Raw genomic sequence first — 57671 nt, forward strand, 5'->3', positions numbered from 1 at the left:
TACCTCGGCGGCGCCGTCGAGCAGCGCCCTGGCGAGCCGGGGATGCAAGCCGAGCCCGGCCATCCGGCGGCCGCGATCGGTCACGGTCCCGTCCGCGGTGGTCGCGCCCAGCGTGACCAGCAGCGCCCGCCCGGCCGCGAAGGCGCCTTCACCCGGCGGATCCCACCAAGCGAGCCCGGAGCCGTCGGGAGTGGACCAGCAGGCCAGCTCCAGCGCGAACCTGGCCAGTTCGGCCGTGCGAATCTCGGGCTCGGGATAGGGCGGGAGCGAGCCCTGTTCGTGCTCTGACCAGCAGCGATACGCCCGTCCCGGTGCTTCGCGCCCGGCCCGTCCGGCGCGTTGCACGGAGACCGCCGCCGACACCCGCACGGTCGCCAGGCCCGGCAGGCCGCGCCGGTGGTCCACTCGCGGCACCCGCGACAGCCCGGAGTCGACCACCGACCGCACCCCCGGCACGGTGAGACTCGATTCGGCGACCGCCGTGGCCAGCACGACCCGGCGACGTTCGCGCGGCCGCAACGCGTCGTCCTGTTTCGCCGCCGGGAGCCGTCCGTGCAGCGGCAGGACGTCGACGTCGCGAAGTCCGCCCAGCAAGCCCGAAACCCGCGCGATCTCACCCGCGCCCGGCAGGAACGCGAGCACGTCACCGTCCCCTTCGGACAGTGCGGTGTGGACGGTCCTGGCGACGGTGGCTTCGGGACGTTCACCGCGAGCGGGCGGGTGGTACGACATCGTCACGGGATACGTCCTGGCGTGCGCGGTGATCACCGGCGCGTCACCCAGGAGCGCCGCCAGCCGCCCGGCGGCCACGGTCGCGGAGGTCGCGAGCAGCCTTAGGTCGTCGCGCAGCCCGGCACGGACGTCCAGCAGCAGCGCGAGCAGCAGGTCGGCGTCGAGATGACGTTCGTGGCACTCGTCCAGCAGGACGGTCGACACCCCGGGCAGCTCGGGGTCGCCCTGCAGCCGCCGGACCAGCAGCCCGGAGGTCACGACCTCGATCTTGGTCCGCGAAGACACCTTCCGGTCACCCCGGACCGAGTACCCGACGGTCTCGCCGACCGGCTCGCCCAGCAGCTTCGCCATCCGCCCGGCCGCGGCCCTGGCCGCCAGCCGCCGCGGCTCCGCGACGACCACGCGGCCGCCGTCCGGGGTGGCCAGCGCGAGCGGCACCAGCGTGGTCTTCCCGGTGCCGGGCGGGGCGACGAGCACCGCCGTGCCGTGGGCGTCGAGCGCCGCGGTCAGCTCGGCCAGCACCGCGCGGACCGGCAGGTCCGGCAGCTCGACCTCACGGATCACTGTTCGGTGACCCGGGGCGGCGCGGGGATCGGGTAGCCGGACGGGCCGATGTTGCGGTTCAGCGAGTCCTTCCAGGCGCCGCCGGAGATCATCTTCTGGATCGCCTTGGCGATCGCCGCCTGCCCCTGGGTGTCCCCCTTGCGCAGCCCGACGCCGTAGCGCTCGGTGGAGAACGGCTTGCCGACCACCTTGAGCAGCTCGGGGTTCTGCGCCACGTACCCCGCCAGGATGACCGCGTCGGTGGTGACCGCGTCGATCTGGCCAGCGAGCAACGCCGTCACACAATCGGGGTAACGCGGGTACTCGACCAGCTGGACGGCCTGGGCGAACCGGTCGCGGACCTGCTGGGCGGGGGTGGAGCCGGTGACCGAGCAGAGGCGGCGCGTGTTGAGCGTCTCCGGGCCGGTGATGTCGGGTGAGGTGAGGCGCACCAGCAGATCCTGCCCGGTCTCGAAGTAGGGCCCGGCGAAGGACACCACCTGCTTGCGCTTGTCGGTGATGGAGTAGGTCGCGACGATCAGGTCCACGGCGCCCGAGGTGAGGTCTGTCTCCCGGGTGGCGGAGGTGGTTTCGTGCCAGGTGATGTGCGCCGGATCGACGCCGAGTTCGCCCGCGACGAATTTCGCGACGTCCACGTCGAACCCGACAAAACGCCCGTCCACCGTGCGCAACGCGAGGCCCGGCTGGTCGAACCGGATCCCGATGGTGAGCTGGTTCCCGTCCTGCGCGCGGACCACCACCGAGTCCCCCGGCGAGACTTTCCCGCCCGAGCACGCGGCCGTGACCAGCAGCAACGCCGCGACGAGGAGGGCACGCGCCCGCATGGCGGCCTCCGTCCGGGGTCGTGGTCGGCTCACATTCTTCTCAGGTCCGCCGGATAGCCTAAGCGCGTGACGCGACCGTCCCAACTCGTGCTTGATGCCGTCGGCACTCTCGCCAGGCTCGGCCTTGCCGCCATTTGGCTGATTTCCGGAGCGCTGAAGATCAGCGATTCGGGCCAGACCTACATCGCGGTGAAGGCCTACGACGTGCTCCCCTCCGGGCTCGTCAGCCCGGTGGCCACGGCCCTGCCACTGATCGAACTCGCGCTGGGCCTGCTCCTGCTGTTCGGACTGGGCATCAGGATCGTCTCGGTGCTCTCGATCCTGATGTTCGCCGTGCTCATCGCCGCGATCGCCCAGTCATGGGTGCGCGGGCTGAGCATCGACTGCGGCTGTTTCGGCGGCGGCGGGCAGGTGGCGAACGGCCAGACGCAGTATCCGCAGGAGATCGCGCGGGACACCGGTTTCGCGCTGCTCGCGGTGTGGCTGGTGGCGCGTCCGTGGACGTGGCTGGCGCTGGACGGCTGGCTAGGACGAGGTCGCGGGAACTCCGGCGAGACCGGGGACGACTACCGGGTTATCGCGGAAGGGAATCAATAACGTGGGTGGCGCGCAGCGCAACGAACGGAACAAACGTCAGCAGGCCATGGCCTCGCGCTCGGTGGCGCAGGCCAGGGGGACCGCGGGCGGTGACCGGAAGAAGACCATCGGCATCGTGGTGGCCGTGGTCCTCGTCGCCGCGGCGGTGATCGGCGGCGTGCTCTGGAGCAACGCCTCCAAGAACGCCACCGCGGGCCAGACCATCGACCCCGGCATCTCGAAGCAGCTCGCCGCCGGTGTGGTCGAGAAGCGTGACGGGGTGGTGGTCACGGTCGGCAAGCCGGGCGCGAAGGCGTCGATCGACATCTACGCCGACTTCCTCTGCCCGATCTGCGGCACGTTCCAGAAGACCTACGGGACCCAGATCGAGGACCAGGTCAACTCGGGCGCGCTGCAGGTCAAGTACCACATGGTGCCGCTGCTCAACGAAAGCTCCAACCCGCCCGGCTACTCGCTGGACTCCGCCAACGCCTCGCTCGCGGCGGCCGACGCCGGCAAGTTCACCGCGTTCCACGACGCGTTGTTCGCCAACCAGCCCGAGGAGGGCAAGCGCGGCTTCGACAAGGGGCAGCTGATCGCGCTCGGCCAGGGCCTGGGCATCACCGACCCCAAGTTCACCGCCTCGATCACCTCGGGCACCTACGACCAGCAGCTCGACGCCGAGTTCGCCAAGACCTTGAAGGACGACAACCTGGCGCAGACCTTCCCGGACGGCCGGCGCAGCTTCGGCACGCCCACGGTGGCTGTGAACGGCAAGAGCATCCAGGTCCAGGACCCGAGCTGGTTGCAGAAGCTCGTCGCCGGTCAGAGCTGACCCGTTCTGCCGGTTTCGCCCACTCCGGACACGCTTGGTGGTTTAGTCTGGACTCGCAGTGTTCAGGGGGAACCAGGGTGGGCCGGGCTCGTCGCACTCCTGGTGTCGAGGGAGGGCTTTGTGGACGGGACGAACAAGGGTTACCACGTCGACGAAGGCGCGTATGAGAACTACGCGCGTCAGGTCGATCCACTAGGCGACGACGTCCGGAGCGCGGGGGATCAGCACGTGGGCCCGCACGTCGAGCTCGGTGGTGACGGGTTTTCGGCCATGGGCGGCGAATCCGGGTTCGCCGGAGCGTACTCCGGCCGGATGCGCGCACTGCACGATCGGGTGAACAAGATCGGCGGTAACTGGCACCAGGTCGGCGAAGCCTCCCGTCGCACCGGCGCGACCTACGCCGCCGTCGAAGGCGAGCAGCACGAGGTCATGCGCGGCCTGGGCAAGGGCCTCGCGTGACCGCACACGACGTCAAGCTCGTCGCGGATCAGGGCCTGCACGGGGTCAACCAGTTCGGCCAGAAGCTCAAGCACAACCCCGCCGCGATCAGTGGCGCGCGGGATGGGCAGGTCGCGCTCCAGACGTCGATGGCCAAGGCCAAGGACCACGCGGGGACGCAGCGGTCCAACCTGGCGAACACCGCGTCCGGCAACAGCGCCGATCGCGCCACGGCGACTTCGCAGGGCCTGGAAAAGGAAGTACAGGACCTGCTCGACGAGAGCGCCGAGATCGAGAAGGCGGTCGCCGAGGCCGCCGAGACGCTGCACGTCGGCGAGATCAAGAACGACCAGGTCCGCGATCAGGTCATCAAGGAGATCGCCGCTTCGATGAAGGCGCTGGCGGCGGTCAACAACATCCAGCCGCCGGAGAGCCGGGGCGCCGCCTCCCGCGACATCCTGATGAAGCTGCAGACCAAGATCGCCGAGCTCACCGGCCAGGCCGCGACGTTCAGCGAGCAGACCCTGACCCAGCTGGGCACGATCGGCACCAGGCTCGGCGGCGACCAGTCGACGAGCGCGAGCAGCGCGCACGACACCAAGGTCGCGCAGCAGTTCAACAGCCACGGCAGCTCCGGCGGCGGGGGTGGTGGCCACAGCGGAGGCGGTGGTGGTGGCGGAGGCGGGGGATCCGTGTCGAAGCCCCGGCTGCCGGTCGCGATCCCACTCCAGCCGGGCACCGGCGTCGATGTCAACCTGCCGAACGGCCACACGGTCAAGGCGCCCAACGAGACGGCGGCCAAGGCGGTGCGGTCCGCGCTTTCGCAGCTCGGCGTGCCGTACGTGTGGGGTGGCACCGCGCGGGACAAGGGCCTCGACTGCAGCGGCCTGACCATGACTTCCTACGGCGACGCCGGGCTCACCCTGCCGCGCACGGCCCACGCGCAGACGGTCGGCGCCGAGGTGCCGTCGATGGACCAGTTGCTGCCGGGCGACCTCGTGGTCTGGTCCGGGCACGTGGCGATGGTCATCGGCGACGGGCAGATGGTCGAGGCGGGTGACCCCGTGCAGGTCAGCAAGATCAGGACCACCAACGCGGGCCAGTCCTTCGTCGGTTTCTACCGGCCGACCGGATAGGGGTTCCCGTGGCTGAGATCGATCTGGACCTCGAGATGTCGAGGCTCACCGAGCAGGTGGAACGCACCGCCCGTGAGGCGGACGAACGCTTCGCGCGCATCGGCAAGGTGGTCGGCAGGGCGGAGTCCGGCGACGGCGCGATCAAGGTCGAGGTCGCGCCCGGCGGGCTGCTCACCGGCGTCACGCTGAGCCGGGCCGCGTTGCGGTCCGGGCCCGACGCGATCGCCGCGCAGATCATGGAGCTCGCGAACCGGGCCACCCGGCGCGCGGGCGAGCGGATGTACCACGCGCTGGCGCCGGTCCTCGGCGAGAACGACCCGAACCTGAAGTCGCTCGGCTACGAGCCGATCCCCGAGGACGACGTCGACGCCGAGCCGATCGTCGGCTACCAGGAAGGGTGAACGGTTTCATGATCGAGCAGGAACCCGTCACGTTCACCACCCGTCAGCTGATCGACCAGGCCCACGCCCGAGAGGAGGCGATGGCGAAGGTCGAAGGGCTGATGGCGCAGGCCCGCGGCACCGCGCACGACGTCGACAACACCGTCGAGGTGACCGTCGACGCCAAGGGCAAGCTGGTCAAGCTGTGGCTCGGGCCCGCCGCGGTGAACCGGGGCCACGAGCGGCTCGGTGCGCTCGTGGTCGAGATCGCGCAGATCGCCCTGCGGGAGGCGACGCAGGACAGCTACAACAAGGTCGCGCTGCTGCTCGGCGAGGACATGACGTTCATGATCGAGCAGATGTCCGGCCTGCCCGCCCCCGCCAGGGCCCAGGACGACGACCCGGGGATGACCGTCGAGGAGTTCCAGCGCCAGCGCGCGCTGCGGCTCGGCCTCGATGGCGAGCCGCAGGCTCCGGTCGCGGCCACGACGTCGCGGGCCGAAGAGGACGACTACTGGGAGACCTTCGATCCCGCTTCACTGCGCTCGGACCGCTAGCTTCCGGCGTTAACCCGGCCAGCCGGACTCCGGGCCCGTCCGGCTGGAAGTCCCTGAAGGTGGCCTTCAGCGCATTGCTCCTTCTCGGCTCCTGCTCGCAGAAACGGGAGCAAAGGACCTTTGCTCCCGTTTCTGGGGGTCAGCCGAAGGCACCGTTGGCTGAGTCGACGCCGAGCTGGGCTGTCGAGTTCGCGCCGTCGAGGGCCTCGCGGATCATGTCGGCGTGGCCGGAGTGCTGGGCCGTCTCGCGGATGATGTGCAGCAGGATCCGGCGAGCCGACCAGTACTGCCGTTCGGGCGGTGACCACGGCATGATCGGCAGCGGCACCGTCCGGTCCAGGTCCGGCAGCCCGGCCAGTGTCTCGTCGGTGAAGGCGGCTGCGGCCGCGTACTCGTCGAGCAGACCGGCCAGGGTCTCGCCGGCGGTCATCGTGTACTGGTTCATGTCCATCATCTCCTCGGGGACCTCGCCGTCGCCGTCGAGCAGCAGCCGCAGCCACGCGCGCTCGCACCGGGTGATGTGCTTGATCAGGCCGCCGAGCGTCAGCTCGCTCACGGTTGTGCGCTTGCTGGCCTCCTCGTCGCCGATCCCGCGGACGGTGATGCGCAGCATGTGCCGCTGCTCCACCAGGGTCTGGAGGACGTCGCCGCGTTCGCCGGGGAGGGGCTGGTTCGTGGTCATCGTGGGTCCTTTCAGTTCGTTGAGACCCACGTTAGGGCGCTATTAGGCGAACTTGGTTCCTAATGCCGCACGGGATCATGGCGGTCACCGGGACGCGCGTTCACGTACTCGAAACAAGCTCAGAGGTCTGGACCACAGGAGGTTCTTTGCGTTAATTTAAGACTTGAACTTTCACCTCGAACTTTACCTCAACGAGGAGGAACCGGATGCGATCCGGACGCAGACTCACTCTCGGCCTGGTCGTGGCCGCCATGTTGCTCGGTTCGCAGGGGCAGGCGCTCGCCGGTAACAAACCCGCTTACCGGTACCCCTGGCTGCCGGTGAAGGCCCGGGTCGCCGACCTGCTCTCCCGGATGTCGCTCGACGACAAGCTCGGCCAGATGATGCAGGCCGAGCGGCTCGGCATCAAGGCGCCGGGTGACGTGGCCAAGGCCAAGCTCGGCTCGCTGCTCTCCGGCGGCAGCTCGCAGCCGACGCCCAACACCACGCAGGCCTGGGCGGACATGTACGACAACTTCCAGCGCGAGGCACTGTCGACCCCGCTGGGCATCCCGCTGATCTACGGCGTCGACGCGGTGCACGGCCACAACGGCCTCTACGGCGCGACTGTCTACCCGCACAACATCGGCCTCGGCGCGACGCGGAATCCCGCGCTGGCCAAGAAGATCGGCCGCGCGACCGCCGAGGAGGTCTCGGCCACCGGGATCGACTGGGACTTCGCGCCCTGTCTCTGCGTCTCGCGCAACGACCGCTGGGGGCGGACGTACGAGTCGTTCGGCGAGGTGCCCGAACTGGCGACGTCGATGAGCACGATCATCGACGGGCTGCAGGGCCGCTCGCTTTCGCAGCCCGCTTCGGTGATGGCCACGGCCAAGCACTACATCGGCGACGGCGGCACCACCGGCGGTGTCAACGAGGGCAACACGCAGATCAGTGAGCAGGAGCTGCGCAAGATCCATCTGCCGCCGTTCCGGGCGGCCGTCGAGCGCGGTGTCGGCTCGGTGATGGTCTCCTACAGCAGCTGGAACGACGTCAAGCTGCACGCCAACTCTTACCTGATCAACAACGTGCTCAAGGGCGAGCTCGGCTTCAAGGGCATCGTCATCTCGGACTACAACGGCGTCGACAAGATCGACGGGAAGACCGGGTTCACCCCCGAAGAGGTCTCCGCTTCGGTCAACGCGGGCATCGACATGATCATGGTTCCCTTCGAGTACCAGAAGTTCATCGACACGCTGCGCGGCGAGGTCCAGAACGGGCACGTCTCGCAGGCGCGGATCGACGACGCGAACCGGCGCATCCTGACCAAGAAGTTCGAGCTGGGGCTGTTCGAGCACCCGCTGACCGACCGCAAGTACATGTCCACCGTCGGCAGTAAGGAACACCGCGACCTCGCGCGGGAGGCCGTGCGCGAGTCGCAGGTGCTGCTGAAGAACGACAACAACGTGCTGCCGCTGGACAAGTCGCGCAACAAGATCTTCGTGGCCGGCAAGACCGCCGACGACCTGGGCAACCAGACCGGCGGCTGGACGGTCGGCTGGCAGGGCGCGAGCGGCCCGGTGACCACGGGCACGACGATCCTGCAGGGCATCAAGCAGACCGCGAAGCCCTCCTCCACCGTCACCTACAGCAAGGACGGCACCGGGATCGACCACAGCTACGACGTCGCCGTCGCCGTGGTGGGGGAGACCCCCTACGCCGAGACCAAGGGCGACCGGCCCGCGTCGATGGGCCTGGACCAGACCGACCTGGCCACGCTCCAGAAGCTGCACGACAGCGGTGTCCCGACCGTGGTCGTCCTCGTTTCCGGGCGCCCGCTGGACATCGCGCAGCAGCTCCCGCAGTGGGACGGGCTGATCGAGTCCTGGCTGCCGGGCACCGAGGGGCAGGGTGTCGCCGATGTGCTGTTCGGCGCCTACAACCCCACCGGCAAGCTGCCGGTCACGTGGATGCGGAGCGCGGACCAGCAGCCGATCAACGTCGGTGACGGCAAGCCCGCTCTCTTCCCGTTCGGCTATGGCCTGAGCTACCGCCACGGCCACTGAATCCCCTGGTAGTCCCCGCCACCGGAAGGATCCCCCATGCTGCCCGGACTCAAGGTGCTCAAAAGATCCCCACGCCTTTTCGGCCAGGTGATCGCCTTCTTCGGCGCGTGCCTGCTGCTCGCTTCGGTACCGGCCGCCGCCGAGCCGCAGCAGGAGGCGGCAGCACCGTTCAAAGTGCTGGCGTTCTACAGCGGAACGTACGACGCCGCGCACATCGATTTCGAGAAGGAAGCCAACATCTGGTTTCCGCAACAGGCCGCTGCCAACGGTTACACGTACACGGCGACCACCAACTGGAACCAGCTGACCACCCTGGACCCGTCCCAGGCCCAGGTGGTCCTGTTCCTGGACGACCAGCCGCAGTCCACGGCCCAGTACCAGGGTTTCCAGCGCTACATGGAGGCAGGCGGCGCGTTCTTCGGCTTCCATGTCACCGCCTACAACGACGCGGGCACCACGGCCGCGGCGAACTGGTTCCACAACGACTTCCTCGGCACCGGCCGGTTCGCCACCAACACCTGGGGCCCGACCGCGGAGACGCTCAAGATCGAGAACCACACCAGCCCGGCGACGGCGAACCTGCCGTCGACCATCCAGTCTTCGGTGAGCGAGTGGTACTCGTGGGAGAAGGATCTCCGGCAGAATTCGAACATCCAGATCCTGGCCTCGCTCGACCCGTCGACCTTCCCGGTCGGCAGTGACCCGAACCAGCAGTGGCGCAGCGGCTACTACCCCATCATGTGGGCGAACAAGAACTTCAAGATGCTCTACGCGAACTTCGGGCACAACGCGATGAACTACCAGACGAACACGCGGCTGTCCTCGACGTTCGAAAGCGCCGATCAGAACAAGTTCGTCCTCGATGGGCTCAAGGGGCTGGGCGGGGGCGGCACCACCACCCCGCCCGACCCCGGCACGATCTCGCCGACGGCCTGGTACGCCGTGGTCAACAAGGCCGGCGGCAAGTGCGTCGACGCGCGCGGCGCGGCCTCGGCCAACGGCACTGTCATCCAGCAGTACACCTGCAATGGCAGCGCCGCCCAGCAGTTCCAGTTCCAGCCGACCTCGGGCGGGTTCACCCGGGTCAACAACAATCTCAACGCCGCCAAGGTCATCGATGTGACGGGAGTGTCCACCGCGGTCAACGCCCCGGTGCAGTTGTGGTCCTACGCCGGCGGGGCGAACCAGCAGTGGCAGCCGGTCTCCGAGGGCGGCGGCTACTACCACTTCGTGAACAAGAACAGCTCGAAATGCCTGGCCGTGCCCGGTGGGTCGACGGCGGACAGCGTGCAGCTGGTGCAGGCCGCGTGCACTGGCGGCACGGGGCAGTCCTTCCACGTCGCCTAGCTTTCTCCCAGGCCGGTCATTGTTCCTCGCGGGACGGTGACCGGCCTGTTCTCTGTGCTGTCTACATACATTCCTCGCTGTATGTTTGCTAGTGTTGTCCATGGTCACCCGCACGCAGGAGGAACGCAGCACCGCCATGCGACGGCGGCTGCTCGACGCGACCGTCGAGTGCCTGGTGGAGTACGGCTACGCGGGCACCACCACGCCCAGGGTGGCCGAGCGGGCGGGTGTCACCCGGGGCGCGCAGGTGCACCACTTCCCGACCAAGGCCGATCTGGTCACCGCCGCCGTCCGGCATCTGGCCACCGAACGGGTGGAGTTCGCCGCGGGGGAGACGGACCGGCTCAAGGCCTCGGCCGACGCGCTCGGCGCGGGACTCGATCTGCTGTGGGGGATCCATCGCGGACGGCTGTTCGTCGCCACCGTCGAATTGTGGATGGCGGCCCGCTCGGATCCGGAACTGCGCGACCAGCTCAAGGAGGTGGAGCCGCTCGTCACCGGTGCGCTCGCCGAGTTCGTCCGCGGGCAGTTTCCGGCGCAGGCCGCGCGGCCCGCTTTCCGGCATTGGCTCTATACGGCCATGGACGTCATCCGCGGCATCCTCGTGAGCGAGGTGGCGATGACCGACGACCGGCTCGACCAGCGGTGGCGGCGTGCCCGGGGGCATCTCCTGCTGCTGGCGGCCGGTCTGGGACTGGAGGGTGGCTCGGTGTCGGGTCATGATCAGAAGCTAACCGATACCACCGACAAAAACTGAAAACCATTGCGGTGTAAGGCTTTTATCGGCCCTGTGCCCGATTCGATCCGAGGCCGCCCGGCTTCGTGTAAGGTCGGTTTTTCCAGCGGGAACGCACTGAGGAGGCGGGAATCCGATGACTGTCAACGTAGGCGGGGCGCCCTCTTCCCCGGCGCTTTCCTACTCCGCCATCGTCAGCGCCCTTCGCGCCGCCGGTTGTGTGTTCGCCGAGGACGAAGCACAGCTGCTCGTCTCCACCGCGCGGACCGACGCCGAGTTGACGGCCATGGTCGAGCGCCGGGCCGCCGGTCAGCCGCTCGAAGTGGTCCTCGGCTGGGCCGAGTTCTGCGGCCTGCGGATCGCGGTGGACGCCGGGGTGTTCGTACCCCGGCAACGCACTGAATTCCTTGTCCGCCAAGCGGTCGGGCTGGCCAGGCCGGGCGCCGTGGTCGTCGATCTGTGCTGCGGCTCCGGTGCGCTCGGAGTCGCGGTGGCCGCCAGGTTGGGGCACGTCGAGCTGTACGCCGCCGACATCGAACCCGCGGCGGTGCGCTGCGCCCGCCGCAACGTCGAAGCCGCGGGCGGGCAGGTTTTCGAGGGCGACCTCTATGAACCGCTGCCCGCGTCAGTGCGCGGCCGGGTCGACGTGCTGGTCGTCAACGCGCCGTATGTGCCCACCGAGGCGATCGAGCTGATGCCGCCGGAGGCCAGGGACCACGAGCCGCTGGTGGCGCTCGACGGCGGCGCGGATGGCGTCGACGTCCAGCGCCGGGTCGCGGCCGAGGCGGCGCAGTGGCTCGCCCCGGGCGGTCATCTGCTGATCGAGACGAGTGGGCGTCAGGCGCCGCTCACGGAGAAAGCCATGTCCGGCAACGGTTTGGTCGCCCGAGTCGAGTACTCCGAGGAACTGGACTGCACCGTCGTCATCGGCACGCTGTCCAGCTCACAGTCCACTGTGGAGTAATTCTGTGGAGTAATTCTGTGGAGTAAATGCTATGGAGTCAGGCTGTGGAGTAAACGTCGGCGACAGCCGTCAGGCCGCGTCGTGCGCGGCCCGCGCGTGGTAGGCGTCGCGGGTGGCCTGGTCGACGTTGAGGTAGAGCCGCTCGGTGCCCAAGGTCCGGTGCAGCCTGCGCTGGACGGATTCCGGCAGTGCCAAGCCGAGCCGTAGCAATAGGCCCAGCCTGGCCGGGGTGTAGGTCTTCGCGCGATTGTGGTCGACCGCGCGCAGGACCGAGTTCGCGATGTCGGCGGGTTCGCACGAGCCGAATCGTTCGACCAGCGGGGAGACCTGCAGTCCGGCGGACAGTTCCGTGTGGACGATGCCGGGCAGGACGGCGGAAACGCGGATGCCGGTCGGGTGCAGCTCCTGGCGCAGCGCGTGGGTGAGTCCGACGACGCCGAATTTCGTGGCGCAGTAGGTGGCGATCCCGGGGAATCCGGCGACACCGGCCATCGACGCGATGTTGACGATGTGGCCGTTTCCCCGCGGGGCGAAGCGCTCCGCGGCGAGGCGCGCACCGATCAGCACGCCGCCGAGGTTGACCGCCAGCATCTTGTCGACGTTGCCCCGCGGTTCGGTGAGGAAATCGCCGGTGAGCATCATCCCGGCGTTGTTGACCAGCACGTCGAGCGGGCCGAGCGCGGCCTCGGCGTCGTCGAGGAACTTGGCGAACGAGGCCGCGTCGGACACGTCCAGCGGCAACGCCACGCAGCCGGTGGGAAGGTCTTTCGCGGCTTCTTCGGCGAGCTCGAGGTCGAGGTCGCCGAGGGCCACGCGTGCCCCCCTCGCGGCGAAGGCCTTGGCCACGGCGAGGCCGATGCCCCGCGCTCCTCCGGTGATGGCGACGACCTGGGCTGAGACTGGGCGAGCGGGCACGGCGGGTCCTTTCGACGGCGAGCGGACGTCCAAGAGCCTAACATCCGTGCAGTACTGTATGTAAATATAGGTCGCTGACCTGCATTGATGCGTCGTGACCGGCCTGATCGGCACGGGCAAGGGTTGATAAATACATGCAGGTCTGTATCTTCAAGACAGCAGGAACGCGTCAACGACAAGGAGTGCTGCGGTGGCGAACAAGGTGTACGTCGTCGGCGTCGGGATGACCAAGTTCGAGAAGCCCGGACGACGTGAGGACTGGGACTACCCCCAGATGGCCAAGGAGGCCGGGACCAAGGCACTGGCGGACGCCGGGATCGCCTACGACGAGGTTCAGCAGGCCTACGTGGGGTACGTCTACGGCGAGTCGACCTCGGGGCAGCGCGCCGTCTACGAACTCGGCATGACCGGCATCCCGGTCGTCAACGTCAACAACAACTGCTCGACCGGCTCGACGGCGTTGTACCTCGCCGCGCAGGCGGTCAAGAGCGGCCAGGCCGACTGCGCGCTCGCGCTCGGCTTCGAGAAGATGAAGCCCGGCTCGCTCGGCTCGACCTACGACGACCGCGAGCAGCCGATGGGCAACCACCTCCAGGCGCTCGCCGAGATTTCCGAGGTGCTGTTCCCCCCGGCGCCGTGGATGTTCGGCGCGGCCGGGCGTGAGCACATGAAGACCTACGGCACCACGGCCGAGCAGTTCGCCAAGATCGGCGAGAAGAACCACCGCCACTCGGTGAACAACCCGTACGCGCAGTTCCAGGACGTCTACACGCTCGACGACATCCTCGGCTCGCGGATGATTTACGACCCGCTGACCAAGCTCCAGTGCTCGCCGACCTCGGATGGTTCCGGTGCGGCGATCCTCGCCAGCGAGGCGTTCGTGGAGTCCCACGGGCTCGCCGGGCAGGCGGTGGAGATCGTCGGCCAGGCGATGACCACGGACTACAAGTCGACTTTCGACGGCAGCGCGAAGAACATCGTCGGCTACGACATGACCAAGCAGGCCGCGCTCAAGGTGTATGACCAGTCCGGCCTCGGGCCCGACGATTTCCAGGTCATCGAGCTGCACGACTGCTTCTCCGCCAACGAACTGCTCACCTACGAGGCGCTCGGGCTGTGCGCCGAGGGTGAGGGCGGGAAGCTCGTCGACAACAACGAGACGACGTATGGCGGCAAGTGGGTCGTCAACCCGTCCGGCGGCCTGATCTCGAAGGGCCACCCGCTCGGCGCGACCGGGCTCGCCCAGTGCGCCGAGATGACCTGGCAGCTGCGCGGCACCGCGGACAAGCGTCAGGTCGACGACGTCACCGCCACCCTCCAGCACAACATCGGCCTCGGCGGCGCCGCCGTGGTCACCGCGTACCAGCGCGCCGAACGCTAACCAGGAGAAATTATGGGCCAGATCAACGCTTCCGTCGAGCTCCCCGCCGCCCCGGACAAGGTGTGGCAGGAGTTCTCCAACCCCAACAACTTCGAGAAGTGGCTGACCATCCACACCAAGTGGAAGGGCGAGGTCCCGGCCGAGTTCGCGCAGGGCGCCCAGGCCACCGAGGTCGTCACGATGCTCGGCATGCCGAACACGATCACCTGGACGGTGGACGAGTTCGAGGCGCCGTCGAAGCTCGTGATCTCCGGGACCGGCATGGCCGGGGTGCAGGTCAGCTTCCGGTTGTCCGTCGAGGCCTCGGGTACGGGCTCCACGGCCACCATCGAAGCCGAGTTCAAGGGCCAGATGATCATCGGCGCGCTCGGCAAGGCCGTCGAAAAGGACGGCAAGAAGAACCTCGACGAGTCGCTCGAAAAGTTCCGGGTCCTGGTCGGATGACCGCGCAGGAGGGGTTCGATCCGGCCGGGTTGGACCAGTGGACCGGCGAAAGCCGGTTCGAGGTCACTCGTGAGCGGCTCGCCGAGTACGCCGCCGCCACGAACGACCCGATCCCGGCGCACCTCGCCGGGGACGTCGCGAGCCCGGTGTTCGCGATCGTGCCGGTGTTCGAGTCGCTGCTGGAGCCCGCGCTGGAGGTCGTGCCGGCCAGGCTGTTCGGCAAGGTGCTGCACGGGATGCAGGATTTCCGGTTCCACCGGCCGATCCGGCCCGGCGACAAGCTGGTCTCGCGGGGCAAGATGACCGGCTACGAGGGCCTGTCCAACGGTACCCGCGCGTCGGTCTACCTCGAGAGCCGCACCGAGGATGGCGAGCTGGTCAACGAGCAGTTCGTGACGTTCTTCGTCCGCGGGTTCGACACCGGGGAGACGCGCGGCGAGCTCGCGCCGGGCCACAAGTTCGAGGACGCGACGCGCGCTCAGGCGCCTGTCGCGAAGGTGAGCCAGCACGTCGACGAGAACCAGACGTACCGGTACAGCCCGGCCGCGGGCGACCCGATGCCGATCCACCTCGACCCCGAGGTCGCGAAGGACTCCGGGCTGCCGGGGATCATCGCGCACGGCCTGTGCGTCATGGCGTTCACCTCGTGGGCGCTGCTGACCGAGGTCGGCGGGTCCGATGTGGACAGACTGAAGCGGCTCGCCGTGCGGTTCGCCAAGCCGGTGCTGCCCGGCCAGGACCTCAGCACTGAGATCTGGCGCGCCGGAGAGTCGGCGTATGCGTTCGAAACCACTGTCGGCGACACCGTGGTCATCAAAGACGGCCTCGCCGAGTTCGCGGACTAAGGAGCAAAGGACCCATGGGAGCACTCGACGGGCGCGTCGCCGTCATCACCGGCGCCGGGCGCGGCATCGGCCGTGAGCACGCGCTGCTGTTCGCGAAGGAGGGCGCCAGCGTCGTCGTCAACGACCTCGGCGGCGCCAACGACGGCAGCGGTTCGGACGTCGGCCCCGCGCAGGAGGTCGCCGACGAGATCACCGCGGCCGGGGGCAAGGCCGTCGCCAACACGGACAACGTCGCGACCTGGAGTGGCGCTGAGGCGCTGATCGCGCAGGCCGTGGACGAGTTCGGGCGGCTCGACGTGGTGGTGAACAACGCGGGCATCCTGCGCGACGCGTTCATCGCTACCCTCGAAGAGTCGCAGTGGGACTCGGTGATCAACGTCCACCTCAAGGGCCACGCGGCCGTGCTGCACCACGCCGCCGCCTACTGGAAGGCGCGCAGCAAGGCGGGGGAGCAGGTCGCCGCCGCGGTGATCAACACCGCCTCCGCGTCCGGGGTGACGCTGCCCAACGCCGGGCAGGCCAACTACGGCGCGGCCAAGGCGGGCATCGCGGCGTTGACGCTGGTGGCGGCCGAGGAGCTGGAGCGCTACGGCGTCCGGGTGAACGCGATCGCGCCGATCGCGCGGACCCGGCTCACCCTCGCCACTCCGGGGATGGGCGCGATCTTCGCCATGGAGGTCGAGGAGGGCGAGTTCGACGCGTTCTCGCCCGCCAACATCTCGCCGGTGGTCGCGTATCTGGCGACCGAGAAGTGCCCGCTGACCGGCAAGGTCTTCGCGGTGCAGGGCGGTGCGATCGCCGAGCTCGCCGGGTGGCACGACGTCAAGGTGATCGAAACCGAAGGCCCGTGGGCGATCGACGACATCGCCGGGCGGCTGCCGTGATCGAGTGGTCCGAGACCGAGCTGCTGATCCGGGACTCGATCCGGGAGTTCGTCGACAAGGAGATCCGGCCGCACCTCGACCAGCTCGAAAGCGGGGAGCTGCCGCCGTACGACATCATCCGGAAGCTGTTCACCTCGTTCGGCATCGACGTGATGGCCGGTGAGGCCATCGCCAAACTGCTGGCCAAGGAGCGGGCGCGCGTGGCCGGGGAACCCAAGCCTGAGAAGAAGAAACGCTCCGGCAGCGCGCTCGGCGGGCAGGAGTCGATGGCGATCATCGCCGTCAGCGAGCTCGCCGGGGTGAGCCTCGGCATCGTCGCCTCGCTCGGTGTGAGCCTCGGGCTGACCGCGCAGACCATCCTGTCGAAGGGCACCCTCGCGCAGAAGGAGCGCTGGCTGCCCGGTTTGGCGACCTTCGAGAAGGTCGGCGCCTGGGCGATCACCGAACCGGACTCCGGCTCGGACGCGTTCGGCGGGATGAAGACCTACGTCAGGCGCGACGGCGACGGGTATGTCCTCAATGGACAGAAGACGTTCATCACGAACGGCCCGTACGCGGACACCGTCGTCGTCTACGCCAAGCTGGACGCGGGTGACGGCGCGGACAAGCGGGACCGGCGCGTGCTGACATTCGTGCTGGACAAGGGCATGGACGGCTTCACGCAGGGCAAGCCGTTCAAGAAGATGGGCATGATGTCCTCGCCCACCGGGGAGCTCTTCTTCGACAATGTGCGGCTCGGCCGGGACCGGCTGCTCGGCGAGACCGAGCCCGTCGCGGGCGGTGACAGCAAGGCCGAGGTCAAATCCAGTTTCGTGGCCGAGCGGATGGGGGTCGCGGCGCTGTCGCTCGGGATCATCAACGAGTGCCACCGGCTTTCGGTCGAATACGCGAAGAGCCGGAAGCTGTGGGGCCAGGAGATCGGCCGATTCCAGCTGATCCAGCTCAAACTGGCGAAGATGGAAGTGGCCAGGATCAACGTGCAGAACATGGTCTTCCAGACGATCGAGAAGCTGCGCGCGGGCAAGCTGCCTTCGCTGGCCGAGGCGTCGGCGATGAAGCTGTACTCCTCCGAGGCGGCCACGGAGGTCGCGATGGAGGCCGTGCAGCTGTTCGGCGGCAACGGTTACATGGCCGAATACCGCGTCGAGCAGCTCGCGCGGGACGCGAAGTCGCTGATGATCTACGCGGGCAGCAACGAGATCCAGGTGACGCACATCGCCAAGGGGCTCCTGGGCGGGTAAGCGGTCAGTGTCATGAAAGGGTCTTTCAGGGCAATTTTTGTCCTGAAAGACCCTTTCATGACACTTGAGAGGCGGGATCAGCCTCGTTCGATGAGGTGGCCGACGACCTCGGGGCCGGGGTGGGCGTGGCCGGAGCCGTCGCGCCGGATGTCGACCTCGGGGAGTTCGACCGGGTCGCCGTTGCGGGCCGAACCGGCCGGGCGTGGGCCGATCCACGCGACCACCAGGCCGGTCTCGCCCTTGAGGAACCGGTGCGCGCGGACGCCGCCGGTCGCGCGGCCCTTCGCCGGGTACTCGCTGAACGGCGTCACCTTCACACTCACGCCTGTCGCCGTGATGACCATCGGATCGCCGTGCACGCTGTCGTCGGTGCGCAGCGCGGCGAAGAACACCGCGTGGGCGTCACCGTTGAGGTTGATCCCCGCCATGCCGCCGCCCTTGAGGCCCTGCGGCCGCACGAGCAAAGCGGCGTAACGCAGCAGGGACGCTTCGGACGACATGAACACGAGAGTCTCACTGCCGTCGGTCAGCCAGGTCGCGCCGACGATCTCGTCGCCGTCCTTCAGGCTGATGATCTCGAACTCGTCCGAGCGGACCGGCCATTCGGGCGCGCAGACCTTCACCACCCCGCGGCGGGTGCCGATCGCCAGGCCCGGCGACTCGGTCGGCTGGTCGCTCAGCGGGGCGAGCCCCACGACGTGCTCGCCCTTCTCCAGCGGTACCAGCTCGCGGGCGGGCATGCCGCCGCGCAGCGACACCGTGCCCGCCTGCTCCGGCAGCACCGGCAACGGGAGCACGTCCGTCTTGAACGCCCGGCCCCGGTTGGTCACCAGCAGCACCTGACCGCGAGCCGTCGAGTGGACCAGCGCCGAGACGGCGTCGTGTTTGACACGGCCGTTGCGACGGCGTACTTCCGACGCCTCTTCGGACTCGGCGGCCGTCCGCGCGACCAGGCCTGTCGCGGACAGGATCACCTGGCACGGGTCGTCGGCGACTTCGAGCGGTCCGGCGGGCTTCGACGCCGCGAGGACCTCCTTGAGATCGCCGTCGATGAGCGCGGTGCGGCGCTCGGTCGGGAAGTCCTTGGCCACCTTGGCCAGCTCGGCGGAGACGAGCTTCTTCAGCACGGAGTCGTCGTCGAGGATCTTCGACAGCTCGGCGATCTCGTCGCGGAGCCTGTCCTGCTCGGCTTCGAGCTCGAGCTTGTCGAACTTGGTGAGGCGGCGCAGCGGCGTGTCGAGGATGTACGTCGCCTGGATCTCCGACAGCTTGAACCGCTGGATCAGGCTTTCCTTGGCGGCCTGCGCGTTGTCGCTCTCGCGGATCAGCTTGATCACCTTGTCGATGTCGAGCAGGGCCTTGAGCAGGCCCTCGACCAGGTGGAGCCGTTCCTCACGCTTGCGGCGGCGGTAGCGGGTGCGGCGGGTGACGACCTCGTACCGGTGCGCGAGGAAGACCTCCAGCAGCGCCTTGAGCCCGAGCGTCTGCGGCTGGCCGCCGACCAGGACCAGGTTGTTGATGCCGAAGGACTGCTCCAGCGGCGTGAGCCGGTAGAGGTCGGCCAGCAGCGCCTGCGGGTTGACCCCGACCTTGCACTCGACGACCAGGCGGGTGCCGTTCTCGCGGTCGGTGAGGTCCTTGACGTCCGCGATGCCGGTGAGACGCTTGGACTTGTTGACCTCGTCGGTGATCTTCTCGATCACCTTCTCCGGCCCGACGCCGTACGGCAGCTCGGTGACCGTGATGGCCTGACGGCCGCGGCTGCCTTCGAGCGGGCCGGTTTCGACGTTGGCGCGCATGCGGACCACGCCGCGGCCGGTCTCGTAGGCCTTGCGGACCTCGTCGAGCCCCAGCAGCATGCCGCCGGTCGGCAGGTCGGGGCCCGGGATGAACTCCATCAGCTTCTCGAGCGTCGCGGCCGGGTGTGTGATCAGCCAGCGCGCGGCGGCGATGACCTCGCCGAGGTTGTGCGGGATCATGTTGGTCGCCATCCCGACCGCGATCCCGGAAGTGCCGTTGACCAGCAGGTTCGGGAACGCCGCGGGCAGCACGGACGGCTCTTCGAGCGAGCCGTCGTAGTTGGGCCGGAAGTCGACGGTGTCCTCGCCGAGCTCGCCGACCAGCAGCATCGCCTCGGGCGACATCCGCGCTTCGGTGTATCGCGAGGCGGCGGGGCCGTCGTCGGGGGAGCCGAAGTTTCCGTGGCCGTCGACCAGCGGGACGTTGAGCGAGAAGTCCTGCGCGAGGCGGACCATCGCGTCGTAGATCGCCGTGTCGCCGTGCGGGTGATATTTACCCATGCAGTTGTGGACGACGAGGCCGTCAACGACGAAGGCGTGCTCTTCGGTCCCGACCTGGATGTCGTAGGTCGTGTCCTGCGCGACCGGCTCGACGGACTCGACCTTGAGGAACGAGTAGCCGGCGTCTTCGCCGTTTATCGGCGAATCGATGCGGCGCAGCTCGGCTCGTCCGGACCAGCGCCTGAGGCACTTGGCGAGGACGGCCGCGTCGCCGTCAGCCACGGCCAGTTCGCCCGAAGTCCTGCGTTCGGCGGGGATCCCGGAATCGGCGAGCATGGCGTAGACCTGCTTGAGCAGCGCCTCGGCCAGCTCGCCGAAGACGATCTCGCGGCGGTCAGCGTGCACCGACCCGGCGCGGTCGAACAGGCCCGCGAGGAACGGCATCCATGCGGACCGGTCGTTGAGCAGCTCGGCCGGAACAAGGGTCTTCGCAGTAAGGCCGGTCAAGTACGCGTCGGAACGATTGCGGTCGAGTCCCTGGTGCCGATCGCTGCCGTAACCGACCGTGAGGCTGCCAGCCAGATCACGCGCGTCTGTCCACTCCAACGACGAATCGTCCGAGACGGTCCGGAAGCGCTGGCCCGGGGTCACGAGCATCGTGTGGCCGTTGGACCACGTCACGCGGACCAGGTCCGACGCCGGGTTCTCGTAGACCTCCGTGACCGGGACGGCGTTGCCCTGGGCGTCGAGGACGTTGTCGCCGACCTCGATCGTCTCGATCGGGCGCAGACCGGACGGGGTCGACACCAGCGCGCCGCGCACGAAGCAGTCACCGACGACGCGGGACGACTTCACGTACGCGTGCGACGGGCGATAGCCCTGCTCGTGCATCGAGAACAGGATGCGGCGGTGCACCGGCTTCAAGCCGTCGCGGGCGTCGGGGAGCGCGCGGGAGTGGATGACCGAGTACGCGTACTCCAGGTACGAGTCCTCGATCTCCGTCTTCAGCGGGTTGTCGAAGACCTGCGCGCCCGCCCGGTCGAACGCACCGGGGTCGACCTTGGTGGTGGTGCCCTTGCGGCGTGCCATTGCTCAAAGCTCCTTGAATAGCAACGAAAACTCAGCTGACTGTGTCCTTCGCGAGCCCGCGCTCTGTGGTCGTCTTGCGTGCCGCGAGTTCATCCGCGCCGTCCTAAATGTCGATGGCTTCACGGTCGACCCGGTCGGACGACTGGACGAGCCAGTTGCGCCGGGGTTCGACCTTCTCGCCCATGAGCAGTTCCAGCGCGGTCTCGGCGGCGTCGACGTCGTCGAGGGTGATGCGGCGGACCGAGCGGGTGGCGGGGTTCATCGTGGTGTCCCACAGTTCGTCCGCGTCCATCTCGCCGAGGCCCTTGAACCGCGGCACCGGGGTGACGATCTGCTTGCCCGCCTTCTCCAGCTCGGCGTATTTGAGCTCCATCTCCCGCTGGGTGAAGGTGAAGTGCGTCTCGGGGTTGCGGCCCTTGGTGACCAGTTTGTGCAGCGGCGGCATCGCCGCGTACAGCCTGCCGTCCTCGATCACCGGGCGCATGTACTTGGCGAACAGCGTGATCAGCAACGTCCGGATGTGCGAGCCGTCCACGTCGGCGTCGGCCATCAGGATGACGCGGCCGTAGCGCATGACCGGCAGCTCGAACGTGCGGCCGCTGCCCGCGCCGAGGACCTGGACGATCGACGCGATCTCGGCGTTCTTCAGTGTGTCGCCGAGACTGGCCTTCTGGACGTTGAGAATTTTGCCGCGCAGGGGCAAAAGTGCCTGGTACTCCGACACTCGGGCCATGCGCGCGCTGTTGTGGACGAAGACGCCCGCTTCGAGCGCGAAGTTGTGATAGCCGTCGACGGTCAGGTCGTAGACGTCGGCTGTCTCCGTCAGCGCCTCGACGGAGACGACGCTGTGGTTGACGTTCGAGATCGCGTCACGCAGGCGGGCGTAGTCGCCGTCGTAGTGCGCGAGCAGGCGCGAGAACCGCAGACCGGTGCGTGCGGTGTTCTTGCGCCGCGTTTCGTAGGCGTCGGCCAGTTCGGCGTCCGGCAGGGACAGCAAACCAGACAGTCGCTTGAGCGCGGCGATCCGGCGGCCCTCGTTCTGCTTGGCCACTCGCTCCTCACGGGGCACCGATGCCACGTACTGAGCCCGACCGGCCTGCACCTTGGCCAGGTGGCCGGTCTCGGGATCGCTCAGCCGGATCTTCATCCGGAGCGGGTGTTGCTGACCGAACTCCGGGTGCTTCTCGTGCCAGGCTGTCACCGCCGCGCGCTGCCTGTCGCGCTCCGCCGGGTCGGCGAACTGCTCGGCCGTGGCCTTCGAGCGCCAAGCGAGCAGCTCCGCGTCCTGCCATTGGGCGACGGACCGCTCGCTCCACTCTTCCCGGCGGCCGGGACGGTCGGCGAGGTGGTGCGTGTAGACCCACTCGTCGCGGTCGTTCATCCAGACGCGCTCGTAGCCGTCCAGTTTGTCGCTGGCCTTCTTCGACGAGACCGACCGGTGCAGCGGCATCAGCGAGTCTCCGGGCCGCAGCGCGTCGGCGCGGCGGTAAGAGCCGTCACGGAGCCGGAACAGGTGATCCGGCGTGCAGCGGACCGATTCCTCGTTGTCCAGGGTCACCTGGACCAGCGGCGCGTCGTGCTTGGTGATCCGCGGCTCGACGAGAGGCGCGACGACGACCCGTCCTGCCTTGTTGGTCGCGTACCCGAAGTGGGTGATGCCCTTGTCCCAGTCGGCGGTGAGGTCGGCGAACGAGCGGCTCTCGCCCGACGCCAGCGCCACGTGGGTTTCCCCGACAAAACAACCGAGGGCGGAGTCGCCCTCCACCAGGAAAAGCTCACTGCGGGAGACGCCGGTAGTACGACAGTCGACGAGCTTCGGCGGCATCGACGCGCCTTCCAGCGCGGTCTTGCGGCGGGCCGCGTCCTTCTGCTGCTTCTGGGTGAGGCGGACGCGGGCGGCGTCGACCACCTTCTGCAGGACGATCTTGGCCTCGGACTTGGTCCTGCGGTCTTCGGTCCAGGCCTTGATCTGCTTCTCGACGACGCCCTGGATGACCTTGGTGATCCCGGCCGTGGACAGCTCGTCCTTCGTCTGCGAGGTGAACTGCGGCTCGGGCAGCCGGACGTGGATGACCGCGGTCATGCCCTCGAGCACGTCCTCGATCGTCGGCGGGTCCTCCTTGGGCTTGAGCAGCCCGCGGGTCTTGGAGATCGCCTCCTGCAGCGCTTTCGTCGCGGCGCGGTCGAAGCCCTTGCGGTGGGTGCCGCCGTGGACGTTGCGGATCGTGTTGGTGAAGCACTCGACCGTGCGCTCGTAGCCGGTGCCCCAGCGGAACGCGACCTCGATCTCGGCGCGACGCTCCACATTGGACTTCATCACGCCGTTCTCGTCGGCGGCGTTCTCCTTGTACGTGCCCTCGCCGTTGATCAGCAGGGTGCCGCAGACCGGCTTCTCGCCGCCGGGGCTGAGGAAGTCGACCATGTCCGACAGCCCGTGCGGGTAGTGGAAGGTCTCCTCGGTGATCGTGTCCTCGATGGCGCTGCGCAGCACGTACGTGACGCCGGGGACCAGGAACGCGGTGTTGCGCATCTTCGCGCGCACGCCCTCGAGGTCGAGCGCGGCGCCGGTCTCGAAGTAGCGGGCGTCGTACCAGTAGCGGATCGACGTGCCGCCGCGCTCGCCGCGCTTCATCTTGCCGGTCACGTTCAGGCCGGAGCGGCGGTTGAACTTCGCCTTCGGGCCGGGGCCGTCGAAGACGCCGGGTGCGCCGTGGGCGAAGGACATCTGGTGGACCTGGCCCTCGCGCTTGACCGTGATGTCGAAGCGGTGGGACAGCGCGTTGACCGCCGAAGCGCCGACGCCGTGCAGGCCGCCCGACGTCTTGTACCCGGACCCGCCGAACTTGCCGCCCGCGTGCAGCCGGGTCAGCACCAGTTCGACGCCGGACAGGCCGGACTTGCCGTGCACCCCGGTCGGGATGCCGCGGCCGTCGTCGTCCACCTGGATGCTGCCGTCGGCGTGCAGGGTCACCGTCACGCGCGAGGCGTGACCCGCGACACCTTCGTCCGTCGAGTTGTCGATGATCTCGGCGAACAGGTGGTTGATCCCGCGGCTGTCGGTGGACCCGATGTACATGCCGGGTCGCTTGCGGACCGCTTCCAGACCCTCGAGATGCGTCAGGTCGTCGGCCCCATAGAGGCTCTCAGCAGTCACAGGGTCCTTCTCCAGGTCGTGGCTCATGAGCTTGCTCCCCGCCCCAGGCCTACTGCTCCCGGCGGGCGGCGTCAACCCGACACCGTACTGCAGGATATCCGGCCCCTCCGACAGCTTTCGCGCACTCGCCCCCGGGTGTTGCGGCCGGCGACGGCCACCCTGTCGCGCGACAGGGTGTCACACAAGCCTGACACCGCCCGGCCGCCGCCGGTTCGGAAACCGTTCATCCGGCCGCTGACGGTTCTTTGAGAAGGCAGGACAGAGCAGTTCCGTAGCGTGTTTAGCTACGGTCAAAACGACGGTTACTCGCGAATCGCGCAGACACTCCCGAGTGATGTCACTCTCTGCGATCCATTGTTGCGGACAAGGACGGCGGGATCCCGTTCGGTGCCGCGCGACGGCCGGATTGGCCGAGGGTGCGGGTCAAACGCAAATCGTTGCACTCCAACGCTTAGGCAGCCGTATACGAACTCTTTGCGCTGGTCGTTCCCGTTGTCCGGGCGCGAACGTGATCTGGGTCCCCACGATGGTTCGCGCTGCCACGATGTGGTTACCTGGGTGTAACACGTTCGGCTGAACGGCCGATAGGGCGTTGGTATTTCCGGAATGGCACCCGTACATCGACGTAAGGAGCTTTTGCGTGCGCGTTTTCGGTGAGCCGAGGCCGGGGAGAGTGCGATCGTGACGACGATAGGCCTTTTCGCGGGCGAGCTCGGCGACCTCGAGCAGCTCGACAAAACCGAGATCATGGCCGCGGTGGGCCGTCGCCTGCACCACGTGTTCGAGCGCACCGCCGCGCGGACGCCCCGTTCGATCGCCGTCGAGCACGAGGACGACAGGCTGACCTACGCCGAGCTGGACGCGCGGGCGAACCAGCTGGCCCACGTGCTGCGCGAGCGGTGGATCGGCGCGGGTTCGCGGGTCGCGATCCTGCTGCACCGCTCGTTCGACACCTACGTCGCGCTGCTCGCCGTCGGCAAGGCCGGCGCCGCGTTCGTGCCGATCGACCCTGCCTCGCCCCCGGACCGGGTCGCCTACATCGCCGAAGACGCGCAAGTCGACCTGGTGCTGACCTCGTCGGCGCTGGCCGGTGGCACCGCGGAGCTCGCCTGCGCGGTGCTCGACCTGGACGCCGTCGTCGCCGCGCTGGCCGCCGCGCCCGCCACCCGGCCGAGACCCCGGCCGAGACCGGCTCCGGCCGACCCCGATCCGGCCGCGTACATCATCTACACCTCCGGCTCCAGTGGACGGCCGAAGGGCGTAGAGGTCGCGCAGTCGAGCATCTGCAACTTCCTCGACGTCGTCCCGAAGGTCTACGACGTCCGAGAGCCGGACCGCGTCTACCAGGGCATGACGATCTCGTTCGACTTCTCCATCGAGGAGATCTGGCCCACTTGGGCGGTCGGCGCCACGCTCGTCGCGGGCCCGGCGGACTCCCGGCGCCTCGGCGCCGAGCTCGCAGATTTCCTCGAACAGCGGCGCATCTCGGTCCTCTACTGCGTGCCGACACTGCTGGCGACCATCCCGCGTGAGCTGCCGCTGATCCGCACCCTCCTCGTCGGCGGCGAGGCCTGCCCGCAGCAGCTCGTCGAGCGCTGGGCGGGCCCGCACCGCCGCATCCTCAACACCTACGGCCCCACCGAGGCCACCGTGACCGCGACCTGGGGCGAGCTGCTCCCGGGGCGCCCGGTGACCATCGGCAAGCCGCTGCCCACCTACTCCGCGCTGCTGCTCGACGAAGACCGCAACCCGGTCCCCTTCGGCGAGGTCGGCGAGATCTGCCTCGGCGGGCCAGGGGTCGCCCGCGGCTACGTCGGCCGCCCGGAGCTGACCGCGGACAAGTTCTTCCGCCACCCGCTCGCCCGTGATCGCGGCAGGCTGTACCGCACCGGCGATCTCGGCCGGTTCACCGAGGACGGCGAGATCGAGTACCTCGGCCGCGCCGACGCCGAGGTCAAGATCCGCGGCTACCGCGTCGATCTTGGCGAGATCGAGAACGTCCTGCTGGCCGACCCGGCGGTGTCCGAGGCCGTCGCGGCCCTGATCGCGCCGCCCGAACCGGCGGACGCTCCGGCCGAGCTGGTCGCGTTCATCGTGCGGCACCCGGGTGACGAGCCCGACGCGGACGTCACCCGGCGGCTGGCCGAGGAGGCCCACAAGCGGCTGCCCGCGTACATGGTGCCCGCGTACCTCGACGTGCTGCCCGGATTGCCGACCATGCCGAGCGGCAAGGTCGACCGCCCCAAGCTGAAGTTCCCGTCGGGCAAACGGCTCACCTTCGCCGAGGGCCCGGTCGTGGCCGCCGAGGGCGAGCTGGAGACGCAGGTCCGCGCGGCGTGGGCCGAGGCTTTCGGGCTGGAGCCGGACGCGTTGTCGGTCGAGGCCGACTTCTTCGCCGACCTCGGCGGGCACTCGCTGCTCGCCGCGAACGTCGTTTCGCTGCTTCGCGCGCGGGGTGTCGGGTCGAGCCCCGCTGTGCGTGACCTCTACGCGAACCCGACCGTGCGCGGGCTCGCGGCTCATCTGGACGCCAAGCCGGAGTCCTCGGTGACCGCCCCGCCGCGGCTCCCGCCGATCCGGCACTCGCGCCCGCGGATCGCCGGGGCAGGTGGCGCGCAGGCGTTCGCGATCTACCTGCTCCTGCTGCTCATCACGCTGCCAGTGTCCTATGTGTACACCCGGAACGACGGTGACGTCTCCGTCGGCGTGCTGGTCGAGCTGCTGATCGCGATCCTGGTCAGCTACCTCGGTGTGCGCTGGGTGGTGCCGCCGCTGGTGGCGCGCCCGCTCGCCGCCGGGATCAAACCGGGCCGGTACAAGCTCTGGGGCGCGACCTACGTCCGGCTGTGGGCGCTCGACCTGCTGCTGGCGGTCGGCCCGCTGCCGGTGCTGAGCGGTTCGCCGCTGATGGCCTTCTACCTGCGGGTGCTCGGCGCGCGCGTCGGCACGCGGACCACCATCGCGACCAGCTCGATCAGCCTGCCCGCGATGGTCCACATCGGACACGACGCGTCGGTCGGCTACGGCGTGGTGCTGCGGCCGTGGCGGGTCGAGGACGGCTGGGTGACGGTCGCGCCGATCACCGTCGCGCCGGGCGCCTTCGTCGGCGCGAACGCCGTGCTGGAGCCGGGTGCGACGATCGGTGAGCGGGCGGCGCTGGGCGAGCAGTCGGTGCTCGGCCAGGACGAGACCGTGCCCGCCGGCGCGCGCTGGTCGGGTTCGCCCGCGCAGCCCGCCGAGGCGCTGGAGCCGACGGCCGAGTCGATGATGGCGACCGGCGCCGAGCCGCGCGGCTGGCGTGCGCACCACCTCGCCGCCGCGGTGTTCGGCCTGACCTTCCTGGAGATCGTCGCGATCGCGATGATCGTGCCGGGCGTGGCGCTGGTCTGGTGGGCGCTGCTGAGCTGGGGCGTGCTGGCCGGGCTGCTCGCGACGATCTTCGCCGGGCCGGTGTTCGTGCTGACCGTGTGCGCGGTGGTGGCGGTGGGCAAACGGGTCGTGCTGCACTCGGTGCCGATCGGCGTGCACCCGGTGCGGTCGGCGCTCGGCGTGCGCAAATGGGTCGCGGACAAGCTGCTGGAGTTCAGCCTCACCTTCACCAACTCGCTGTACGCGACGCTCTACACCGTGCCGTGGCTGCGGCTGCTCGGCGCCCGCGTCGGCAGGCGCGCGGAGGTTTCGACCGCCGCGCATCTCGACCCGGACCTGCTCACGCTCGGCGCGGAGAGCTTCGTGGCGGACATGGCGAGTGTCGGCTGTGCGACCTTCGCGAACGGCCGTGTCACGTTCCTGCCCACCGAGGTCGGCAGCCGGGCGTTCGTCGGCAACGCGGCGTTCCTGCCCGCCGGGACGACCATGGGCGCGGGCTCGCTGCTCGGTGTCGGCACGGTGCCGCCGCGCGACGGCGTCCCGGAGGACTCCTCGTGGCTGGGCTCGCCCGCGATGAACCTGCCGCAGCGTCAGGACAGCGGCGACTACGGCGAGGAGGAGACCTTCTCCCCGCCGCGCAAGGTGGTGGCGCACCGGCTGGCCATCGAGTTCTTCCGCGCGACGCTGCCCGCGTCGATCCTCGGCGTCAGTTTCTATCTGTACCTGCTGGTGCTGTCCGGATTGGCGCAGGGCAACGACCTGCTCATCCCGGCGCTGGTCTCGCCGCTGGTGGCGATCGCTTCGGCGCTCGCGGTGATCGGGTACTGCGCGGCGACGAAACGCAACCTCGTCGGCGAGTACCGGCCGCGGGTCGAGCCGCTGTGGAGCCCGTTCGTGCGGCGCGCGGAGTTCGTGACCGGGCTGTACGAGGCGGCCGCCGTGCCCGCCGGGATCGGCATGCTCGTCGGGACGCCGTTCCTGCCGCCGGTGCTGCGCTGGTTCGGCGCCGACATCGGGGCGCGCACCTGGATCGGCACCACCTACCTGACCGAGTTCGACCTGGTCCGCATCGGCGACGACGCGACCGTCGGCACGGAGTCGTCGCTGCAGACCCACCTGTTCGAGGACCGCGTGATGAAGATGTCGTACGTGACCATCGAGGCGGGCGGCACGATCGGCACTCGCGCGATCGTGCTCTATGACGCCGTCGTGGGGCCGCAGGTCTCGCTCGGTTCGCTGTCGCTGCTGATGAAGGGCGAGAAGCTGCCGGAAGGGACCCGCTGGCGCGGGATCCCCGCGCAGGGCGTCACCACGCTCGCGCCCGCGACACTCGAGGGAATGGGTGCCCGGTGAGCGGACCGCTCGCGCTGGTCTATCGCGGCCCGGCGACCACTGAAGGCTGCCCGGAGGCGGTCGCGCACCTGCTGAAGTCGAGCCGGTGGGACTTCGACGTCCGTTATGTGGGGCCGGACGAGGACCTCAAACTGAAGAGCAAGAACCTCGACGGCGCGGCGCTGTACGCGCAGCCCGGCGGCGGCACGCTGGAGGACGCGTACCCGCATCTGAAGAAGCGCCGGGACGCCGTGCGCGAGTTCGTCGCGGGCGGCGGCGCGTACCTCGGGTTCTGCCTCGGCGGGTATCTCGCCGGTGCGACGCCCGGGTTCGGCCTGCTGCCCGGGGACACCGACCAGTACATCGGGACGAAGGCCGCGACCGTGAGCCACGACGGCAACGCACTCGTCCGGGTGTACGGGAGCGGCCGCGCGCACACACTGTTCTTCCAGGACGGGCCGTACTTCTGGCTGGAGCCCGGCGCGGCCGCCCAGGTGCTGGCACGGTACGCGAACCAGGAGATCGCCGCGCTGGTCACCGGGTTCGGCGCGGGCAAGGTCGGCGTTGTCGGCCCGCATCCCGAGGCCACCGAGGACTGGTTCACCGACGTCGGCCTGGCGGTGCCACGCGACGGCGGGCTGGGCCTGGAGCTCGTGGACGCGGTGATGGCCCGGTGACGACCTCAGCGACGATTCCAGTGACGATTCCAGCGACGATTCCAGCGACGACTCCAGCGACGACCCTGGTGGCCGAAAAGCCTGTCGTAGCGGTAAAAATCGATGGCGCGAAGAAGCGGCTCGTCGCGGTCGACGCGACCCGCGGGGTGGCGTTGCTCGGCATGATCGCCGTGCACTCGCTCTACGAGTCGACCGACGCGGGCTCGCCGACGTGGTCGTTCGCCGTGTTCGGCGGGCGCGCGGCGGCGGCGTTCGCGGTACTGGCCGGGGTCGGGATCGCGTTCATGACCGGCCGGAAGCGGGTGGGCGCGGCGGCGGCGAAGCCGACCATCGCCGCGCTGGTGACCAGGGCGCTGGCGGTGTTCGCGATCGGGCTGGTGCTCGGCTCGTTTTCCGACGCGGCGCTCGGCGCGGTGATCCTGCCCTACTACGGCGTGATGTTCCTGCTCGCGGTGCCGCTGGTGTTCCTGCCGACCTGGCTGATCGCCGTGGCGGGCGCGGGCTTCGCGCTCGGCGTCCCGGCGCTGAGCCACGTCTGGCTGGCGCACCTGCCGCAGGCGAACCTCGACAACCCGGTCTTCGGCGACGTGCTCCACCAGCCGCTCTCGTTGGTGACGGAGCTGGCCGTCACCGGCGAGTACCCGGCGTTGCCGTGGATGGCGTACCTGTGCGCTGGGCTGGTCGTCGGGCGGCTGAACCTGAAGAGCGTCAAGGTCGCGGCCGCGTTGCTGGCCTCCGGCGTGGTGCTGGCCGTCGGCACGGCCGTGCTGTCGTCGCAACTGCTGAACCGCTGGGGCGGGCTCGCGCACATCTGGGCCGCGGCGCCGGGCAGCGACCTGACCACGGCCGAGACCAGCGAGCTGCTGACGCTGGGCGGCGACGGGACCGTGCCGCCCGACTCGTGGTGGTGGCTCGCGGTCAACGCGCCGCACACCAGCACGCCGGTCGACCTCATCGGCACCACCGGCGCCGCGCTCGCCCTGCTCGGTTTGCTGCTCCTGCTCGGGCACGTCACCCACAAGTGGGTACGCCGGGTCGTCACCGCCGTACTGAGCCCGCTGGCCGCGGCGGGCAGCATGACGCTGACGCTGTACGTCGCGCACATCCTGTTCATCAACTCGGACTATGACCGCTACGACGCGACGCTGGGGTACATCCTTCAGGTGATCGCGGTGCTGCTCATCGGCCTCTGCTGGCGTGCGACCGCCGGGCGCGGCCCGCTCGAATCGCTGGTGACGGCGCTGGCCGGGCTGGCCCGGCGGCTCGCGTCGCGCTGAGCTCCGCAGCTCCTCCGCAACTCCGATGGCTTCCCTGCCCCTGAAGGCCACCTTCACGGCGTAAAACGCCGTGAAGGTGGCCTTCAGGGGCATCCAGGGACCGGGGTTCACCGCCATTGGGCGGTGACCGATCGTGACCTTTGCCGCTTTTCGGCGGACTGCGTGAGGCGTTAGAGTGTCACCTGTCACAGCGAGGGGCGGTGACCGTACCCGGGGGCGGTGGCGTGATGATCGTGCTGACGCGTCCTACCCGGCCGTCCGTGCTCCGCCGGACGCTGACCTTGTGTTATTTCGTGCTCCCGGTCCTCACGGTCGGCATCCTCGCCTTCCTGCCGTTCATCCACGCGGCCTTCCGGCTCAGGCGCCCCGGGGTGTGGCTCTCCCTCGCGGTGTACGTGGTGCTCGACGCCACGATCATGGTCCTGTTCGGCCTGTCCGACCCCACAGGGGGAATCTCCGACGTCTACGGCAACCTGGCCGTCGCCAGCGCGCTGCTGGTGATGGTCGTGGCCTGCGTCCAGCTGGCCAGGCTGCGCCGCGACGTCCTGTCCGCGCCCAAGGTGCTCAACGGGGTGGTCAACGGCGTGCACTGCGGGCTGTTCTCGGTCGACATCGCGAACTCGGGCGCGGTGGGCCACGACAGTGAGGCCTTCGTCCGGCTCCGGCGCGCGCTGTTCCGGACGCTGGAGGAGTCCTTCGAGGCGAGCGGGATCGACTGGCCGTCGTGTGTCCGGCAGGACACCGGCGACGGCATGATCGTGGTCGTCCCGCCGCAGTTCCCGAAGTCGCTGCTGCTGTCCCCGCTGCTGGACAACCTCGCGGCGAGGTTGTGGCACCACAACGACGCCGCGGGCGAGGGCGTGCGGATCCGGGTGCGCGCGGCGGTGCACTCCGGCGACGTCCGGATCGACGAGTACGGCGTCACCGGGCGCCCCAAGCTCGTCCTCGCGCGCCTGCTCGACGCCCCGCCGCTGCGCGACGCGCTCGCCGGTGCCGATCCCGCCGCGCCGCTGGCCGTGCTCGTGTCCGATCGGTTCCACGACGACGTGGTGGACAACGGCGACCCGGCGCTCGACCCGCTGAGCTACCACCCGGTCCTGGTCGAGGTGAAGGAAACCGAAGTCCGCGCCTGGCTGCACCTGCCCCGGTTCCCGCGGGGCGACAGCACTGGCTAGAGCGCCGCGACGAGGACGTCGAGGGCGCTGTGCTGGCGCGCGGCGTCGGTCTTGTCGAGCGGCCCCGCCCAGTGCAGGCCGTGCTGGTCGAGCGGGGTGTGGTTGTTCGCGATCGTCGAATTCGCTTGCCGCACAAGGTAAGCGTGATACGGACGGCCGGGAAGCGCCCGGTCCAGCTCGCCGAGGCCGCGGGCGAACGCGCCCTTGAACGACGGCCCGTCGGCGCCGCAGTCGCCCGTCTCGCACGGGTCGCGCAGGATGCCGCCGGAGTTCAGTGAGGACGTCGTCGTCGCGGCGTCGGCGATCTGCCGGGCGCGGGTGAGCAGTGCCGCGTCGCCGGTCGCGCGGTTCAGCTCGGTCAGCGCGCCCAGGACGATGCCCTGGTTGTAGCTCCAGACCGTCCCGGCGGCGGCGCAGGATCCGTTCAGGCCGTCGTCGACCAGGTTCGAGCCGGTGATCATCCCGCTCGCCGCGAACCACGCCCAAGTCTGGTTCGCGCGGCTCAGCCAGGTGCTGTCGCCGGACAGGCGGTTGTGCAGCGACGCCGCGACCTTGACGAACAGCTCGTTGGTGACGGCGTTCTTGTACGTCTTCGCCGTGGACCACCAGAGTCCGCCGCCGCAGGTCCCGTCGCGGTAGGAGTACAGGTAGTTCGCCGCCGCGACGGCGGTGTCGAGGTAGCGCCGTTCGCCGGTCAGGTCGAACGCGCGGATCCAGGCCAGCGCCCACCAGCCGGTGTCGTCCAGGTAGTCGTTGGTGAAGTTCGCGCCGTGGTTCTTGTCGAACGTCACGCCGATCGCGTAGCGGTAGTTCGGCGAACCCGTGCGGACGCTGTAGTCGAGGATCGAGGTGAGGGCGTTGGCCGAGTTCCACCAGCCCGTCGTCTGCCAGAGCCCGGTGCCGTTGTCGTAGTACTGCATCAACGCCGTCGCGGCCGCTTCCGTGCGGTTCGCGGCGGCGACGGTCGTGCGGACCCACGGGGTGCAGGTGACCTCGGGCCGGTCGCCCGCCTTGCCGCAGGCGCGCAGCGCGCCGAACCGATGCGTGCCAGGGTCGTCGACGTTGAACATCAATGTGCGCCAGCCCCGCTGGCCAGCCGGGATCGTCGTGGTGCCGATGCGGCTGTCGGCCGACCACGTGCGGCCGCCGTCGAAGGACCGGTCGAGCCAGGTCTCGTCACCGGGCGAGCCGTTGCCGATGCTCGCCCAGCCCATGTCGTCGCCGTCGGACAGATGCAGCGCGACCGTCCGGCTCCAGATCGCCGACGAACCGCCCGCGCGGTCTCCGGCGGCGACGGCCGGGTCGCGGCCGTCGCAGTACTTCGCGCAGATTGCCGTCGCGGGGGCGGCGGGGGTGAGCAAGGAGGATACGACAGCGGCGGCGAGCAGCGCGGTGATCCACATGGCCCGAGTGTGATCCCCGTCATAGGTCTGTACCAGTAAGTCGCCCGACCGGACGAGGCCGTTCGGCGGGTGCGGGGGACCCGGGGCCCCGGAATATCTCTCGCGCGCTTATAGTTGAGCGCTCAAGTAAAGGCAATGAGGGTGAGTGAGGAGAAGGTCATGCAGTTCGGAATCTTCACGGTGGGCGACGTGACCGCGGATCCCACTACCGGCAGGACCCCGACGGAGCACGAGCGCATCAAGGCCATGGTCGCCATCGCGCTCAAGGCCGAGGAGGTCGGCCTGGACGTGTTCGCCACCGGCGAGCACCACAACCCGCCGTTCGTGCCCTCCTCGCCCACGACGATGCTCGGGCACATCGCGGCGAAGACGTCGAAGCTGATCCTGTCGACTTCGACCACGCTGATCACCACGAACGACCCGGTGAAGATCGCCGAGGACTTCGCGATGCTGCAGCACCTCGCCGACGGTCGCGTCGACCTGATGATGGGCCGCGGCAACACCGGCCCGGTCTACCCGTGGTTCGGCAAGGACATCCGCCAGGGCATCCCGCTGGCCGTCGAGAACTACGCGCTGCTGCACAAGCTGTGGCGCGAGGACGTGGTCAACTGGGCGGGCAAGTTCCGCACGCCGCTGCAGGAGTTCACCTCGACGCCGCGCCCGCTCGACGACGTGCCGCCGTTCGTCTGGCACGGCTCGATCCGCAGCCCGGAGATCGCCGAGCAGGCCGCCTACTACGGCGACGGTTTCTTCGCGAACCACATCTTCTGGCCGACCGACCACTTCCGGCAGCTGATCGAGCTCTACCGGCAGCGCTTCGAGCACTACGGGCACGGCTCGGCGGACCAGGCGATCGTCGGCCTCGGCGGGCAGGTCTTCCTGCGCCCCCACTCGCAGGACGCGGTCCGCGAGTTCCGGCCGTACTTCGACAACGCGCCGGTCTACGGCCACGGCCCGTCGCTCGAGGATTTCACCGACCAGACGCCGCTGACCGTCGGCAGCCCGCAGCAGGTCATCGACAAGACGCTGACCTTCCGCGAGCACTTCGGCGACTACCAGCGCCAGCTGTTCCTGCTCGACCACGCCGGACTGCCGCTGAAGACCGTCCTCGAGCAGCTCGACCTGCTCGGCGAGCAGGTGATCCCAGTGCTGCGCAAGGAACTCGACGCGCTGCGCCCGGCGCAGGTGCCGCAAGCCCCGACCCACGCCTCGCTCAAGGCCGCGCGCGACGCTGAAACCGCGTCCGCGCTCGCCTGACGCACTGAAGGAGAAGACGCTCATGCCGGTACGCAAAGTGGCCGTGGTGACGGCCGGGTTGAGCAAGCCTTCGTCGACCCGGCTGCTCGCCGACCAGCTCGCGAAAGCGACGTCGTCGGCGCTGGCCGAGCGGGAGGTCGAGACGGAGGTCGAGGTCTTCGAGCTGCGTGACCTCGCGCTCGACATCACCAACAACCTGCTCACCGGGTTCCCGAGCCCGGCGCTGCGGACCGTCATCGAGGCGGTGACCGCGGCCGACGCGCTGATCGCGGTCACCCCGGTGTTCACGGCTGGCTACAGCGGGCTGTTCAAGTCCTTCTTCGACGTCCTCGACACCGGCGCGCTGGCGGGCAAGCCCGCGCTCATCGGCGCGACCGGCGGCACGGAACGGCACTCGCTCGTGCTCGATTACCAGATGCGGCCGCTGCTGGCCTACCTGCGCGCCGAGCCCGTGCCGACCGGCGTGTACGCGGCGTCGTCGGATTGGGGCAGCACTGATCAGGGCGGCCTGCACGCACGGGTGAAGCGCGCGGCGGGTGAGCTCGCGGACCGTGTCGCGGGACGGGCGCCCCAGGAGGCCGGGATCGAAGCCGTCGTGCCCTTCGAGAAACTGCTCTTCGGCTGACAGGGCCGATTTCCGCCGGTGGGTGGCGATGCGGGCGGGCAGGCTGGCGGCATGACCGTTGACGAGCTGTGCGTGTCGCTCACCGCGCGGGGCTGCCGCGCCATCACCCTCGGTCATCCGCGCGACGACGCCTCCGTCGCCGACCTCGCCAGGGAGGTCGCGCGCCGGTGGGAAGCAGCCGGGGGAGTCGTGCTCGACGTCGTCGACTGGCCGGAGCGGGCGGCGTCGTGGCTGCGGCAGGCCCGCCGGTTCACCGCCGGTGGGCCGGACGCCTGGGTGGTCTGCGGCGGTGGGCCCGGCTGGGACGGGCTTCGCGGACGGCTCCCGCCGGGCTGGGCGCCGGAGCGGACCTACTTCCTCGCCGCCTGAGTCCACTGTGGACGTTCGCGGATCCGGTCGAGCAGCCCGGCCACGGGCTTGACCAGCAGTGATCCCGCAGAACCGACCAGGACGCCGACCGCCAGGCCGGCCAGCACGTCGTGGACGTAGTGCGCCCCGACGTAGAGCCTGGTCGCCGCCATGAGCAGCGTGACGACCGCCGCGAGTACGCCCCAGCGGCGGTTCAGCAGGAACACCGCCGCGGTGAAGGCGGCGAAGATCACCGTGTGGTTGCTGGGGAACGAGTAGTCACCCGGCGCGTCGCAGGGCAGCACGGTCGCCGCGGACGGGATCGCCTGGCACGGGCGTGGTTCGGCGACCAGTTGCTTGATGCCCGAGTCCACGGCGTAGGCGACGACCACGGCGGCCGGGACCCAGAGCGCCCGTGCCAGCGTCTCGGAGCCTTCGCGCCGCAGGTGCCACAGAATGACCAGGGCCGCGAGGGCGAGCAGGACCACGCCGTACTCGGTGAACGCCACCACCGGGCCGTGCAGCCAGGGTGTGGCCTGCGCGAAGCCGGTGATCGCGACGAACCAGCCGGAATCGATCATGACTCCGACGGTACGAGCGGTTGCCCCAACGCCAGGTGTACGAATGGTTAACCGGCGGTTTGTCTTACAACGCGTCTGAGAACTGACGTAGCAGCCGCCGCTCGAAGCCTCGAGCAGCTGTCCTTCGAAGCCGCCTACCCTCCACAAAGGACGGAAAGTCCACCCGTTCGCCCGCTCTATGCCGCCACGACCGTTTCGCGCGTGCCCCTGAAGGCCACCATGACGGCGTTAAACGCCGTGAAGGCTCCCATCAGGGCATATGGCAAGTCTGGGGTCGCGACCGAAGGGGACTTCCCTCGACTCAACCTTGCGAAAGTCCCCGTCAGTCACGCGGCCCTAGGCGCCAAACTGGACGACGTGAAATCAGTTTCCGGACGCTGTCTTGCTGGTGGAAGGCGCTCGTCCCGTACCGATGTTGCGCCTTACTTGTTGTCGATACGCCCGATCGGGTCGGTGGTCTCCACGAGCTCGGCCTGCACCTGCTTCCAGGCGAGGTCGTCGATCCCGAGGGCGCTGCGGAGGTAGGCCCACGAAGCCCGGCGGATCAACCCGACACGCTCGGGGCTCTCGTCGGTGGTGTCGGTGGCGTTGTAGGCGTGGATTCCGCCGAGTGAGTGCTCGCCACCGAACACGGTGAGCAAGCTGCGGGCGCCGGGGCTGTGGTGGTACACGTCGGTGAACCAGTCGGGACCCCGAGTCGAGAGCGCGGACTGGTCGTGGTCACCCGCGACCACGAGAGTCGGCGTGGTCAGGCCGTCGAAGTCGGGATACATGAAGGAGAAGTTCTCCTTGGCGAACGGTGTCAAGTCGTCGCCACCGATGCCGGTCGTCGCCAGGAGCACACCGGCTTTGACCCGAGCATCGGTCCTGTCGGGGCCGGGTTGCCCGTCCGCGCCGATGACGCGCGCACCGAGAAGCATGCCGACGGTCTGCCCGCCCCAGGAGTGTCCCGCGACGGCGATGCGGCCGCGGTCCACGCGGTCGGTGAGCCCGTGGACCGCGGCGAGGACGTGGTCGAGTTCGTCGAGCACCCGCCCGACGTCCTCGACCCGGAGGTGCCAGATGTCCGGGTACCGGGGGTCCGCGGGCGTGGTGGCGAGGGTCCGCGAGTCGAGGAACGTGGGCTGGATGACGACGAAGCCGTTACCGGCCCAGAAATCGACCAGCGGGTCGTAGAAGGACATCGACTGGCCGAAACCGTGGGCGAGGACGAGGACCGGGAGTCCGGTGCCGGAAGCCGGTGCCGACACCCGCACCCGCAGGTCGTCGCCGCGCTCCGGTGCGGGCAGGACGACCGGCTTGACGCTGATGATCGGGGTGGTCAGGGCGGGGACGGCGCTCGGGGCGAAGGTGCCGGGTGCGGGCATGTGCGGCTTCTTTCTCGATGGTTCGTGAGTGCCGCGTCGGCGCGGGTTCCGGCCGGGTGGGCTACCGGATACACTCCTAATCGGAGCACGGTTCCGAATATACGGAGCACTGTTCCGTTTGGCAAGGGTGGCCATGGAGAGGAGTGCCGCGTGGGTGCAGGGGACGAGCCGTTGTCGACGACCGCGAACCCGGGCAAGCGCGCGGACGCCCGGCGGAACGAGAAGGCGCTGCTGGACGCCGCGGCGTCGGTGTTCGTCACCGACGGGGTGGACGCGCCGGTACGCCGCATCGCCGCCGAGGCGGGCGTCGGCGTGGGGACGATCTACCGGCACTTCCCCACGCGCGCCGACCTCGTCGTGGCCGTCTACCGGCACCAGGTCGAGGCCTGCGCCGACGCCGGGCCAGCCCTGCTCGCGACAGCGGCGTCACCGTTCACGGCGATGGGTCACTGGGTGCACCTCTTCGTGGACTTCCTGGTGACCAAGCACGGCCTGGCCGCCGCGATGCGCGACGATCCCGACGGCTTCGTCGCCCTGCACGCGTTGTTCCTCGATCGTCTCGTGCCGGTGCTCGCGGGCATCCTCGCCGCCGCCCGCGACACGGGGGAGGTCACGGCTGAAGTCACCGCCTACCAACTGCTCCGCGCGATCGGCGACATCTGCGCCGGCGCCGATCGCCCGGATCCCGCGTACGACGCGCGGCTGACCGTCCGGCTGCTGCTCGCCGGATGCCAGCGGTAGGGCCCAGGCGCTCGGAGAAGCGCCGGTGGCAGTGGTGCCCGCATCAAACGCCCTGGCTCCGTAAGCAGGTGTTACGTGCGGTCCAAGCTGGTGCGCTTGGTGAACTCCAGGACCCGGTCGACGATCCGGTCACGGTCGGCCGGTCGGAGAAACAGGTGATGCCCGGCGCCCGGCAGTGTTTCGATGTCGGCGTGCGGCAACAGGGCACGGAGACGGTCTGCCGCCACGATCGGATCATGCACGACGCTGCGTGCACCGAACATCGCCAGCACGGGCGTGCGCACGGAGCGGATTTCGTCGTCGCCGGGACAGCTCTGAAAGGGAACTCGTGACCGGTAAGCCCGGATGCCCGCGAGGGTCAGTTGCGCGTCGGGCCTGCCCATGATGTCTTCGCCCGCGGACCAGCGCAGGAAACGCCGCCACATCCAGTCGTTGTCGAGTATCGCCGTCAGTGCGCTGTACCAGAGCACCGGGCGCGAGAACGGGGCTGTCAGCGTGGTGGGGTCCAGCATGGTGACCGAAGCGAGCCGGACAGGCGCGTGGATCGCCTGATTGAACGCGTGCCAGCCGCCGGTGGATCCACCCACGAGGTGAGCCTCGGTAAGGTCCAGGCGTTCGAGGACGTCGTCCAGGCACCGCGCACGATCTGCGAGGTCTTCGAACGGCGAGGTCTGCACACTGCGACCGGCCTCCCCGAGCGTGTCGACCGCGTAGACGGGACCGTGCGCGGCGAACGCCGGGATGAGCGACCAGTAGCACGCGGCAGTGGCCATGAGGCCAGGTAGCAGCACCATCGGCGGCACGTCACCCTGGCCGAAGCGGTAGACCCTGGTCGTGCCGTGCCGCGTCGCGACGTCGTATACCTCGGCCGGTGCCGGGCATTCGTCCATCGCCTTGTCGTACGCGTCGAAGTAGCGGTTCCGGCGTGCCGGACTTCTGAAGTCGCCAATGGCTTTCATCTGCGGAAGCCTCTCTGTAGGGAAGACCGACGCTAGGTGCCTGATTGACTGTCGTCTTGGAAGAATGCAAGGTGATCGGCACGGGGGAGGTGGCATGACCGGATGGACTCTTGTCGTGTCGCGTCAGGAGATCGCGCGAGCACCGGCCGAACGTGTCTTCGGCCTGCCGCACCCGCGGCTGGCCGCCCATGTGCTGACCTACACCGCGCATCACTATTCCCGGCTGGACTTGATGCCCTGGCGATTGACGCCACTGGGGGTGATCACCGTGACGATCGACCTCGCAGCGCCACCGATCCGCCGATCTGTCGCCGAGGACGGCCGCACGGGTACCGATCTGCCGTCGTCGCCGGTGATGGGATTGCGGGACAGGCCGCTGGTGCTGGAGCAGGCGGGCGCGACTCGCGGGATCATCATCGCGATGACCCCCCTGGGTGCCTACGCGCTGTTCGGCTTGCCCCTGCGCGAGTTGGCCAACGCGAATATCGCGCTTGCCGACCTGCTCGGCGCCGAGGCGAACCTGCTGGTCGAAAAGCTTGCTGAAACGCCCGGCTGGCTCGCGCGATTTCGGGTGCTGGACGACTACCTGACGGCCCGTCTTCAGCACGGCCCGGAATTGACGAGAGCGGTGCAAGGAGCCTGGCTGCGGTTGACGACGTCGTCCGGGCGCTTGCGCATCAGTACGCTCGCCGACGAGATCGGCTGGACCCGTCAGCACCTCAACGTCCGCTTCCGTGAACAGATCGGGCTCACGCCCAAAACCGTGGCCCGTATCGCCCGGCTCCATCACGCCGCGTCGCTGCTGACCCAGTCGTCACCGCCGCCATGGTCGGACGTCGCGCTGAGATGCGGTTACGCCGATCAGCCGCATCTCAACCGCGACTTTCGCACGCTCACCGGCTGTACCCCTACCGAGTACGTCACCGACCCACCCGGGTGAGCACGGGCAAAACCGCATCGCCGGGGACCTGATCGACGACCACCGCCACGCGCATACGTTGAGTCCGGCCTCGGTGGAAGATGTCCGACTCCACCGGCCGGACAGGAACACGGAGGACTTCGCCATGCCCTTCGCCGTGGACTTCGACACCGTATCGACCGTCGGCCTGCGCGCGAACGAGGCCCGGTACTTCAAGAACAAGTACGACCACGTCTTCACGGTCGAGCCCGCGAGCGACGCCGGGTCGACCGTCGACTGGGTGAGTCGGATCCTTGAGGAAGAACGAGGCATCGTCATCGCCTCTCGCCCGCTCGAAGCGACCGCGTTCCAGGTCGAAAACATTCTGATCGTCTACGTTTTTTACGACAACGGTCTGTCGATCAACGTGATGTACACCGTCGAGGACTCCGGGAAACGGGCGGTCGGGTTCAAGCTCTCCGACGGGATGGAAGCCCCCGCGGAACTCGCCTCGTTCAAGTTCGCCCGACAGAAGTCGAAGCTGGCCGGAACCATCCGCGGCTCCTACTTCGTCATCAAGAACGAGTACTGACCCCGGTACCGGGGTTGCCGGTCCTGCCATCTCCGCTCATGCCGCACCGCGGGCGCCGGTTCGAGCCGCACGACGTTCCCCGGCCGCACCGGACGGGCCGCCCTGGAAAGATCAGCCGCTCGGCCCGGGTCGTCTTGCGCCGGTCGTATCGTCGTGCCATGAGCAACCTCGACGCGGCGCCCCGCCTGACCACCTGCGGCGGGCGGGCCGGGATCGGTGCCGAGCCTGTGCGCGAACTGCTGGCGGGCCGCGAGGTGACGCTGGGGGAGAGCACCGGCGTCCGGCGGCTGCTGCCGACGCTCGGCAGGCGGATGGTCGGTGCGTGGTGTTCGTCGACCACTACGGCCCGGACAACATCGCCGAGCGGCCGTGGATGGCTGTGCCGCCGCATCCGCACCTCGGGCTGCAGACGGTCAGCTGGCTGCTCGACGGCGAGGTCCTGCACCGTGACAGCCTCGGCAGCGAGCACACGCTGCGGCCGGGGCAGCTCGGCCTGATGACCGCCGGACGGGCGATCTCGCACTCCGAGCAGTCGCCGCCGGACCACGCGCCGTCGCTGCACGGCGCCCAGCTGTGGGTCGCGCTGCCGGACGGTTCGCGGGCCACCGAGCCGCAGTTCGAGTTCCACGGCGACCTGCCGCTGATCGAGGAGCCGGGGCTGCGCGCCAGGGTGATCCTCGGCGAGTTCGCCGGGCTCGTGTCCCCCGGCCGGACGTTCTCGCCGCTCGCGGGGGTCGACGTCGGGCTCACCGCGGGGGCGGACACGGTGCTGCCGCTGGAGCCGGACTTCGAGTACGCGGTGCTCACCGCGGCGGGCGTGGCCGAGGTCGACGGCGTCGAGCTCGCGCCCGGCTCCCTGCTCTACCTGGGTTGCGGGCGCACCGAGCTGCGCGTCGGCGCGGCCACGGACGCCAGGATGCTGCTGCTGGGCGGTGAGCCGTTCGCCGAAAAGATCGTCATGTGGTGGAACTTCGTGGCGCGCACCGGCGAGGAGATCGCCGCCGCCCGCGAGCAGTGGCGCCACGGGACCGGGTTCGGGACTGTGCGCGGCTACGAGGGCGACGCGCTGGCCGCGCCCCCGCTGCCCCCGGGACCGCTGGCCGCCAGGGGCCGTACCCGGTAGGTCAGCGCGGTTCGAAGTCGAGATCCGGCCACAGCGAGATCAGCGCGTCGATCTTGCGCGGGATCTGGAAGCTGTTGCGGAAGTTCGGCTTCTCGCCGATCGTGGCCAGCGCCTTGCGCAGCTCGCCGAACAGCGGCTTGTGCGCCGACTTCCGGGTGAGCAGGTAGCTGTAGGTGCGGCGCGGGTAGGAGTACTCGTCGCGGTAGGAGTGCAGGACCAGCCCCGGCGGCTCGATCAGCGAACCGACCCGTGCCTGGCCCGCCTTCGTGCCGTAGACGCGGATCAGGTGCACGCCCGGCCGGTAGACCATGGGCACGGCCTGCCCGGATTCCTGGTCGTGCCAGCACAGCTCGACCGAAAACGGCGACTCGCCGTTTTCGTCGACCCACGCGTGGTGCTTGGTGAGGTCCTCCAGCGCGTATTCCGCCTCGGAGGACGGGTCGCCGCCTTCGAGCAGGTTGACCAGGTAGAGCTCGACCGGGCTGGGCCACGGCGGCCGGGGGACGTCCTCGGCGGGGGCGGTGTCCGGCTCCTCGGCCTCCTCGACGACCACCGCGGGGGCGGGCGTGGGTGCTGGGGCGACTGCGGGCTCGGTTTCTGTCGGCGTTTCTGTCTGCATGACCTGTGCCACCATGGGCTCGGGAGCGGGGTCCGGGACGGAGATTTCCGCCTCGGCCTGCGGTTCTGCGGTTTGTTCGGCTTCCGGCGCGCCGGAGCCCTCCAGCAGCGGTTCGAGGTCGCCCGCGGTGAGCGCCGGGCCCGCTTCCAGGCACCAGTCGAGCCAGGCGTCGCGTGCTTCGTCGACGGTGGCCGTCTCGTAGGAGAGGATCACCGCTTCGAACAACGACGAGCCCGCGGCGTCGGCGGATCCCGCGACCACGAAGGCCGGTGTGCCCTCCGCGACCACCAGCTTCGCGTTCAGCTGCGGCAGTGAGTGGACGGTGACGCCCGCCTTCACCCAATCGAGCAGCACCCGGGGGCTCGTGGTGCCGGCCTCGATGGCGGCGGGACTCGCGTCGGTGATGAGCGAATCGCCCTGGCGCAGCGGTAACAGTTCAGCGGCGTCGGGACCGACCGACGCCATGGCGGCGGCCAGCGAGCCCTGGCGTGGAGCCAGGAGCGGGGTGATCTCGGCCCAGACTTCCCCGCCGGTGAGGAGCCGGACGGAGCGGTCTGCCAGTCCCAGGCGGGCGATCTCTGCGTCCATATCTGAAGACCTTAGCCCGCCGGGCTGTCCGGCTGTTCGGCCGCAAGGACCTCGGTCCGCCGGGACGGGTGCGTCCGGGCGGACTTGAGCGGGCTCCGCGCAGGTCCTTGTCCGGCCGCTTAGTGTCATGAAAGGGTCTTTCAGGGCAAAAATTGCCCTGAAAGACCCTTTCATGACACTCGAGTGCCGGGCGGCCGTGAACGACCCGCCGGGCGCGCCGGGGAGCCGGCTCCTAAGCTCGGTGGATGGCCAGGTACTTCGACGTGCATCCGGAGAATCCGCAGCGGCGGGCGATCAGCCAGGTGATCGACCTCGTGCGGGCCGACGGGCTCATCGCCTATCCGACGGACTCCTGCTTCGCGCTCGGGTGCCGGCTCGGCAACCGGGACGGGATCGACCGGATCAAGTCCATCCGCCACCTCGACGAGAAGCACCACTTCACGCTGGTGTGCCACGACTTCGCGCAGCTCGCCCAGTTCGTCTACCTCGAGAACACGGTCTTCCGCGCGATCAAGGCGTCGACCCCCGGCAGCTACACGTTCATCCTGCCCGCCACCAAGGAGGTGCCGCGCAAGCTGCTGCACCCCAAGAAGAAGACCGTCGGCGTCCGCATCCCGGACCACGTCGTGGCGCAGGCGCTGCTGGCCGAGAACGGCGAGCCGCTGCTGTCGAGCACGCTGCTGCTGCCCGACCAGGCGGAGCCGATGACCCAGGGCTGGGAGATCAAGGAACGGCTCGAGCACGTGGTCGACGGCGTCCTCGACTCCGGTGAGTGCGGCACCGAGCCCACCACGGTGATCGACTTCTCCGACGGCGAACCGGTGATCGTCCGCCGCGGCGCGGGGGACACGTCCCGCTTCGAGTGATGGCCCGCCGCGTCAGGGCACGGTAAATTCCGGACAGCGGAAGCCGGTCGCATCGGATTCTCCGATTCGCCTGATCGGGTATAGCGATGTCCGGGGCTGCCATCGGTTTCTTCCGGGGCGCTTCGCCTTACGGGAGCACCGCCCCCGTGGCTAGCGTCGAAGGCATGGAAAAACCCGTTGCGGCACAAGGGAAATCACGCGGACGTGTGCTGGTGTCCAGCGTCTCCTCCGATTCCCACACCTGGAACCTGGTCTATCTCCAGCTCCTGATCGAGGAGCTCGGGTTCGACGTCGTCGCGCTCGGCGCCTGCGTCCCCGACGCCCTGCTCGTTGACGCCTGCCTCCACCACGACCCCGACGCCGTTGTGCTCAGCACGGTCAACGGGCACGGCGCGCTCGACGGCGCCCGGGTGGCCAGGGTGGTCCGGGCGATCCCCGCCCTCGCCGCGCTCCCGATGGTGATCGGCGGCCAGCTCGGGGTCGCGGGCACCGCGGACAGTGCGCTGGGCACCGAACTGCTGGACGCGGGTTTCACGGCGGTCTACCCCGCTGGCTCCGACCCGATGCGGCTCGCCGGATTCCTCTCCGTGCTTTCGGAAGAGCTGCCTCAGAAGATGCTGCCCGAGAAGGTGCTCGCATGAGCCACGAACTCGGCGCGTTCGTCCGGCGTTCGGCCGCGCTTGTCGTGCAACCCCGCATGGGTTTCGCCACGGCCGGGGCGATGCGCGCCGGGCTCGCCGCGGTGCGCGGCGCGGGCCTGCCCGCGGTCGGCACCATCACCCTCGACAGCTACACGCGGGTCGGTGACCACGCCGCCGCCCGCCGGGCGCTGGACGGTGGCCGCCCGCTCAACGGCTTCCCGATCGTGGCGCACGGCCCGGCGGTGACGGACGCCGTGCTCGACGGCCTGGCCGGGCCGGACTTCCCGGTCCAGGTGCGCCACGGGTCCGCCGTGCCGGGGGACATCGTCCGCGCGATGGAACGCAGCGGGCTGGTCAACACCGAGGGCGGCCCGGTCTCCTACTGCCTGCCCTACGGCCGGACGCCGCTCGCGGAGTCGGTGGCCAACTGGCGCCGCGCCGCGGACCTGCTCGCCGCGCGGGACGAGGTCTGTCACGTCGAGACGTTCGGCGGCTGCTTGCTCGGGCAGCTCTGCCCACCTGCCCTGCTGGTGGCGGTCTCCGTGCTGGAAGCCGTGTTCTTCCGGCAGCGCGGGCTGCGCAGCCTGTCGCTCAGCTACGCCCAGCAGACCAACGCCGCCCAAGACCTCGAAGCTCTCGCGGCCCTGCGCTCGCTCGCGACGCGCCTGCTCCCCGGTGTCCGCTGGCACATCGTGCTCTACACCTACATGGGCGTCTTCCCGCGCAGCGAGTCCGGCGCACTGCGGCTCATCGCGGACAGCGCGCGGCTCGCCGTGCGCGGCGGCGCGGCGCGGATCATCGTCAAGACCTCCGCCGAGGCGCACCGGATCCCGACCGTCGAGGAGAACCTCCGCAGCCTCCGGCTCGTCCACGACACCGCCGCGGCCACCGGACCCGGCACCGGCCCGGTGCCCGACACCGGGCTGGCCGCCGAGGCGACCGCGCTGGTCGAAGCCGTGCTTTCGCTGGATCCCGACGTCGGCGAGGCACTGATCCTGGCCTTCCGCCTCGGCCTGCTGGACGTTCCGTACTGCCTGCACGCCGACAACGCCGGGCGCACGCGCTCGGTCCTCGACAGCCGCGGCCGCCTGCGCTGGGCCTCGGTCGGCCGCCTGCCGCTGCCCCGCCTCGCGTCCGGCGCCCGCCGGGTCGGCGCCGCCGACCTGCTGCGGATGCTCTCGGCCGTCGAGCGCCGCTATGACCACCACCACCAGCCCGCGCCGCTGACCGGCGCACCGACCCTTGTGGAGGGAACACAGTGAACGACACCAGGACTGTCCGCACGATCGCGATCGTCGGCGCGGGACCCCGCGGTCTCGCCGTGCTCGAACGGCTGCTCGTGCGGCTCGACGGCGGCACCGGCCGTACCCGGATCCTCGTGCTCGACCCGTTCCCGCCGGGCGCGGGCCGGATCTGGCGCACCGATCAGGACGAGGTCTTCACCATGAACACCGTCACCGGGCAGGTCACCATGTTCTCCGGCCCGTCCGGCGGCGGCCCCGACCGGCCGGGCGCCGGGCCGTCGCTGGCCGCCTGGCTCACCCGGCAGCCGGAACCCGAGCTCGCCACCCTTGGCCCGGACGACTACGCCCCGCGCGCGGTCTACGGCCGCTACCTGCGTGACACGTACCGCACGCTCGTCGCTTCGGCGCCCGACGGTGTCGAGGTGCTGCACCTGGCCGCGACCACGACCAGGCTGCACGCCGCCGCCGGGACCTACCGGCTTGAGCTGGACGGCGGCCGCGAGCAGGTCCGCGCCGACGCGGTGGTGCTGTGCACCGGGCATCCGCGCCTGCGTCCCACCGAGACCGACGACGGCTTCGCGCGCTTCGCGGACCGCCACCCCGGCCTGCGCTACCTCAACGCCGATTCGGCCGCCGACCTGCCGCTGGCCGAGCTCCGCCCCCGCGACGTCGTCGGCCTGCTCGGGCTCGGCCTTGCCTGCTACGACATCGTCCTCGCGCTGACCGCCGGGCGCGGCGGCCGCTTCGAGCGGGACCCCGGTGGCGTCCTGCGGTACCTGCCCAGCGGCACCGAGCCGAAGCTCGTCGCCGGTTCGCGCAGCGGCCTGCCGTTCCCGGCGCGGGGACGCAACGAGAAGGCGGTGGAGCACCGGCTCAGCGCGGTGTTCGCCACCCCGGCCGCGATCGCCGAGGCGCGCGGGCGCGCGCTGCGGGAACGCGGCACGGTCCAGCTGGACTTCCGCACCGAGGTGCTGCCGCTGCTCGAACTCGAGCTCGAACACGCCTACCTGGCCGCGCACGTGCGGCAGCGCCACGGGCTCGCTCGCGAGCGGGAGTTCCGCGCCCGGCACCGCGAGTGCGTCGCCGACGGCCGCGGCACCACCGCGCTCCGCGCCGCCTTCGGACTGTCCGATGTGGACGAAATGGAGCTGGAGCGGCTGGCCCGCCCGTTCCACGGCCTGCGCTTCGACGGCCAGGACGAGTTCCGGGAGGCGCTGCTGAAACTGCTGGACGACGACCTCGCCGAGGCCCGCGGCGGCAACGTGACGAACCCGCTCAAGGCGGCGCTCGACACCCTGCGCGACGTCCGCGGCTGCGTCCGGGCGGCCGTCGACTTCGGCGGCCTGCGCCCGGCCTCGCACCGCGACGACTTCGCGGCCTGGTTCACCCCGGTGAACTCGCTGCTCGCGGCCGGTCCGCCGGACTTCCGGGTCGAGCAGTTCCTCGCGTTGCTCCGGGCCGGGATGATCACCGTCGCCGGGCCCGACGCCCGGTTCGCCGTGGACGAGGACGCGGGCGCGTTCGTCGTCCAATCACCCTCGGTGCGGGGCTCGCGCCACGAGCTGAGCGTGCTGATCGACGCCCGCATCCCGGTCCCGGACCTGCGACGGGACCTCTCGCCACTGCTGGCGGGGCTGCTGGAGGACGGGCTCGCCGGGGAGTTCGTGGCGGTCGACGACCTCACCGGCGAACGGCTGGAGACCGGCGGCCTGCGCGTCACCCCGCCGCCGTGCCGGCTGGTCGACCTCGCCGGGCTGCCCGTCACCGGGCTGTACGCGCTGGGCCTGCCGACCGAGCACACCCGCTGGTTCACCCAGGTGGGTAGTAGCCGTCCCGGGCCGCGCGACGGCTTCTTCGCGGACGCCGACGCGATCGCGGCGGCCATCACCTGGGTCCCGGCCCAGGTTCGGCTCACCACCACCAGCACCACCGCCGTTGCGAGTGGCGTGCGGTGACCGGGCACTCGCCGCCGCCCCGGACGTCGCGCGCGGTATGGTCCGGCGCGTCTCGCTCTCCTGAAGTCCGTGGCGAAGGAATTCCACCATGACCGTCACCAACTCCACCCCCGCCTCGCTGCGCGACGTCTTCGTGCTGAGCGGCCTGCTCGACGGGAACCTGGCCACCAGCGACGCCCTCGAGTGGCAGGAGTGGGTCCAGCCCGGCCGGGAAGCGGTCGACATCCGCTGGCTGGTCACCCCCGGTGTCAGCGGGCCCGAAGGCTGCACGATGTTCCTGGTCTCGTTCAAACCCGGTGCGCACGGCGACCTGCATCGCCACCTGGGCCACGAGCTGATGTTCGTGCTCGAAGGGCAGCTGCACAACGACAATGGCGACGTCTACCCGCGTGGCTCGCTGATCGTCGAACAGCCGGACAGCACCCACCAGGTGAGCAGCCCCGGCGGCTGCGTCCTGCTCGTCGTGCGGGAGCGGCCGGTCGTCCCGGTGAGCCAGTAGCGCGGATTCGCCACCTGACCGTGGACGGCGAGTGTGCTGAGGGCGCTACCTGCGCCTATGGTGAACTTGGTGGGTGATCGTCGCCCGGGTGAGCATCGCGGGTGCGGCACTCGGCGGTACCGCGCAGTGCCTGTGGAGCGGGATGGTTTTCGGGCCGGATCCCGGCGTGTCCGGGCTGCGGGAGAATGATCACGGAATCGGCGCACGTGCAGCCGGGCGTGCAGGAGCGGGAGGTGCCGGTGATGGCGACCAGGACGGACGTGCGTTTCCGCTTCGACTCGGGGCGGCCGAGTCTCGACTTCCTGGCCACGGTGGGCAATCGCGGCGGGCTGGTGCCGAATGAGCGGCTCGCGTCCCCAGCCCGGTGGTCCGCCTGGCTGGTCGAGAGCGGGATGATGCCCGCGGCGCTCGACGTCGACGGGCGTGCCTACGCGGACGCGATCTCGTTGCGGGAGGCGATGCAGCGGATCGTGCGAGCTGTCCTGCTGGGTGACCCCGCCGGTGACGCCGACGTCCGGGCCGTCAACACGACCGCGGCGGGCCCCAGGGTCCCGCCGCCGGAGCTGCGGGTGACCAGCGCCGGAGACCTGCAGGTGGAGCTGGCGTCGGCCCGGTCATTGGCCGAGGCCAAGACCTTCCTGGCGCTGGACCTGCTGGATCTGCTCAGCGGGCCACTGGTGCACTCGATGCGGATGTGCTCGGGCGAGCACTGCGAGATGGCCTATCTCGACACGTCACGCGGAACGCGCCGCAAATGGTGTTCGTCGGCGGTGTGCGGAAACCGGTCGCGGGTCAGCCAGCACCGGGAACGCCGGCGCGACGGGGACGGCTGACCCCCCGCTCGCCGGTCGCCACGTACAGCGGCTCGGCCGCGTCCTGACGCCGCCAGACGGTCACGATCTCCTCCCGCACTTGGCGGAACGCGTCCGAGATCGACGTCCGCCGGTGCACCAGGATCGAGTGCACGTCGACGGCCGGCCGCCACGGCAGCGTGACCAGCTCACCGCGACGCAGTTCCGCGTCGACGGCGACCCCCGCTATCACGGCGAGCCCGCCGCCCTGCGCCACCGCGCGTTTCACCGCCTCGACGGTGCCGAGCTCGATGTGGTCGGGCGTGGGCTCGGGGGCGAGCTCGCGGCGCAGGACCTGCCAGCACGAGCAGTTCGGGCTCGTCACGAGCACGACCTCCCCGCGCAGGTGTGCCGGCAGGACCTCCGGCAGCGTGGCCAGCGGATGACCGGCCGCGGCCACCAGCACGATCCGTTCCTCGGCGATGCGTTCCGAGCGCAGCTGCTGGTGGCCCAAGGGCGCGGTCAGCACCACGGCCATGTCCACCCGGCCCGAGTCGACCGCGTCCGCGGCGTCCTCGCACCGCAGGAAAGTGACGGAAAGGCGCAAATCGGGGAATTTCGCGCGGACCTGCCGCAGTACGTCGGGCATGCGATAGGTCGCGAGCGTCTCCACAGCGCCGACCACGAACCGGGTGCGGCGGTGTGCCCCGCCCCCCACCATTTCTTCCGCCTCTTCGGACAGGCTGATGATCTTTTCGGCATAGGGCAGCAGACGCGCGCCCGCCTCGGTGAGCGCGACACCGTCGCGGCCACGGACGAACAATTGCACGCCGAGGCCCGATTCGAGCTTGTGCACGTGCGAGGTCACACTCGACTGGGCGTAGCCGAGGTGCTCGGCCGCTCGGGTGAAGCCCACTCTCCTGGTCACTTCGACGAAGCTGATCAAATTCCGGATTTCCACTGCGTCCCCTCTGTTTCATTCCGCTGAGAACAGGACTTTGCGAATCGGCAATTTACCATCGGTGTATGGGATTTCCGGCGTCCGGAAAGGTGTAACCGAAAACACTGGCTTAGGCGTGCTGTCCTTTTTTTGAAGGCCCTACCTGCACCTTTGAATGGTGGTATTGAGTGTCGGTCGTATTGCACGGTAAGGCGGCAGGCTGCGTTCGGCTGCGGTTTCCTGTTTCCTTTTCGCGGTGGCGGCCAAGTTTCGCGCACCGCGTTGCGTCCATTTATGGAATGGAATCCCGATGCCGCGGGTCACGGTGCCCGATTTGCCGGTTTCAACGGTTGCCACCAAAGTCGGTGTTCCCCGCCAGGGGTGATCAGTAGGGTCGGCCCAATGGCTCTGGACTTGGATACCTACCTGACGTTCCCGCGGCTGTCGGGTCTGCGCGTGGCCCCCGGCGGGCGGCTGGTGGTCCAGTCCGCGTCGCCCGATCCCGACGGCGCCGCGTTCGCCACCGAGGTCCTGGAGCTCGACCCCGCCGGTGCACGGGAGCCTCGCCGGCTCGCCGGCCGCCGTCCCGGCCTGGCCGCGGCGGCCCTCGCCCCCGACGGTGGCCTGCTGCTCACCGACCGGCGTCCCGATCCCGAGGCGGCCCCCGGCGAACCGGCGGCCACGGACGAGGCCGCCGCACTCTGGCACCTGCCCGCGGGCGGGGGAGAGGCCCGCTTCGTCGCCGGCACCCCTGCCGGGATCACCGCCGTCCGGGTGGCCGCCGACGCCGGGACGACGGTGGTGCTCAGCGAGATCTTCCCCGGCACGGACACCTTCGAGGCGGACCGGGCGAAGGCCATCGCCAGGAAGAAGGCAGGCACCTCGGCGTTGCTGTTCGAGGGCTACCCCTACCGCTACTGGGACTCCCCGAACGCGCCGAGGGCCCGGCGGCTGTTCGTCGTCCGGCCGGACGGCTCGCTGCGCGATCTCACCGGCGACTCCGGCACCGCGCTCGTGGCGGACCTGAGCTTCGACATCACCCCGGACGGCCGCACCGTGCTCGCGATCTGGCAGGTGGAGGTCGGCAAGGCCCGCTGCGAACGCACCCTGGTCGCCATCGACGTCGAGACCGGCGAACGCCGGACGCTGCTGAATGAGCCGGACACCTTCGAGCTCGACGTCGTCTGCAGCCCGGACGGCCGCCACGCCGCGGTGACCCGCATGCGGCTGCCGACCACCGATCGCCCCTGGGACATCCAGCTGTGGCTGGTGTCCTTGGCCGATGGCTCGGCGCGGCACGTCGCCCCGGACTTCGGGCAATTCCCCCTGAGTCCACAGTGGACACCGGACGGCCGCGCACTGCTGTTCACCGCGGACGAGAACGGCCGCTGCCCGCTCTTCCGTGTGGAGGTCGGGGCCGAGGTCGACGGCGAGGTCGGCGCAGCGGCGGCCGCCCCGATCCGCCTCTGCGCCGACGGCGCGGTCACCGACCTCCAGTGCGCCCCCGACGGTTCCGCGATCTACGCCCTGCGCTCAACGATGGCGACGCCGCCGGAGGTCGTGGTCCTCGACCCGCACGCCCCCGACCAGACCCCCAAGGTGCTCCACGCCGCGGCGCTGCCGGTCGAACTTCCCGGCCTGCTTCAGGAAGTCCACACCACTGCCGACGACGGCACCGCCCTGCGCGCCTGGCTGATCACCCCGGCGCCAGCGGAGTCCCCGGCGCCGCTGGTGGTCCTCCCGCACGGCGGCCCGGTCCTGTCCTGGAGTGCCTGGTCGTGGCGATGGCAGCCGCAGCTCTTCGCGGCCCGCGGGTACGCGGTGCTGCTCCCGGACCCGGCCCTGTCCACCGGCTACGGCCGCACCATGCTCGAGCGCGGCTGGCAGGAATGGGGCGGCCGCCCGTACACGGACCTCCTCGCCCTCACCGACGCCGCACTGGAACGCCCGGATCTCGACGCCACCCGCACCGCGGTCGCCGGCGCGTCCTACGGGGGCTACCTGACGAACTGGATCATCGGCCACGCCGACCGGTTCCGCTGCGCCGTTTCCCACGCGGGCATCTGGGACCTCCGCTCCTTCCGTCCCACGACCGACGACCTCGGCGAATGGGAGATGTGGTTCGGCGACCCGGCGAAGTACCCGGAGTTCTACACCCAGTGGTCCCCGTCGACCCACGTCGAGCGGGTCACCACGCCGACCCTGGTGACCCACGGCGAGCTCGACTACCGCTGCCCGGTGAGCGAGGGATTGGCCCTGTACGGCGAGTTGCAGGCACACGACGTCGAGAGCGCGCTGCTGTACCTGCCCGACGAGGGGCACTGGGTGCTCAAGCCCGGCAACGTCAAGGTCTGGTACGAAACGGTGCTCGCCTGGCTCGATCACCACGTGCTCGACGAGCCCTGGCAACGCCCGGACCTCGTCTGACGCCCTCAAGCTTGGATGATCCCTGAAGGCCACCTTCACGGCGTAAAACGCCGTGAAGGTGGCCTTCAGGGACCTTGGCCGTGGTCAGGGAAAGACGGCAGGTGGACCCGCCTCGGTCCACCTGCCGCCAGTCGGGGGTCGTCAGCTCACGTGGACGTAGTCGACGACGAGCTGCTGCGGGAACTGGGTGTTGCCGTCGGGGTCGCCGGGCCAGTAGCCGCCGACGGCGAGGTTGAGGATCACGAAGAACGGGTGGTCGAAGACCCAGCGGTTGCCGTTGAGGTCACTGGGTGTGCGGGTCTGGTAGACGTTGCCGTCCACGGACCACTTGATCGAGTTCGGCGCCCAGTCGACGGCGAAGGTGTGGAAGTCGTCGGAGAAATTGGGGCCGTTGTAGCCCGCGCCGATGCCGCCGGAGCCGGAATAACCGGGGCCGTGGATGGTGCCGTGCACCGTGTTCGGCTCGAAGCCGACGTTCTCCATGATGTCGATTTCGCCGCAGTTCGGCCAGCCGTTGGCGCCGATGTCGTCGCCCAGCATCCAGAACGCGGGCCACATGCCCTGCCCGCGCGGGAGCTTCATGCGAGCCTCGACGTGACCGTAGGCCTGGGTGAACTTGCCCGCGGTGTTCAGCCGCGCTGAGGTGTACTCGCACGAGCCGTACCAGCAGTTGTAGTTGCCGGGGTTTTCTTTCTTGGCGGTGATGACCAGGTGGCCCTGGCCGTCCATGGCCGCGTTGTTCGTGCCGCTGGTATTCCACTGGCGTTCGTGGTTGGTCATGTTGTCGCCGGCTTCCTGCTGCCACTTGCCACCGTCGACTCCGCTGCCTGCCGGGCCGTCGAAGTCGTCGGAGAACGCGGCGGCCGGGCTGGCGCCGCCGGAAGGGGCGCTGACCAGCACGGATGCGGCTATCGCCAGGACGGGGATCAGGATGCGGGCGGCACGACGCCAGCGGGGGATTGTGCGCCAGCGGGGGATTGTGCGCCAGCGGGGGATTGTGCGCCAGCGGGGGATTGTGCGCCAGCGGGGGATTGTGCGCCAGCGGGGGATTGTGCGCCAGCGGGGGATTGTGCGCCAGCGGGGGATTGTGAGAGACAACGCTGTCACCTCAGACCGGGGAGTTTGTTGCTGTCGACAACAAACTGTGGATCGCTGTGATACGAGCCACAACCCGGCTGAGGGATATTTTCCCTCTTGTCCCCGGTTCGCTGCCCTTTTACACCCCCGGGCGGCCGATGGTGCTCTCGCGGACTTTCAGCATGAAGGGCGTCTGGACGTCCTGTGGGGGAAACGGGTCGTCGTCGCCCCCGGTGCGACGGCGGATCAGCTCGACCGCCGTCCTGGCGATGGCACCCTTGTCCGGCGCGATGGTGGTGAGCGACGGGACGCTGTACGCGCCTTCGTCGGTGTTGTCGAAGCCGACGAGCGCGACGTCCTCGGGCACCCGCAAGCCGCGTTCGGTCGCGGTGCGCAGGGCGCCGATCGCGAGGAGGTCGTTGAAGCAGAACACCGCGTCCGGGGGTTCGGGCAGCGCGAGCAGCGTCTCCATGGCCTGCGCGCCGTCGCTGCGGTGGTAGGTCATCGCCGTCGCGACGAGCTCGTCCCGCATCGGCAGCCCGGCCTCGGTGAGCGCGGCGCGGTACCCGGCCAGGCGCAGCGCGGCCGTGCCACGGTGCGGGTTCTGGCCGATGGCCGCGATCCGGCGGCGGCCGGTCTCGATCAGGTGCCGCACGGCGGTCTTCGCGGCGAGCACGTTGTCGATGGCGATGTGGTCGATCGGCACGTCGATCGCGTGCTCGCCGAGCATGACCAGCGGGACGCCGCCGGCGAGCTCGGCGAAGTCCTCCGCTTCGAGGGCTTCCGGGCCCACGATGGCGCCGTCGATCATGTGCGGCCCGAGCGAGGCCAGTGTCGAGCGTTCCTGGGCGCGGGTGCCCTGGGTCTGCTCGATCAGCACGTTCCAGTCCTGGGCCCGCGCGGCGGTGATGACCAGCCCGGCGAGTTCGCCGAAGTACGGGATGCTCAGTTCGGGCACCACGAGCGCGATGAAGCCGGTGCGCCCGCGGCGCAGGTTCCGCGCGCCGACGTGCGGCCGGTAGCCGGTCGAGGCCAGTGCCTCCTCGACGCGCCTGCGGTTCTCCGGTTTGACGAACTCATAGCCGTTCACGACGTTAGACACGGTCTTGACCGACACTCCGGCGAGGGTGGCCACATCCTTGAGCGTCGCTGCCATGCACGGCTCTCCTTCACGCTCCGGGTGGCGTTCGTCGGAGTGTAGCCGCGGGAGACAGCTCTTTACAACGTTGTATCGACGAGGTAAAAACGTGGTCAGCTCAAGTCGTGAGTGACTCGGGTCACCTGCCGGCCCGCCGCGCGCTGTCGTTCGTCCAGTCTTTCCGAGGAGTTCCGATGTCCCCATCCACCGTTCCCACCGGTGCCCGAATTGTCCTGGTCACCGCCGCCGTCGCCTCGGTCGCACTGGCCGGGTGCGCCAAGAGCGAGACCACCCCCGCCGCGCCGTCGAGCGGTGGCGGCCCCGCCGCGTCCGCCGCCCCGGCGACCCAGGCGGGCCCTGGCTGCACCATCACCCAGACGGGTTATCCGAAGGTGGATCTCAAGTCCGCGGTGATCGGCTTCTCGCAGTCGGAGAAGGAGGCCAACCCGTTCCGGATCGCGGAGACCCAGTCCATCAAGGACGAGGCCGCCAAGCTCGGCATCGCCGCTGACAAGCTGCTCACCACCAACGCCCAGAGCGACCTCAACAAGCAGATCAGCGACATCAAGTCCCTGCTCGACCGGGGCGCGCAGCTGCTGATCGTCGCGCCGCTGAACTCCGACGGCCTCCAGCCCGCGCTCGACGCGGCGAAGGCGAAGAAGGTCCCGGTCATCACCGTCGACCGCAAGGTGACCTCGCAGCCGTGCACCGACTACCTGACGTTCATCGGCTCCAACTTCGTCGAACAGGGCAAGCGCGCCGCCGACGAGATGATCCGGGTGACCGGCGGCACCGGCAAGGTCGCCATCCTGCTCGGCGCCTCGGGCAACAACGTGACCACCGACCGCACCCAGGGCTTCAAGGACCAGCTCAAGTCCGCGGCCGGGTTGTCGATCGTCGCCGAGCAGACCGGTGAGTTCGACCGGTCCAAGGGCCAGGCCGTGATGGAGCAGCTCATCCAGAGCCACCCCGACCTGACCGCCGTCTACGCCGAGAACGACGAGATGGGCATCGGCGCGGTCAACGCGCTCAAGGCCGCGGGCAAGAACCCGGGCAAGGACGTCAAGGTCGTCTCCATCGACGGCACCCGCAACGCGGTGCAGCTCATCGCGGACGGCAGCTACAACGCGGTCATCGAGTCCAACCCGCGCTTCGGCAACCTCGCGTTCAAGACGCTGCAGGAGTTCGAGGACGGCAAGTCCGTCCCGCCCACCGTGGTCATCTCCGACGACCAGTACGACGAGACGAACGCGGCCCAGAAGGTCGCCAACGCCTACTGAGCGGGGAATGTCCACAATGGAGCAGTCAGTGCTCGGCGCGGTCGGGGTCTCGAAGGAGTTCCTCGGTGTCAAGGCGCTGGACGCGGTGTCGTTCTCGTTGCGGCCGGGGGAGTGCCACGCGCTCGTCGGCGAGAACGGCGCCGGGAAGTCCACCCTGATCAAGGTGCTGACCGGGGTCTACCAGCCCGACGGCGGCGAGATCCGCCACCGCGGCGAGCCGGTCCGGTTCGCCCGGCCGAACGCCGCGCAGCAGGCCGGGATCTCCACGATCTACCAGGAGGTCAACCTCGTCCCGCTGATGAGCGTGGCCAGCAACGTGTTCCTCGACCGCGAGCCGCGCACCCGGTTCGGGCTGCTCGACTGGCAGAAGATGAACACCGGCGCCGCCGAGTTGCTCGTCGGCTACGGCATCACCGGTGACGTCCGGCGGCCGCTCGGCACGCTCAGCGTCGGCGCGCAGCAGATGGTCGCGCTGGCGCGGGCGGTGTCGACCGACGCGCACGTGGTGATCATGGACGAGCCGACGTCCTCTTTGGAGCCGCGAGAGGTCGAGACGCTGTTCTCGGTCATCGACCGGTTGCGGGAACAGGACATCGCGATCGTCTACGTCAGCCACCGGATGGACGAGCTGTACCGCGTGTGCGACCGGGTGACCGTGCTGCGGGACGGGAAACACGTGCACACCGGCGACCTCGCGGACCTGCCGCGGATCGAGCTCGTCTCGATGATGCTCGGCCGGGAGATCGGCGACATCCGCGCGCACGGCGTCACCGGCTTCGGCGAGGACCACCACGCCGACCGGGAACCGTTGCTGCGCGCGGAAAACCTCACCAGTCCACACGCGCTGTCCGACGTGTCGGTGTCCATCCGGCCGGGCGAGGTGGTCGGCCTTGCCGGGCTCCTCGGCTCCGGTCGCAGCGAGACGGCCATGGCGATCCTCGGCGCGCTCCCGCTCAGCGGGGGCCGGGTCCTGGTGGGCGGCAAACAGCTCCCGTCCGGCAACGTCGGCGCCGCCATGCGCGCGGGCATCAGCCTCCTGGCGGAGGACCGCAAGGCCGACGGCATCGTGCCAACGTTGTCAGTGCGGGAGAACATCGTGCTCGCCGCGCTGCCAAGGCTGTCCCGCTTCGGCCTGGTCAGCCGGGCCAAGCAGGACAAGGTCGTGGACATCTTCATGAAACGCCTGCACATCAAGGCGTCCAGCCCGGAACAGAAGGTCGGGGAGCTGTCCGGCGGCAACCAGCAGAAGGTGCTGCTCGCGCGCTGGCTGTGCACCGAGCCGCGGATCCTGCTGCTCGACGAGCCGACCCGCGGCATCGACGTCGGCGCGAAGGCCGAGGTCCAGGCCCTGATCGACGAACTCGCGAAGGAGGGCTTGGCCGTGCTGCTGATCTCGTCGGACATGGAGGAGCTCATCGACGGCGCCGACCGGCTCGTCGTGCTCCGGGACGGCGTCGTGGCCGGGGAGCTCGTCGGCGACCAGGTCAGCGAAGCGAACGTGCTGGCCGCGATCGCGGCGGAAGGGGGCGAGGATGACTGACACCGCTGTCGCGCGGAGCTGGACCAAGGCGCAGGTCGCGGGCTGGCTGCAGGCCTACGGCGTCTATCTCGCCGTCGTGCTGCTGCTCGTGTTCAACCTGGCCTTCACCGACAACTTCCTGTCCGCGGCCAACTTCCGCACCCAGCTCGTGCAGGCCGCCCCGGTCTGCATCGTCGCGCTGGGCATGGCGCTGGTGATCGGCACCGAGGGCGTCGACCTGTCGGTGGGCGCGGTGATGGCGCTCTCGGCCGCGCTCATCCCGCTCTACCTCGGGTACGGCCCGGTCGCGGCGGTGCTCGTCGCGCTGGTGGCCGGGCTCGCGGCCGGGCTGTT

At 69.6% G+C, this 57671-nt stretch carries 49 protein-coding genes and 1 pseudogene (1 of these 50 running past the window's edge); 36 read left to right on the forward strand and 14 right to left on the reverse strand.

Annotated features, from left to right (window positions below):
* Together QMK34_RS24725 and QMK34_RS24730 are read right to left on the reverse strand one after the other, a co-directional pair.
* Positions 1-1296, reverse strand: a 1296-nt coding sequence (locus QMK34_RS24725) for a helicase-related protein (protein WP_326416701.1), incomplete at its 3' end; no start/stop codon positions are given.
* Positions 1293-2120: a glutamate ABC transporter substrate-binding protein gene (locus QMK34_RS24730; protein ID WP_326416702.1), complete on the reverse strand. Its 828-nt coding sequence runs from the start codon at positions 2118-2120 to the stop codon at positions 1293-1295. The genes QMK34_RS24725 and QMK34_RS24730, both read right to left, overlap by 4 nt.
* A 66-nt stretch (positions 2121-2186) precedes the next feature.
* Here QMK34_RS24730 and QMK34_RS24735 point away from each other — a divergent pair, with 66 nt between their 5' ends.
* The 6 genes from QMK34_RS24735 (at position 2187) to QMK34_RS24760 (ending at position 6042) form a co-directional block, all read left to right on the forward strand.
* A complete protein-coding gene (locus QMK34_RS24735; RefSeq protein ID WP_326416703.1) occupies positions 2187-2717 on the forward strand; it encodes a MauE/DoxX family redox-associated membrane protein in 531 nt (176 codons plus the stop codon).
* Between the two features lies 1 nt (position 2718).
* Positions 2719-3531, forward strand: coding sequence for a DsbA family protein (locus QMK34_RS24740; protein WP_326416704.1), 813 nt, complete (start codon positions 2719-2721; stop codon positions 3529-3531).
* 120 nt (positions 3532-3651) lie between these two features.
* Positions 3652-3990, forward strand: coding sequence for a hypothetical protein (locus QMK34_RS24745; protein WP_326416705.1), 339 nt, complete (start codon positions 3652-3654; stop codon positions 3988-3990).
* Positions 3987-5105 (forward strand): C40 family peptidase, encoded by a 1119-nt coding sequence (locus tag QMK34_RS24750; protein WP_326416706.1) that lies wholly within the window; start codon positions 3987-3989, stop codon positions 5103-5105. Before QMK34_RS24745 ends, QMK34_RS24750 begins: the two co-directional genes overlap by 4 nt.
* A gap of 8 nt (positions 5106-5113) precedes the next feature.
* Positions 5114-5506: a YbaB/EbfC family nucleoid-associated protein gene (locus QMK34_RS24755; RefSeq protein WP_326416708.1), complete on the forward strand. Its 393-nt coding sequence runs from the start codon at positions 5114-5116 to the stop codon at positions 5504-5506.
* An 8-nt stretch (positions 5507-5514) separates the two neighbouring features.
* Positions 5515-6042 (forward strand): YbaB/EbfC family nucleoid-associated protein, encoded by a 528-nt coding sequence (locus tag QMK34_RS24760; RefSeq protein ID WP_326416709.1) that lies wholly within the window; start codon positions 5515-5517, stop codon positions 6040-6042.
* A 139-nt stretch (positions 6043-6181) separates the two neighbouring features.
* On the opposite strand, the gene QMK34_RS24765 is transcribed toward QMK34_RS24760, so the two are convergent.
* Positions 6182-6724, reverse strand: coding sequence for a DinB family protein (locus QMK34_RS24765; RefSeq protein ID WP_326416710.1), 543 nt, complete (start codon positions 6722-6724; stop codon positions 6182-6184).
* 206 nt (positions 6725-6930) lie between these two features.
* Here QMK34_RS24765 and QMK34_RS24770 point away from each other — a divergent pair, with 206 nt between their 5' ends.
* The 4 genes from QMK34_RS24770 (at position 6931) to QMK34_RS24785 (ending at position 11816) form a co-directional block, all read left to right on the forward strand.
* Entirely contained in the window at positions 6931-8769 is a 1839-nt protein-coding gene (locus tag QMK34_RS24770) for a glycoside hydrolase family 3 protein (protein WP_326416711.1), read from the forward strand.
* A 36-nt stretch (positions 8770-8805) separates the two neighbouring features.
* The gene (locus QMK34_RS24775) at positions 8806-10116 is read left to right on the forward strand and encodes an RICIN domain-containing protein (RefSeq protein WP_326416712.1); all 1311 of its coding nucleotides are present in this window, start codon (positions 8806-8808) and stop codon (positions 10114-10116) included.
* A 100-nt stretch (positions 10117-10216) separates the two neighbouring features.
* A complete protein-coding gene (locus tag QMK34_RS24780) occupies positions 10217-10873 on the forward strand; it encodes a TetR/AcrR family transcriptional regulator (RefSeq protein ID WP_326416714.1) in 657 nt (218 codons plus the stop codon).
* Between the two features lie 115 nt (positions 10874-10988).
* A complete protein-coding gene (locus QMK34_RS24785) occupies positions 10989-11816 on the forward strand; it encodes a putative protein N(5)-glutamine methyltransferase (protein ID WP_326416715.1) in 828 nt (275 codons plus the stop codon).
* A gap of 69 nt (positions 11817-11885) precedes the next feature.
* Here QMK34_RS24785 and QMK34_RS24790 read toward each other — a convergent pair whose 3' ends face one another.
* On the reverse strand, positions 11886-12731 hold the full coding sequence (locus QMK34_RS24790) for an SDR family oxidoreductase (RefSeq protein ID WP_326416716.1): 846 nt from the start codon (positions 12729-12731) through the stop codon (positions 11886-11888).
* A gap of 190 nt (positions 12732-12921) precedes the next feature.
* Here QMK34_RS24790 and QMK34_RS24795 point away from each other — a divergent pair, with 190 nt between their 5' ends.
* The 5 genes from QMK34_RS24795 to QMK34_RS24815 are packed head-to-tail and all read left to right on the forward strand — an operon-like array spanning position 12922 to position 17526.
* Positions 12922-14112 carry a lipid-transfer protein gene (locus QMK34_RS24795; RefSeq protein WP_326416717.1) on the forward strand — a complete coding sequence of 397 codons (1191 nt, stop codon included), beginning with the start codon at positions 12922-12924 and terminating at the stop codon, positions 14110-14112.
* Between the two features lie 12 nt (positions 14113-14124).
* Positions 14125-14556: a type II toxin-antitoxin system Rv0910 family toxin gene (locus tag QMK34_RS24800; RefSeq protein ID WP_326416718.1), complete on the forward strand. Its 432-nt coding sequence runs from the start codon at positions 14125-14127 to the stop codon at positions 14554-14556.
* Positions 14553-15401, forward strand: a complete 849-nt coding sequence (locus QMK34_RS24805; RefSeq protein WP_326416719.1) for a MaoC/PaaZ C-terminal domain-containing protein — start codon at positions 14553-14555, stop codon at positions 15399-15401. Before QMK34_RS24800 ends, QMK34_RS24805 begins: the two co-directional genes overlap by 4 nt.
* Positions 15402-15415: 14 nt before the next feature.
* Complete coding sequence (locus tag QMK34_RS24810; protein ID WP_326416721.1) at positions 15416-16285, forward strand: SDR family oxidoreductase; 870 nt, start codon at positions 15416-15418, stop codon at positions 16283-16285.
* A complete protein-coding gene (locus tag QMK34_RS24815; protein ID WP_326416722.1) occupies positions 16282-17526 on the forward strand; it encodes an acyl-CoA dehydrogenase family protein in 1245 nt (414 codons plus the stop codon). The genes QMK34_RS24810 and QMK34_RS24815 overlap by 4 nt, the downstream gene beginning before the upstream one ends.
* 77 nt (positions 17527-17603) lie before the next feature.
* On the opposite strand, the gene QMK34_RS24820 is transcribed toward QMK34_RS24815, so the two are convergent.
* The gene (locus QMK34_RS24820) at positions 17604-20855 is read right to left on the reverse strand and encodes a DNA topoisomerase (ATP-hydrolyzing) (RefSeq protein WP_326416723.1); all 3252 of its coding nucleotides are present in this window, start codon (positions 20853-20855) and stop codon (positions 17604-17606) included.
* Between the two features lie 103 nt (positions 20856-20958).
* Entirely contained in the window at positions 20959-24009 is a 3051-nt protein-coding gene (locus QMK34_RS24825) for an ATP-binding protein (protein WP_326416756.1), read from the reverse strand.
* A 681-nt stretch (positions 24010-24690) separates the two neighbouring features.
* Here QMK34_RS24825 and QMK34_RS24830 point away from each other — a divergent pair.
* The 4 genes from QMK34_RS24830 (at position 24691) to QMK34_RS24845 (ending at position 31839) form a co-directional block, all read left to right on the forward strand.
* Entirely contained in the window at positions 24691-28731 is a 4041-nt protein-coding gene (locus QMK34_RS24830) for a Pls/PosA family non-ribosomal peptide synthetase (protein WP_326416724.1), read from the forward strand.
* Positions 28728-29387, forward strand: coding sequence for a BPL-N domain-containing protein (locus QMK34_RS24835; RefSeq protein WP_326416725.1), 660 nt, complete (start codon positions 28728-28730; stop codon positions 29385-29387). The genes QMK34_RS24830 and QMK34_RS24835 overlap by 4 nt, the downstream gene beginning before the upstream one ends.
* Positions 29388-29455: 68 nt before the next feature.
* Entirely contained in the window at positions 29456-30664 is a 1209-nt protein-coding gene (locus tag QMK34_RS24840) for a heparan-alpha-glucosaminide N-acetyltransferase domain-containing protein (protein ID WP_326416726.1), read from the forward strand.
* 200 nt (positions 30665-30864) lie between these two features.
* Positions 30865-31839, forward strand: coding sequence for a hypothetical protein (locus QMK34_RS24845; RefSeq protein ID WP_326416727.1), 975 nt, complete (start codon positions 30865-30867; stop codon positions 31837-31839).
* Here QMK34_RS24845 and QMK34_RS24850 read toward each other — a convergent pair.
* Complete coding sequence (locus QMK34_RS24850; RefSeq protein ID WP_326416728.1) at positions 31836-33242, reverse strand: glycoside hydrolase family 76 protein; 1407 nt, start codon at positions 33240-33242, stop codon at positions 31836-31838. The genes QMK34_RS24845 and QMK34_RS24850 overlap by 4 nt on opposite strands.
* A gap of 159 nt (positions 33243-33401) precedes the next feature.
* Between QMK34_RS24850 and QMK34_RS24855 the strand changes: the two genes are divergently transcribed.
* From QMK34_RS24855 to QMK34_RS24865, 3 genes are read left to right on the forward strand one after another with little or no spacing between them, the layout of a single operon-like run.
* On the forward strand, positions 33402-34499 hold the full coding sequence (locus tag QMK34_RS24855; protein ID WP_326416729.1) for an LLM class flavin-dependent oxidoreductase: 1098 nt from the start codon (positions 33402-33404) through the stop codon (positions 34497-34499).
* Between the two features lie 22 nt (positions 34500-34521).
* Positions 34522-35124, forward strand: a complete 603-nt coding sequence (locus tag QMK34_RS24860; protein ID WP_326416730.1) for an FMN reductase — start codon at positions 34522-34524, stop codon at positions 35122-35124.
* Positions 35125-35175: 51 nt separating this feature from the next.
* Complete coding sequence (locus QMK34_RS24865; protein WP_326416731.1) at positions 35176-35493, forward strand: hypothetical protein; 318 nt, start codon at positions 35176-35178, stop codon at positions 35491-35493.
* Here QMK34_RS24865 and QMK34_RS24870 read toward each other — a convergent pair.
* The gene (locus QMK34_RS24870; protein WP_326416732.1) at positions 35475-36053 is read right to left on the reverse strand and encodes a phosphatase PAP2 family protein; all 579 of its coding nucleotides are present in this window, start codon (positions 36051-36053) and stop codon (positions 35475-35477) included. The genes QMK34_RS24865 and QMK34_RS24870 overlap by 19 nt on opposite strands.
* Positions 36054-36475: 422 nt before the next feature.
* Positions 36476-37420, reverse strand: coding sequence for an alpha/beta hydrolase family protein (locus QMK34_RS24875; protein ID WP_326416733.1), 945 nt, complete (start codon positions 37418-37420; stop codon positions 36476-36478).
* Between the two features lie 150 nt (positions 37421-37570).
* Between QMK34_RS24875 and QMK34_RS24880 the strand changes: the two genes are divergently transcribed.
* Complete coding sequence (locus tag QMK34_RS24880; RefSeq protein ID WP_326416734.1) at positions 37571-38161, forward strand: TetR/AcrR family transcriptional regulator; 591 nt, start codon at positions 37571-37573, stop codon at positions 38159-38161.
* Positions 38162-38232: 71 nt separating this feature from the next.
* On the opposite strand, the gene QMK34_RS24885 is transcribed toward QMK34_RS24880, so the two are convergent.
* Positions 38233-39120 (reverse strand): alpha/beta fold hydrolase, encoded by an 888-nt coding sequence (locus tag QMK34_RS24885; protein WP_326416735.1) that lies wholly within the window; start codon positions 39118-39120, stop codon positions 38233-38235.
* Positions 39121-39235: 115 nt separating this feature from the next.
* On the opposite strand from QMK34_RS24885, the gene QMK34_RS24890 reads away from it, so the two are divergent.
* The 3 genes from QMK34_RS24890 to QMK34_RS24900 all read left to right on the forward strand — a co-directional run bounded on the left by QMK34_RS24890 (position 39236) and on the right by QMK34_RS24900 (position 41733).
* Positions 39236-40060 carry an AraC family transcriptional regulator gene (locus QMK34_RS24890; RefSeq protein WP_326416736.1) on the forward strand — a complete coding sequence of 275 codons (825 nt, stop codon included), beginning with the start codon at positions 39236-39238 and terminating at the stop codon, positions 40058-40060.
* A gap of 124 nt (positions 40061-40184) precedes the next feature.
* On the forward strand, positions 40185-40610 hold the full coding sequence (locus QMK34_RS24895) for a phage tail protein (protein ID WP_326416737.1): 426 nt from the start codon (positions 40185-40187) through the stop codon (positions 40608-40610).
* A gap of 322 nt (positions 40611-40932) precedes the next feature.
* On the forward strand, positions 40933-41733 hold the full coding sequence (locus tag QMK34_RS24900) for a pirin family protein (protein WP_326416738.1): 801 nt from the start codon (positions 40933-40935) through the stop codon (positions 41731-41733).
* Between the two features lies 1 nt (position 41734).
* Here QMK34_RS24900 and QMK34_RS24905 read toward each other — a convergent pair whose 3' ends face one another.
* Positions 41735-42940: a hypothetical protein gene (locus tag QMK34_RS24905; protein ID WP_326416739.1), complete on the reverse strand. Its 1206-nt coding sequence runs from the start codon at positions 42938-42940 to the stop codon at positions 41735-41737.
* Positions 42941-43185: 245 nt separating this feature from the next.
* On the opposite strand from QMK34_RS24905, the gene QMK34_RS24910 reads away from it, so the two are divergent.
* The 6 genes from QMK34_RS24910 (at position 43186) to QMK34_RS24935 (ending at position 48978) form a co-directional block, all read left to right on the forward strand.
* Positions 43186-43806, forward strand: a complete 621-nt coding sequence (locus QMK34_RS24910) for an L-threonylcarbamoyladenylate synthase (protein ID WP_326416740.1) — start codon at positions 43186-43188, stop codon at positions 43804-43806.
* A 164-nt stretch (positions 43807-43970) separates the two neighbouring features.
* Positions 43971-44447: a cobalamin B12-binding domain-containing protein gene (locus QMK34_RS24915; RefSeq protein WP_326416741.1), complete on the forward strand. Its 477-nt coding sequence runs from the start codon at positions 43971-43973 to the stop codon at positions 44445-44447.
* Positions 44444-45709, forward strand: a complete 1266-nt coding sequence (locus QMK34_RS24920; RefSeq protein WP_326416742.1) for a methylaspartate mutase — start codon at positions 44444-44446, stop codon at positions 45707-45709. The genes QMK34_RS24915 and QMK34_RS24920 overlap by 4 nt, the downstream gene beginning before the upstream one ends.
* On the forward strand, positions 45706-47646 hold the full coding sequence (locus tag QMK34_RS24925; RefSeq protein ID WP_326416743.1) for an FAD/NAD(P)-binding protein: 1941 nt from the start codon (positions 45706-45708) through the stop codon (positions 47644-47646). The genes QMK34_RS24920 and QMK34_RS24925 overlap by 4 nt, the downstream gene beginning before the upstream one ends.
* Positions 47647-47734: 88 nt before the next feature.
* Positions 47735-48145: a cupin domain-containing protein gene (locus tag QMK34_RS24930; protein WP_326416744.1), complete on the forward strand. Its 411-nt coding sequence runs from the start codon at positions 47735-47737 to the stop codon at positions 48143-48145.
* 185 nt (positions 48146-48330) lie between these two features.
* Positions 48331-48978, forward strand: a complete 648-nt coding sequence (locus tag QMK34_RS24935) for a CGNR zinc finger domain-containing protein (protein ID WP_326416745.1) — start codon at positions 48331-48333, stop codon at positions 48976-48978.
* On the opposite strand, the gene QMK34_RS24940 is transcribed toward QMK34_RS24935, so the two are convergent.
* Positions 48938-49897, reverse strand: a complete 960-nt coding sequence (locus QMK34_RS24940; protein WP_326416747.1) for a LysR family transcriptional regulator — start codon at positions 49895-49897, stop codon at positions 48938-48940. The two genes, QMK34_RS24935 and QMK34_RS24940, sit on opposite strands and share 41 nt — an antisense overlap.
* Positions 49898-50278: 381 nt before the next feature.
* On the opposite strand from QMK34_RS24940, the gene QMK34_RS24945 reads away from it, so the two are divergent.
* Complete coding sequence (locus QMK34_RS24945; RefSeq protein ID WP_326416748.1) at positions 50279-52303, forward strand: S9 family peptidase; 2025 nt, start codon at positions 50279-50281, stop codon at positions 52301-52303.
* Between the two features lie 144 nt (positions 52304-52447).
* Here the strand turns inward: QMK34_RS24945 and QMK34_RS24950 are convergent.
* Positions 52448-53221 (reverse strand): annotated as a pseudogene (locus QMK34_RS24950) (glycoside hydrolase family 16 protein); the annotation flags it as partial.
* A gap of 298 nt (positions 53222-53519) precedes the next feature.
* Positions 53520-54536 carry a LacI family DNA-binding transcriptional regulator gene (locus tag QMK34_RS24955; RefSeq protein WP_326416749.1) on the reverse strand — a complete coding sequence of 339 codons (1017 nt, stop codon included), beginning with the start codon at positions 54534-54536 and terminating at the stop codon, positions 53520-53522.
* A 176-nt stretch (positions 54537-54712) separates the two neighbouring features.
* On the opposite strand from QMK34_RS24955, the gene QMK34_RS24960 reads away from it, so the two are divergent.
* The 3 genes in view from QMK34_RS24960 to QMK34_RS24970 are tightly spaced (at most 7 nt apart) and all read left to right on the forward strand, a layout consistent with a single transcriptional unit that may run on beyond the window.
* Entirely contained in the window at positions 54713-55798 is a 1086-nt protein-coding gene (locus QMK34_RS24960) for an ABC transporter substrate-binding protein (protein ID WP_326416750.1), read from the forward strand.
* Between the two features lie 7 nt (positions 55799-55805).
* Entirely contained in the window at positions 55806-57338 is a 1533-nt protein-coding gene (locus QMK34_RS24965) for a sugar ABC transporter ATP-binding protein (protein WP_326416751.1), read from the forward strand.
* On the forward strand, positions 57331-57671 hold the start of the coding sequence (locus QMK34_RS24970; protein ID WP_326416752.1) for an ABC transporter permease. The gene runs 622 nt beyond the window's last position; 341 of the gene's 963 nt are visible here — the first part of the coding sequence; it begins with the start codon at positions 57331-57333; its stop codon lies beyond the right edge, outside the window. Before QMK34_RS24965 ends, QMK34_RS24970 begins: the two co-directional genes overlap by 8 nt.

Origin of the sequence: Amycolatopsis sp. H20-H5 (assembly GCF_035828755.1) — a bacterium.
GTDB lineage: Bacteria > Actinomycetota > Actinomycetes > Mycobacteriales > Pseudonocardiaceae > Amycolatopsis.

What these genes read in the sequence shown, in the direction of transcription:
- QMK34_RS24915 (WP_326416741.1), top strand. Translation starts at nt 43,971, where the DNA reads ATGGAAAAACCCGTTGCGGCACAAGGGAAATCACGCGGACGTGTGCTG.
- QMK34_RS24865 (WP_326416731.1), top strand. Translation starts at nt 35,176, where the DNA reads ATGACCGTTGACGAGCTGTGCGTGTCGCTCACCGCGCGGGGCTGCCGC.
- QMK34_RS24785 (WP_326416715.1), top strand. Translation starts at nt 10,989, where the DNA reads ATGACTGTCAACGTAGGCGGGGCGCCCTCTTCCCCGGCGCTTTCCTAC.
- QMK34_RS24955 (WP_326416749.1), bottom strand. Translation starts at nt 54,536, where the DNA reads ATGGCAGCGACGCTCAAGGATGTGGCCACCCTCGCCGGAGTGTCGGTC.
- QMK34_RS24805 (WP_326416719.1), top strand. Translation starts at nt 14,553, where the DNA reads ATGACCGCGCAGGAGGGGTTCGATCCGGCCGGGTTGGACCAGTGGACC.
- QMK34_RS24855 (WP_326416729.1), top strand. Translation starts at nt 33,402, where the DNA reads ATGCAGTTCGGAATCTTCACGGTGGGCGACGTGACCGCGGATCCCACT.
- QMK34_RS24765 (WP_326416710.1), bottom strand. Translation starts at nt 6,724, where the DNA reads ATGACCACGAACCAGCCCCTCCCCGGCGAACGCGGCGACGTCCTCCAG.
- QMK34_RS24875 (WP_326416733.1), bottom strand. Translation starts at nt 37,420, where the DNA reads ATGCCCGCACCCGGCACCTTCGCCCCGAGCGCCGTCCCCGCCCTGACC.
- QMK34_RS24730 (WP_326416702.1), bottom strand. Translation starts at nt 2,120, where the DNA reads ATGCGGGCGCGTGCCCTCCTCGTCGCGGCGTTGCTGCTGGTCACGGCC.
- QMK34_RS24800 (WP_326416718.1), top strand. Translation starts at nt 14,125, where the DNA reads ATGGGCCAGATCAACGCTTCCGTCGAGCTCCCCGCCGCCCCGGACAAG.
- QMK34_RS24920 (WP_326416742.1), top strand. Translation starts at nt 44,444, where the DNA reads ATGAGCCACGAACTCGGCGCGTTCGTCCGGCGTTCGGCCGCGCTTGTC.
- QMK34_RS24895 (WP_326416737.1), top strand. Translation starts at nt 40,185, where the DNA reads ATGCCCTTCGCCGTGGACTTCGACACCGTATCGACCGTCGGCCTGCGC.
- QMK34_RS24780 (WP_326416714.1), top strand. Translation starts at nt 10,217, where the DNA reads ATGGTCACCCGCACGCAGGAGGAACGCAGCACCGCCATGCGACGGCGG.
- QMK34_RS24965 (WP_326416751.1), top strand. Translation starts at nt 55,806, where the DNA reads ATGTCCACAATGGAGCAGTCAGTGCTCGGCGCGGTCGGGGTCTCGAAG.
- QMK34_RS24820 (WP_326416723.1), bottom strand. Translation starts at nt 20,855, where the DNA reads ATGGCACGCCGCAAGGGCACCACCACCAAGGTCGACCCCGGTGCGTTC.
- QMK34_RS24905 (WP_326416739.1), bottom strand. Translation starts at nt 42,940, where the DNA reads ATGGACGCAGAGATCGCCCGCCTGGGACTGGCAGACCGCTCCGTCCGG.
- QMK34_RS24910 (WP_326416740.1), top strand. Translation starts at nt 43,186, where the DNA reads ATGGCCAGGTACTTCGACGTGCATCCGGAGAATCCGCAGCGGCGGGCG.
- QMK34_RS24885 (WP_326416735.1), bottom strand. Translation starts at nt 39,120, where the DNA reads ATGAAAGCCATTGGCGACTTCAGAAGTCCGGCACGCCGGAACCGCTAC.
- QMK34_RS24770 (WP_326416711.1), top strand. Translation starts at nt 6,931, where the DNA reads ATGCGATCCGGACGCAGACTCACTCTCGGCCTGGTCGTGGCCGCCATG.
- QMK34_RS24945 (WP_326416748.1), top strand. Translation starts at nt 50,279, where the DNA reads ATGGCTCTGGACTTGGATACCTACCTGACGTTCCCGCGGCTGTCGGGT.
- QMK34_RS24850 (WP_326416728.1), bottom strand. Translation starts at nt 33,242, where the DNA reads ATGTGGATCACCGCGCTGCTCGCCGCCGCTGTCGTATCCTCCTTGCTC.
- QMK34_RS24960 (WP_326416750.1), top strand. Translation starts at nt 54,713, where the DNA reads ATGTCCCCATCCACCGTTCCCACCGGTGCCCGAATTGTCCTGGTCACC.
- QMK34_RS24760 (WP_326416709.1), top strand. Translation starts at nt 5,515, where the DNA reads ATGATCGAGCAGGAACCCGTCACGTTCACCACCCGTCAGCTGATCGAC.
- QMK34_RS24860 (WP_326416730.1), top strand. Translation starts at nt 34,522, where the DNA reads ATGCCGGTACGCAAAGTGGCCGTGGTGACGGCCGGGTTGAGCAAGCCT.
- QMK34_RS24775 (WP_326416712.1), top strand. Translation starts at nt 8,806, where the DNA reads ATGCTGCCCGGACTCAAGGTGCTCAAAAGATCCCCACGCCTTTTCGGC.
- QMK34_RS24935 (WP_326416745.1), top strand. Translation starts at nt 48,331, where the DNA reads ATGATCACGGAATCGGCGCACGTGCAGCCGGGCGTGCAGGAGCGGGAG.
- QMK34_RS24870 (WP_326416732.1), bottom strand. Translation starts at nt 36,053, where the DNA reads ATGATCGATTCCGGCTGGTTCGTCGCGATCACCGGCTTCGCGCAGGCC.
- QMK34_RS24930 (WP_326416744.1), top strand. Translation starts at nt 47,735, where the DNA reads ATGACCGTCACCAACTCCACCCCCGCCTCGCTGCGCGACGTCTTCGTG.
- QMK34_RS24810 (WP_326416721.1), top strand. Translation starts at nt 15,416, where the DNA reads ATGGGAGCACTCGACGGGCGCGTCGCCGTCATCACCGGCGCCGGGCGC.